Here is a 57,671-nt window from a genome sequence, read left to right as displayed (position 1 = left end):
AGCAACTGACTTGTAATCAGTAGGTCGCCAGTTCGATTCCGGCAGTCGGCACCATAACGGAGTGGTAGTTCAGTTGGTTAGAATACCTGCCTGTCACGCAGGGGGTCGCGGGTTCGAGTCCCGTCCATTCCGCCATATTCTCATTAAGGTCTAGTTCTTAAAACTCAGTTTTCCCCTTTTTACTTCTGATATATTGATCTAGACCTTAATTTTTTAATTTTTCTTTTAAAATAAATGAATAGATAAGACAGTTTATATAATCAGTATGTACCATAAAAGAAAGTAGCCATCCTTCTGCTTGATATAGGGATCTCTTAAATATTGTAGAGATTCATATCTTCGTGAGAATGACTTGATATTAAATCAGTTGTTTTTAAATCTATGTGTCTAAAAGTTATTTAGATATACTCAACGATTTTTAGTATTTGATGTTTTTATGTATAGAAGAAGATAAGTTGTTATATTTTATGTAATGATGCACCATTACATAAATACATTAAATATTATTTGTGATTTTTTGTTAACTAAAGAAGAAAAAGAACAATTAATAAAAGGATATTATTAACCAAAGAGCTGATAAAAAACTAAATCACAAAGAGAAATATCTAAAGAAATAGGTATAAGTATTTGTACAGTTACAAGGTGTTCTAATGCTCTAAAAGAGTAAAAGAAATATTCTCTGATAATAAAAAAGGTGATTAAATTTCAGTAAAAGAGCCAGAAAAATTTTTAGCTTCGCATATCTATAATTTAGATTATCAAGAAGATTTAAATAGATGTTTTGCTAATTTATGTACTAACAAAAAATACTATATTGTTAGAATCAGCAGAAATAGATACAAAAGATAAACTCAAAAGTATTTTGGTACTAAATAGTGCTTTGCGTATAGCTTGTATTGGAAACAAAGTTTTTATGAAACCATTATCTAAAAATGGTGAATATGCCCTAAAAGAGATACAAAAAAATATCAAAGATGATATTGAGTATATATATGATAATAAACAATTAATATTAACATTTAAATCAATAAAAGATTATCAACTCAATGAACATCAAAAATTAAAAAACAGTCAGTTTTTGATGCTTTAATAATTATAAAAGATAGTTTTGAAATATATAATGAATTCTGTATTTTTTTGGCTGGTTTATTTGCTTATGATGTAGTTGGTAGTTTTGAAGAAATAGGTCAAGTAAAGAGTAAGAATAAATGTCCATATTATGTATTTTATCTAGCTGATACAATACTTGTAAGTGACCATCAAGAAAAAAAATACGTTTATACAAGTTAATAGCTTTGGACATCAAACAATATAAGATCTAGAGGATAGTGTTGCTGTAATTGAGCAAAATATAAATAATGATATAGAGTTAAAAGTTGAAAAATTTAGAAATTTAGAACCTAAAGAATCAATAAGTGATAGAGATTTTTTTTGTGTAGTAGGTAAACTAAAATCACATATTATAGATGGTGATATATTACAAGTTGTACCTTCAAGAAGTTTCTTTTTGCCATGTCAAAATTCTTTGGAAGTTTATAAAGAGCTTAAGCGTACAAATCCTAGTCCATATATGTTTTATATGCAATATGAAGATTTTATTATTTTTGGAGCATCGCCAGAAAGTGCCTTAAAATATCAAAAATCTACGAATTAAGTAGAGATATATCCTATAGCAGGCACACGTAGAAGAGCAAAAAATCCAGATGGTAGTATTAATGCATATTTAGATAGTAGGATTGAGCTAGAGCTTAGATTAGATGCTAAAGAAAATGCCGAACACATAATGTTAGTAGATTTAGCACGTAATGATATTGCAAGTATATCAAAAACTGGTACTCGCTATGTTGCTCATCTTTTAAAGGTTGATAGATATAGTCATGTTATGCATTTTGTCTCTAGAGTAGTAGGTCAACTTGCTAATGATTTGGATGCTTTGTATGCCTATCAAGCTTCTATGAATATGGGTACATTAACAGGTGCACCAAAGATAAAAGCAATGCAGTTAATATCAGCAGTTGAAAAATAGACTAGAGGCAGATATGGCGGAGCTATTGGTTACTTTAATGAGTATGGTGATTTAGATAGTTGTATAGTTATATGTTCTGCTTATGTTGAAGATGAAGTAGCAGAGGTTCAAGCAGGTGAAGGTGTAGTACAGGATTCTATATCTATAGCAGAAGCTGATGAAACTAGAACAAAAGCACAAGCTGTAATATCAGCTATCAAAAATGTACATGGAGTGTAGTAAATGGCTAATATTATATTTATAGATAATTTTGATTCATTTTCTTATAACTTAGTAGATGAATTTAGAGTTCTAGGAAATAATGTCGAAGTATTCAGGAATAATTTATATCTAGAAGTTCTTTTGGATAAAATTAATTCAACTGATAATCCTATAGTTGTGATATCTCCAGGTCCTGGTAATCCTGCAAGTGCAGGATGCATAGTTGATCTTATATCAGTTATTAAAGGTAAGGTACTAATTATAGGGATATGTTTAGGTCATCAAGCTATAGTTGAAGCTTATGGAGGTATAATATCTCATGCTAATGAAATTGTTCATGGTAAAACTGCTAAAGTTAAATTTATAAAGCATTATATTTTTGAGGGTTTGGAATCGCCATTGAGTGTGGCTAGGTATCATTCTTTAGTAGCTATAAAAGTACCAACTGGCCTCGAAACTGTAGCGGAAGTTAATGACTTGGTAGTGGCTGTAGTAGATGATAAAAATAAGGTCTGTGGTTTACAATTTCATCCCGAGTCAATAATGACTATATATGGTTCTAAACTCTTAGATAATATAGTTAGATAGGTACAGCAACAATTAGTTTAAGAGATATTGCAGAAAAATTATTTAATTTAGAGGATCTTAATTATAAAGAAAGTTATCAGCTTTTTGATTACTTTATAAAAGGTCAAATAGAGTTACCTTTATAAACTAGTATCTTAATAGTTCTTAAACTAAAACAAGAAACTTCGACAGAAATAGCAGCTGCCGTAGAAGCTCTACTTAATAATACAAAAGAGTTCCCAAAAATAAATGGAGATTTAGCTGGAATAGTTGGTACTGGAGGAGATGGGTTTAATACTATTAATATTTCTACAACAGCTGCTATTATTGTAGCGGCAGCCGGTTATAAAGTTGCTAAACATGGTGGTCGCAGCGTATTAAGTAAATCAAGTTCTTTTGATCTTTTAGAATCTTTTGGTGTAAATATAGAGTTATCACCAGAGCAAACAAAAGAATGTTTAGAATTGTATAATCTTGGGTTTTTATTTGCGCCATTTTATAGTGAAGATTTTAGGTATATAAAAGAGGCTAGAACTATCTTAAAAACTAGAACTATTTTTAATATTTTAGGACTTTTGATAAACCCAGCTAGACCGAATAAGGTTATGATAGGAGTTTATTCAAAAGATTTAATTTTGCCAATGGCAAAACTATAATTAATCTTGGGATAGACAGAGCCGTAGTGGTATACGGCAGTGGCTTAGATGAAGTAGCAATACATGATAATACTTATGTTGCTGAAATACAAAATAGTCAGATAATCGAATACAAAGTTTCTCTTGTAGACTTTGGTATAGATATCTTATGTAATCAAAGATATTGAAGGTGGTTTACCAGAACAAAATAGAGAAATTATAAAACAAATACTTCAAGGTAAAGGCAAAGAAGCTCATAATGCTGCTGTAGCTGTAAATGTCGATATGCTTATGAAGCTTTATGGTAAAGATAATCTAAAACAAAATACTCAAGAAATACTAGAACTTATAAAATCAGGTAAGTGTTATTAAACTCTTCAAAATGTAATATCTTTTGGTTAAAAAATTGTCTTATTTTTCAATGTATGATAATTTAAAACTTATAAGCATTTAGGTAGTCATACAAATGAAAAAAAGAAAAATCATAATTTTAAGTAGTTTATTATTTGCAAGTAGCTTTGTATTTGCAGCTAATGATTCAGAAAGTAAATATCAAAAAGCTGTATTTGCAGGTGGTTGCTTTTGGTGTTTAGAGTCAGATTTTGAATATATGCAAAAATATCAAGATTTAAGTCATGATGGTATTATAAAGGTTATTTCTGGTTATGATGGTGGTTTGCAAAAAGATCCTACCTACAAAACAGTATCTGCAGGTATTACAAACTATAAAGAATCAGTTGAAGTGATATATGATCCTACTAAAACTAGCTATCAAGAGCTTGTAGAGTATTTTTATCGCCGTATAGATCCTACAGATTCTAAAGGACAGTTTTGTGATAAAGGCGAACAATATCAATCAGCTATATATTATAGTGATGATAAACAAAAACAGGTTGCTGAAGATGTTACTAAAAAATTAAAAGCAGAATTTAAAAAACATAACCAACCTGTATATACTCAAATTTTACCATCTACACATTTTTATAAAGCAGAAAGTTATCATCAAGATTATCATCATAAAAACCCTAAAAGATATTGCTATTATCGTACAAGATGTGGTCGTGATGTAACAGTGAATAAAGTTTGGCAAAATATAGATTGGAAATATAGTAATGTAGCACCTTTTGATATACCATCTAGCTATGCAGAATGTTTAACAAGATAGTAAAATGAAAGTAGTAGGTGTAGCATCTAAAGTTTCTAATGATAGAGTAGATTTGCTTGAAGAAGCTTGGGAGTTTTTCTTTAATAGTGAAGTATTAGAATATCTTAATGGTCAAAATATATCTCAAGATATAATATCTGTTTATTATGACTATGAATGCGATCATACCGCTCCATACACTCTTTTGATAGGTTATGAGGTGGCAGAGTCTTTTGAGGTACCAGCAGGGTTAAATTCTGTGCAAATTGAGCTTAACCATCGAACATATCGTGTTGAAGGGGAGCTACCTGATGCTATCATTGATAAATGGCAACAAATTTGGGCAGATAACTCTAAAAAGAGAGTTTATAAAGCAGATTTTGATAGATATAATCCTATTGAAGATTATGCTGAAGTTAATGTCGAATATCTAAAATAAATAATATTCAAATCAACAAAGTACAGAAAAATTCAACTTTTATTCTTTTTTCGTTTAGAATACTTCATAAAATCATATAAATAATAAGTATTATGGAAACTATATTAGCTAATATAGTTGAAGCAAAAAGAAATTGGCTTTTTGCAAAAAAAGTTATCTCCACTAGATGTATTCAAAAAAGAAGTTATCAAAACAGATAGAGATTTTTATCAGGCTTTGGAGTCAGACAAAGCAGTATTTATTCTAGAGTGCAAAAAAGGATCTCATTCTAAAGGAGTTATCCGTAAAAAGTTTGATCTAAATGAAATAGCAGTAGTGTATAAAAATTACGCAAATATGATATCTGTACTTACAGATGAAGAGTTTTTTATGGGTAGTTTTGCAAATCTAGAGATTGTTAGAAAGCAAGTGACTCAACCTATGCTTTGTAAAGATTTTATTATAGATGAATATCAAATATATTTAGCTAGACATTATCAAGCAGATGCGGTGTTACTGATGCTTTCGGTATTAGATGATAATGAGTATAAGAAACTAGCAAAAGTAGCTAATTGTCTAGGTATGGGTATCTTAACTGAAGTTAGTAATGAAGAAGAACTTTAAAGAGCTATCAAACTCAAGGCAAAAGTTATAGGTATTAATAATCGTAATCTAAGAGATCTTTCTATAGATCTAAATACTTAAAGAATTATAAACCAAGTAATTATCTTATAAATAAAGCACATCTAAAATTTGAACTTGATGAGTCAAAAACTAGAGTGACAGCTAATTTATATATAGTAGCTAATCCAGCGAATCGAGAAAATAACACACTGGTTTTAGATGGCGGTAATCTAAAACTATTATCTATGAAAATAGATAATAAAAAGCTATCAAATACTGATTTTATAATTAATGAAAACCAATTAATTATAGATGATGCCCCAGAAAAATTTGTATTAGAAACAGTGGTAGAAATTAATCCTGAGGCTAATACTTCTTTGGAAGGTTTATACAAATCTGGAGAGGTGTTTTGCACCCAATGTGAGACAACTGGATTTAGAAAAATTACTTATTATCTAGATAGACCAGATGTGATGTCTTCTTTTACAGTTAAAATAATAGCAGACAAACAAAAATATCCAGTAATATTATTAAATGGAGATAAGATTGAGTCTGGGGATATTTCAGATACTCAGAACTTTGCAGTATGGAAAGATCCATTTAAGAAGCCTTGCTATTTATTTGCTCTGGTAGCTGGAGATTTAGCAAGTATTAAAAATACATATATCACAAAATCACAACGTAAAGTTAGTTTAGAAATATATGCTTTTAAGCAAGATATAGATAAATGTCACTATGCAATGTAAGCTGTCAAAGACCCAATGAAATGGGATGAAGATAGATTTGGCTTAGAATATGACTTAGATACTTTTATGATTGTGGCGGTGCCTGATATGATTCATACCTTACTAGGCGAGGAAGGCTTCCAAAAAGGTATGAGGCTATATTTTGAAAGATATGATGGTCAAGCTGTTACTTGTGATGATTTTGTAAATGCTATGGCAGACGCAAATAATCGTGATTTTAGCTTATTTATAAGATGGTATGCTCAATCAGGTACACCAAGCATTAAAGTTACAGAAAACTACGATGCAGAAAATCAAATTTATAGTCTAATACTAGAGCAAACTACTCTGCCAACAGCAGATCAAAAAGAAAAGCAAACTCTTCATATACCAGTTAGTATGGGGCTTATCACCCCAGAGGGTAAAAATATTACTGAACAAGTTATTGAGCTAACAGAGCAAAAACAGACTTATACTTTTAAAAATATCACTGCAAAACCAGTAGCTTCTTTATTTAGAGATTTTTCGGCACCTGTGAAGGTTGAGCATGAACGTGTTGAAACAGAGTTATTACATATCGTTAAGTATGATAATAATGCTTTTAATCGTTGGGACTCTTTACAGCAATTAGCTACTAAAATGATCTTGAATAATGCAGATGTAGATATAAATATAGAGTTTTTAAATGCTTCTAAATCAATCTTACATGATAAAAATTTAGATAAAGCCTTAATTAGTGATGCTCTAATGATACCAACTGAGTCTACAATTGCTGAGGCAATGCCGACAATTATGGTTGATGATATTGTCAACTCTCGCAAAAAAGTGAAGAATCAGCTAGCAGATAAGCTAAAAGATGATTGGCTGGCAGCATATTAAGAGTGTAATGATAATAAGCCATATAGCCTATCAGCTGAGCAAATTGCTAAAAGAAAACTAAAAGCTGTGTGTTTGAGCTATCTAATGAATGCTAGTGATCAAAGCCAAGGTATAGAGTTAGCACAACAGTTATTTGATAGTGCTGATAATATGACAGATCAGCAAACTGCATTTTCAGCGTTGCTAAAATCTAATGATAAACAAATTCGTGATAATGTTATTAATGAGTTTTATAATCGTTGGAAACATGAAGATTTAGTTGTAAATAAATGGCTACTATCTCAATCTCAAATCTCTCATAAGTCAACTTTAGATATAGTTAAAGGCTTAGTTAATCATCCTGCATATAACCCTAAAAACCCTAACAAAGTTTATTCGTTAATTAGCAGTTTTGGTGATAATTTATCACAATATCATTGCAAAGATGATTTAGGATATGCATTTATGTCTGATACAGTGTTAGAACTTGATAAGACTAACCATCAAGTTACAGGTTATGATAGTGCTAGACAAGCTTTGATGAAACAAGAACTTGAAAAAATCAAAGCTTCAAACCCTAGTAAAAATGTTTTTGAGATTGTTAGTAAGAGTTTGGGAGTATAGAATTTATTATTACTTTCCATTTTCAGATCCAGCAACTTGATTTGAATCTATAATCTCAGATATTTTTTCAAAAATATGTCTAAAGTTTTCCCAACTAGCATCAGATATTTGAATTTGTCCATTATAAATAGCTTGAGCAAAACATTCTTTAGAAATACAAGCAATATTATTTCCTTTATAAATATCCTTATCAATAATAATTCTATTACTTGCCTTTGTATGAGCTTTACCACCAATATGAAAATTTTCGATAAGGTGATACTTTGAAGTACTATCAAACTCACTTCCAATAAATAGTCTTTTACCATCAAGAACTGTTTTAATTTCATCATCACTAAACAATAGTTCAGTAGAGATGTTTGCAGGATCTATTTTAAATGAATAAACATTATAATTCTCTTTACTTACTAGCTTAATATTTTCGTTATCAGAGTCGAAAATACCAATCATAATTTGGCTTCTTTTTAGAGGATTGGCTATTCGATACGTTATTTCATTTGATAGACACTGATTTAATCGGGTATCACCCATATCAGCACAAACATTTGTATCACAGATTTGATTATTAACATCTTCTTGAGAACCATATTTATAGAAAAATCCCTCTTCTATCTGTTTAAATATTTCTTTATTATGGAAGTATCTTAATGCTATTTTTAAAACTTCTATATTCTATTTCATCACTTTTAATTGTATGTGTATCAATAGTGATTTCTCGAGATATATCGTGAGATTCGTTATTAATAATACGCCTACCATTAATGATATTCATTAATTGTGATTTTCCAGAACCATTAACCCCAGATATCACAACAATTCCATTATTGTCTATGTTTGTAACAAATCCGATAGGAAAAGATTTATATTTTTGATTTAGTTTTATGGTTAGTGTTTTCATTATTTTTTAATTTGATTTGTTTTTATAGTGCTATACCTTACAAATACTTATAATAGACTTATTAATATTCAAAATAAAGAATAAATATGTCAGTAGTTGTTGTAGGAAGTGCTAATAGAGATTTAGTTGTAAAAGTTGATCACCTTGCGCAAAAAGGTCAAACGATAATAAGCCAGAATTATAAAGAGTTTTGTGGTGGTAAAGGAGCTAATCAAGCTGTAGCTGCAAGAAGACTTGGCGAAAATGTAACTTTTATTACAAATCTTGGTAAAGATAGTTTTGGGGATAGACTTTTAGAGTTTTATAAAAAAAGAAGGTCTAGATAGCTCAACTATCAATCAAGATGAAGCTAGTAATACAGGCTTGGCTTTTATTTGTGTTGATAGTCAGGGTCAAAATATTATTAATGTAGTAATGGGTGTTAATGCCAAGTTAGATCAGCAAATTTTGGACAAACATAATCAAAAAATCCAACAAGCTAATATCATACTAACTCAACTAGAAACTCCTTTGGAAACTATTGAGTATTTAGTAGACAAAATCACTGATAAACAAACTTTTATACTAAACCCTGCCCCAGCTAGAGAGCTACCTCAAGAATTACTCAAAAAGGTAGATATTTTAACACCAAATGAGACTGAGGTATCTATTTTGTCAGGTATAGAGGTTAAAGATGTAAATACAGCTAAGCAGGCAGCAAAAGAGCTACATAATAAGGGTGTAGCTATTGTTATAATAACTTTGGGTGAGCAAGGCGCTCTATTATCAAAAAATCATGGCCAAGAACAAGAATTATTTGCTACTAAAAAAGTAGATGTGGTAGACACTACTGCTGCAGGAGATACTTTTAATGGTGTTTTGGTATTTTGTCTAGACAAAGGACTATCTATAGAGCAATCAATCAAGATAGCAAATACAGCAGCAGCTCTAGCAGTAACTGTAGAGGGAGCTGAAGATTCTGCACCTACTTTAGAGAAATTAAATACTTATTTAGAACAAAAAATATAATATATGGAGATTTAAAATAGTTGTATTACACTCGTACGGGGTTGCAGTATTTTTTTGCATAATTACGATGCTATGTTGGGGTTCTTGGGCAAATACACAAAAGCTCTCGACAAAAGAATGGCCTTTTCAACAGTATTATTGGGATTATGCTTTAGGGATTTTGATAGTATCTTTTGTCTTAGCTATAACAATGGGAAGTTTTGGTACAGAAGGTAGATCATTCTTTAGTGATATTTCTCAAGCTTCATCCGAGAGTTTTATTTATGCTTTTATGGGTGGTGTGGTTTTTAACTTAGCTAATATACTACTTGTAGCTGCTATTGATATTGCAGGAATGTCTGTAGCTTTTCCTTTAGCTATTGGTTTGGCTCTTGTCATAGGTGTGATTACAAACTATATAGCAACACCTTTAGGTCAGCCTGTAGTCTTGTTTTTAGGAGTTTTGAGCGTACTTGCAGCAATTATTATTGATGCTGTCATATATAAGCGTATTTCTGATAATAAAAACAAAAATATGCTTAAAGGATTTATAGTTTCGATTATTTCAGGTATCTTAATGGGCTTTTTCTACCCTTTAGTTATTAAATCGATCACAAATGATTTTGTAACACCTCAAGCTGACTTAATGACACCATATACAGCAAGTTTTATATTTACTGTAGGGATTTTTGTATCTAACTTTGTAATCAATGGTTGGATGATTAAATTTCCTATTTCTGGTAAAAAACTTAAGTTTAAAGACTATTTCTCTCAAGGTACGCCATGGTTGCATACTATTGGGATATTAGGAGGAGTCATTTGGGGGATTGGATCTTGTCTTAACTTTATAGCTTCTGGTATTGCTGGACCTTCTATCTCGTATGGTTTGGGTCAAGGTGCAACAATGATAGCGGCATTCTGGGGTGTATTTATTTGGAAAGAATTTGCCAAAGCACCAAAAGGCACAAATAAGCTAATAGTATTGATGTTTATAACGTATATTTTAGGATTAACTCTTATTGTTTTTGCGAGAAATATCTAAAAATAAAACTATATCTTTATAGTCTCACCAATTTTTAAAATCAAAGCATTATCATCGCCATATTTTTGATCTATAGCTGCCTGTTTGAATCTTTTAGGCGGCTCAAAAAAAGGCTCTGGTGTAAGTCTGATAGTTCCCCAGTGCATGCCTATAGTTTTGGTCGCTTTTATATCTTTTGCTATTTGAATCGCCTCTTCCGGAGTAGCATGTACAGAACACATAAAATCACGAGGCTCGTATGCTCCTATGCCTATCAAAGCGATATCAAAAAAATCTTCTTTTTTACCAATTTCTTTAAATATTTCGCCATAAGCAGTATCGCCTGAGAACCATACTTTCTTGTTTTTATTTTTGATTGAGAAGCTAGCCCATAGAGTTTTGTTTCTGTCAAATAATCCTCGACCAGAAAAATGAACACATGGTAAACAGCCTATAGTAATCTCATCTACATTAATCTCTTGCCACCAGCCCATTTCGGTTATATTTTTAAAACCTCTTTTAATAAAGAAATTACTAAGCCCAAGAGGCACTACTACTTTGACATTTTCTTTATTTGGAAAGTTCTTTATAACTTTTGAGTCTAAATGATCATAACGATTATGACTAATAATAATCATATCAATCCTTGGAAGATCTGTTAAATCTAGTGGAGAATATATTTCCCTTTTGGGTCCTAAAAATCCAGGTCTAGCAGTTTTGCTCAAAAAAGGATCTGTAACAATAGAATAGCCATTAAGCTTAATCAAAAAAGCAGCATGCCCCAACCAAGTAATACTATAGTTATTAGCTTTATTTAATTGCTCTAAAGCCTGTTGCTTTTCTAGGACATGATCTTTAGGAAAACTTTCTTTATGCTTCTTAAACATAGAAGAAAAAATAAATTTTAGAAGATCCTTATCCTTACCTCTTCCTTTACGTATAGAGCTACCTAGAGGATTAGAAAACTTATTGTTAGGATATTTCATCATCTTTTACTTTTGATATCCCTAGCATACGAATCATTATTTTTTCAAAAAATGGTTCACTAACACCATGCTTAACTTTATATTATAGTATTTCTCAAAAGCTACTTTAGCATAGTGAACTAGTTTACCTTCATAATACCAGTCATGTTCACGAGGTTTAAATTGAGGGATTGCAGCAAAAGCAACTCCACCATCACCAAAATCGGCAAAACATAAAGCATTTAGAGTAGCCTGAGTATGTTGCTCTTCTCCATTTAAAACAGCTTTTAGATTACTAGCTATTGCTGTAACCATTGATTCTATCATATAACCTGTAGGTATTATAGTCTTCTCAACAGGAGGGATAGCAACACAAACACCTAATGAATAAATATTTGGATATTTAGGATTAGCTTGATGTTTATCAACGATAATAAAGCCTCTAGGATTAACTAGTCCTTCGATATTAGCAAAAGCATCAAATCCTTTAAATGAGGGAAGAATCATATTAAAAATACTTCTGATAATATGTTGCTGTTTTATGCTTCCATTATTGTCATATTCATCAACATAGATATTCTCAGCATCTATTTTTGTGATTTTAGCATTACAAACCCAATTAATATTTTGTTTTTTGAATTCTTCTTCGAGAAGCTTTGGTGAATCTCCAACTCCTGCTAATCCAAGATGTCCGAGGTATGGTTCAGAAGTAATAAAAGTAATAGGGGTTTGTTCACGAATATTATGCTTTCTTAGATCAGTATCCATTATTAGAGCTGTTTCATAAGCAGGCCCAAAGCAAGATGCTCCTTGTGCTGCACCTACAACTACAGGACCGAGGTTTTTGAGTACTTTATCCCTGTCAGATGCTGCTTTGGTTGCATGATCAACAGTACATACAGAATGACTATATAAATCTGGTCCCATACCTTCAATCTCATCAAAGGCTAATTTTGGACCTGTTGCTATTATCAGGTAATCATAAGTTATTTCTTTGTCGTTAAAAAGTACTAATTTATTTTCATCAGGATAGAGTTTTTTTACTCCATCAGATACAAAATTTATGCCTGCTTTTTTTATATAATTGCTAATAGTAAATTCAACGTCTTCTCTAGAACGCCAATTTACCATTACCCAAGGGTTTGAAGGAACAAAATTAAATTTATCTCCTTTAGATATTAATATGATCTCATGATCATTATCAATCGCTTCTTTTAGTTCATATGCCATTGGTATTCGACCAATACCAGCACCAATTATTACTATACGAGCTATAATATCCTCTCCCAATATTACACAGTAACTATATGATTAATATTACCATACATAAGTTTGACAAATTAACTTTGAGGATTTTTATAGAGATAGTATTCTTCATAATGTATATTTAAAATTATACAAATATTACCAAGTTAAGTAGCTATGAAAACTGTAAACTTTGAAAAATTATATACTGATTTTACAAGTATCTTTGATTTATGTAGATATACAAATGAATCTCTAGAAGAAGAGATTATTAGAAGAGTAAAAGAAGATAATATCACAGAGGGTATGTTTCTTTTTAGATTAGTAGTATTTAAGTTTGAAGTCGCTAATAATTCTATTGAATATATTGGTTATGAAAAATAAAGAAGAATATAAAAATTTAGCTATTTTTATTTATAATAAGAGAACCTACTAAAGATAATACTGCTGTAATAATAGCAATAAAAGCGGGTACATAAAGTGAGTGGTACTCTATAATAAGAGTCTGTGTTATAAGAGGCATAAATCCAACGAAAACAGCAGAACCTAAGCCATAACCAATTCCCATACCAACTAGTCTTACTTTGACAGGTAGAGCATTAATACATCTATATTGGGAAATCATAATATAAGCACTAAAAAAAAAATACTATAGACAAAATACGCAACTAGATAGTGTGAACCATGAATAAAGGCATAGCATAACCAGATAGATAATATTGATGAGAAAAGTAGGAACCAATTATCCAATTTTGGAATGCTATCTTTCTTTATTAGTAATGCTGATAGTAAGCCAAATATACACATCATAAGTAAACCTATAATACTAATCTTGAGCATACTTTTAGAGCTATAACTAGATAGATTTGTTAAATAGCTTAGTAAAGCATAGTAGAACAGTGTAATACAAGACATAACAATTAGCAGTCATCAAAAAACAGCCTAATAACGGCATTTTGTAATGTTTAAATAAATCAATAATTGGGTTTTTTGTCAGTTGATTAGTTTGTGATAATTGGGTAAAAAGAGGACTCTCAAGCAGCTCTTTTCTTATATAAAAAGTAACAATTCCTAGCGTAGAACCAAGTATAAAAGCAATTCTCCAAGCATAGTTTTCAGGGAAAATAAAATTAAGTATTATTGTTAGTAGCTTAGCAAGCATTACACCTATAGCTGCCGAGATCATTATCGCTGCAATAGGATATATTTTGTTAGTAATGATAGTTTCGTTTAGATATGTAAATGCACTATTGACCTCTCCACCAGCAGAAAGCCCTTGCATAATACGAAAAGTAAGTAATAGTAAACCAGCATATATTCCTATGACTGAAGCATCAGGTATAAGACCAATACCTAATGTGCCAATTGTCATCAAAAGTACAGCAGCTACCAATACTTTTTTGCGTCCAACTCTATCACCAATTTGTCCAAAGATAATACCACCAATAGGTCTTGTAACAAAACCTAAAGCAAATATTAAAAGTATGATAATTTGGGAGTTAAAACTATGAAGTAAATGAGCTCCAGTCACTTCAGAAAAGCTTAGATAGATTATAAAATCAAAATATTCTAGAACCATGCCTAAAGAACAAAGAAAAATAGTTTTTAGCTATAAGTCTTTCATTTTGTTATCTCTAATTTCAAAGTTTAAAAAAAGGAACCTAATATGCAATAATTAGGTCGAATTGTTCGTAAGATAATATCATGAAAATAACTAAATTATAGTGAATATGGTTTTGTAAAAAACAAAAAAATAAGACATTTTTGCTTTATAAAAGAAACTATTTTAATCATCTGCTATAATCTGTTTATCTGAAATTTTCAAAAATAATTTGCATGGCTGAAAAATATATATACTCAATGCATAGGGTCGGCAAAGTTGTGCCACCTAACAAATATATCCTTAAAGATATTTCACTATCATTCTTTGATGGCGCAAAGATTGGTGTATTAGGTCTTAATGGTTCTGGTAAATCAACACTACTTAGAATTATGGCTGGTCTTGATACTGAGATTATTGGTGAAGCAGCTCCACGTAAAGGTGTCAAAATTGGTTATCTACCACAAGAACCAAAGTTAGATGAAACAAAAGATGTAAGAGGTAATGTTGAAGAGGCATTATCACACTTACAAGAGATGCTTACTAGATTTGATGAAATTAGTATGAAGTTTTGTGAGCCAATGTCAGATGATGAAATGGCTAAACTTCTAGAAGAGCAGGGTAACTTGCAAAATGCTATCGATGCTGCTGGAGCTTGGGAAATTGATCGTAAGCTAGAAGTTGCCGCAGAAGCGCTACGTTTGCCACCGTGGGATGCTGATGTTACTAAGTTATCAGGTGGCGAAGCTCGTCGTGTTGCTTTATGTAAACTTCTATTATCTGCTCCTGATATCCTACTTCTAGATGAGCCTACTAACCATTTAGATGCCGAGTCTGTAGCATGGTTAGAGAAGTTCTTGGCAGAGTACAAAGGTACAGTTGTAGCTATTACGCATGATAGATATTTCTTGGATAATGTTGCTGAGTGGATTCTTGAGCTTGATAGAGGTGAAGGTATACCATTTAAAGGTAACTATTCTCAATGGCTTGAGCAAAAACAAAAGCGTCTAGAGATGGAAGAAAGACGAGAGTCTTCACATCAAAAAGCTCTTAAAGAAGAGCTTGAGTGGGTGCGTCAAAATGCTAAAGGTCGTCAAGCTAAATCAAAAGCAAGATTAGCTAAATTTGACGAGTTAAGCTCTCAAGAGTTCCAAAAGCGTAATGAAACACAAGAGCTATATATCCCACCTGGAGAAAGACTAGGTAACAATGTAATTAATGTCAAAGATCTTGTTAAATCATTTGATGACAAGCTTCTTGTAGAGGGTCTTGAGATGAATGTATATCCAGGTTCGATTGTTGGTATCATCGGTGCTAACGGAGCAGGTAAATCGACATTCTTTAAGATGCTAACAGGTAAAGAAACGCCAGACTTTGGTGAAATCAAGATTGGTGAAACTGTAAATCTAGCTTATGTAGATCAATCACGTGATGCTCTAGATGATAACAAAACTGTTTGGGAAGAAATTGCAGAGGGTTTAGATGTAATTACAGTTGGTAAATTTACTATTCCATCTCGCCAATATGTAGGTAGGTTTAACTTCAAAGGTGCAGATCAGCAGAAGTATATTTCTCAGCTATCAGGTGGTGAGAGAAATCGTGTCCATCTTGCTAAGCTACTTAGAAGTGGTGGGAATGTTATCCTACTTGATGAACCTACAAACGATCTTGATGTCGAGACGTTAATAGCGCTTGAGGAAGCTATATTAGCATTCCCTGGTTGTATTATGGTTATCTCGCATGATAGATGGTTCCTAAACCGTATTGCTACACACATGCTTGCTTTTGAAGGTAACAGCGAAGTAGTTTGGTTTGAAGGTAACTACGATGCTTATATTGAAGACAAAAAACGTCGACTTGGTGATAAGTATGATGCTATTACTAAGATCAAATATAAGCGAATTTCTGTTGATTAATTTTTTCTATTTCACTATTTATCTAAATAATATTAAAGTAAAATTTTGATTGTTAATCTTTAATAAATAGCTTCGCTGGAGAGGTTTATGATAAAAAAAATAGTATTTTGTATATGCTTTTTTATCTTTCTACTAAACTATAGTTTTGCTGATACGGATAGTAGTAATGATCCGATAAATGCTCCTTCTAATACTCCAAAAGTTGAAAGTAAAGGTTTTTTAAATGACTATATAGTGACTCCAATTACTGATGTGGCTTTATTGGCAACAGCTCCAATAGGTTCTTTTGTTGGTTTGTTTGAAGGAGCTTCAAAGTCTCAAGCTATCTTATATAATGGTGAGCATCATTCTGGAGATAGTGATATAGTTAATATCTTTGTAGCTCCATTTGCAGCAATAGGCTTTGCATTAGGTGGAGCGATTTATATGACTGTCAAATTACCTGCAGATCTGATAGATGGTAACTCACATAAATAGAAATAAAATCTATAGATTTAGATTATTTATAATTTTTTTAGACATTGATTCTATAGCATCATTTACAATATCAGAAAGTATTACATCTTTTTCAAAGATTCTTTGACCCTCTACTCCATAGAACTCGACATTACTAATATCCATTCCTATAGCATCAGCTAATGCTAAAGATGGCGCAACACCAACACTATGAGATGATAAAAAAATCCTCCAAAACTAAGAATGTCTTTTGCTTTGAAATAAAACTCTGTGCCTGGTGTAACTTTTGCATATACAGCATCTATAAGGATAATTTTGTCATATCCACTATCTAGAAATGTTAGTAAATTTAAACCAGGTCTATCAGCACTTTCTATAGTGATATTTTGGATATTTTTTTCTTTTACAATCCCAGCTAGTTTATCGGCTACAAACCAACCAAACTGATCATCGGCAAAAGGAGAACCTATACCAAGAATTAGAGTTTTTTGTTTCATTTTTACCTTTACTATTATTTTGCCTTTTTGGCTAATTCCTTTCCGTATTTATAGTTTAAGTATATCATTACCTAAATGTTGTAGTTTAACACCACGCACAACCTCTTTAGGATAATCTTTTACCATCTCGATAGCTGATCTATAACCTAAAAAGTCAGGTGCCGCTAATAAATGTACATGTAGATAATGTGACTCAATCCATTCACCCAAAAACATCAATAGACGCATATCATATATTCACTGAGTTCTTGTGATACCAAATGTAGTCTCATAAGCTCTTGAGAAGTCTGCTTGATATGCAAGAGGGCAGATACCACAGATACGCGCTACTGCATCGATAATTGCATTTGGTTCCCTACCTTCGAGGAATTTTTCAAAATAACGTGGAGGCTCATAGATTCTTAGCTCACACTTATCTATTTTGCTATCTTTAATTCTTAAATCTAAAGCACCTTCGTCTTCAACACGAGCTAAAATAGGCACTTCAATAACTGTTTCTCTACTCATAACTATACTCCAGCCTTTTTAAATACTTCATCTTGGCTACTGATAAATCTATATTTATCTTGGATTTGTTTGTCTGATAAACCAAGTTCTTTTAATCTAGTTGTCATTGCACCTAGATTGACATATTTTGATGCACCAAAACAACCATAACAACCACGTCCAAGTTTTGGACAGATTGCACCGCAACCATCTGCTGTTACAGGACCCAAGCATGGCTCATCTTTTACCACCATTACACAAGTAACACCAGCATGTTTACAGCTTGTACAAACTGGATCAACAACTTTCTCAGGCTCTACACCAAATAGTAACTGGCGGATAGCTTTGAGTATTTGCTCCGTAGTTATAGGACAACCAGAGATTTCAAAATCAACATTTACATACTCTTTGATAGCTTTTGCTGTAGATAAATCTTCTTTGATAATTACATCTGTATCTTGCGGATATACAGCTTTTTGCCACTCTAGGAGCTCGGCAGCATTTGTATAGTTTCTTAGAGCTTGAATACCACTAGCCACGGCACAAGCACCGATAGCCACTACATACTTTGCTTTTTCTCTAATTTTCTTCAAACGAGGAATATCATGATGAGTGTTTACACTACCTTCGATAAATGCAATATCAACCTCAGCAAACCCATCTAGATGACCAGCTTCTGCAAAGTGAACAATATCAACCATTTCAGCTAATGTAAGTAATGATACAGCATCATTGATTAGAGTTGGTTGGCAACCATCACATGAGCTGAACTTATGCATGGCAATTTTTGGTCTAGGAGCTAAATTTTTTAATTTATCTTGAGCTGACATAACTATACTCCTTTTATTTCTAATAGTTTTTTAACAGCTGGATAAGCATTTTCAACAAATACTCTATCTTGAATTTCAATGGCTCTTAGATCACAAGGTCTAACACCTCGTACAGTATATTTTTTATTATTTAAGCTTTGATTGAATGTTAGTTTGCCACTCTCATCACGAGAGACTTTCCAGAGTGTTTTTTTCTCTTCAAAAAGCATCGGCTTAACAGACTGAACTGGTACACTCCAGCCAAAAGCTTTTTTTACATCTGTTTTGAGGACTTCATGTTTTGCAGGCTCTTGTATATCTACATAACCCCATGGAAGCTCACTTGCATTGTTTATATTGTCATAAACAATAGTTTTATCTCTAACTGCTGGCGCCATAACTTCATAGCCTTGCCCTGAGAAGTAAGAAAACATTCTATCTAGATCATCATGTTTTAAGAAATAAAACTGACTCATATTACTCTCCTTAACATATTCTTGGTAATTACTCACCACTTAACCAATCTACACGTCTTTTGCCACCAAATGTGGTTTTCATAAAGACTTGAGATTGCTCACTTTTTATTACGGTTGCTATCACTTGGGCATTTTCTCCTAATGGATGATCCCTTAAGCAGTCTAAAACCTTTTGAGTCTGACTAGGCTTACAAGCGATTAAAAATTTGCCTTCATTGGCGATATATAATGGATCTAAAACTAAAAGCTCACATGCTGATTGAACTTCAGTCGATACCGGAAGATTTGCTTCATCTATCTCAATAGCAACATTGTATTGATTAGCCCATTTATTTAGGGTTGCACCAGCTCCTCCACGAGTAGGATCACGCATAGTTTTTATTTGACATTTATTGTCATAAATTGACTGTATCAAACCATCTAGAGATGTTGTATCACTCACTATTTGACATTCAAAATCTAGACCAGCTCGTTGTGACATTACAGCTACACCATGATCTCCAAGAGTGCCATTGATGATAATCTCATCACCATCTTCAAGATCATCTCTAGTTACAAAATCATCACGGATAACTCCAACACCAGTTGTATTGATAAAAATGCCATCTCCTTTACCTTTCTCGACAACCTTAGCATCTCCATTTACGATTTGGAACTACAGCCCTTGTATATTGATTTTCTACGCCTATTTTGTCAGCGTTAATCATCTTGATAAGCATAAGTATAGATTGTAGTACATCCAAAGGCTCAAAACCTGCTACAACCATTGGTTTTTTTATATTCTTTGGTTACTTTATCATAAGCATTACTACCGATAATTACACTGACATGAGATGGACCTAAAAAGCCATCAATCTTAACATCCTCAGATAAGATTGCTTACATAGCTACTGGTGTAAGTACATGGTTACAAAGTATTAGAAAATTATTTAATTTATTAGCAATAGCTAGTTGTATAGCCACAGCAGTTGGGGGAGTAGTTGTCTCAAACCCGATAGCGAAGAATATAATCTTTTTATTAGGATTTTCTTCAGCAAGTTTTAGAGCATCTTCTGCTGAGTAGATCATCCGTACATCAGCACCGAGTGCTTTAGCTTTGATTAGACTGTCTTGATGTGATCCTGGTACACGAAGCATATCTACGTAACTACAAAAGATTACATCTTTTTGTGATGCTAAAAATATTGCTTGATCGACTCTTTTGATCGGTAGTACACATACAGGACAACCTGGTCCGTGTATCATTTTGACATTGTTAAGCAAAAGACTAGGAATGCCATAACGGTGTAAAGCATGTGTATGCCCACCACAAAATTCCATCAAATTGTATTGTCTATTAGGGTCAACTTTTTTAGCGATTTGTTGTAAAAGAGATTTTGCAATTTTCGGGGCCCTAAACTCTTGTATGTAATTCATAACATTACCCCTTTTATATTATACTTTTTAGATCCTCTAAAGTCTGATGAGCCATTTCTTTGTCTAGTTTGCTAAGAGCAAAACCTACATGGATTATGACAAAATCACCGATAAGAACTTCATCTCTTAATAGAGCTATAGAGATATTTTTTTTACACCGCCAACATTAACAATTGCTTGATTATCTTCTTTGATTTCTACAATTTCTGCGGGTATTGCTAAGCACATTTTACTCACCTTTTTTATATTTTTTGGCACCGAGCCAAGCTTGTCCAAGGCTTACACCACCATCATTTAGAGGAACTTTCTCTGATATATAAATACTGAAATCCATTTCTTTAAGTTGACGGTAAGTCTCTGTTAGTAGTAGCTTATTTTGGAAACAACCTCTACTTAGTATTATATTCTTAATATTTCGAGGTTGGGCTGACTTACTAATCCACTGAGCTAGGGCATAAGCCAAAGTGTCGTGCCATAAGTTACTAGCAACACTTATATTATCGCATTTTATTATACTTTTAGTAGTTTTTTTAAATTTAAATTAGTTTTAAATGATACCGATTTGGTGTCATATTGAATGCTTGGAGTATCAGCTAAAGACTCTAATTCTATAGCTGCTTGAGCCTCCTAAGTGTTGATATGACAAATATTTAATAAGCTAGAAACAGCATCAAATAGTCTGCCCATACTTGTAGTTTTACCTTTTGGTAAAGAGTCATTTTGTAAAAGTTTGATTAGATTTTCAGCTTGTGGAAATTCTTTGAGATAATTAGGTATTTCAAGGCTGTATTTATGACATACTGCCAAAGCCATATGCCAAGGCTCTTTGGCAACTTTGTCACCACCTATATATTCGATAGGATCTAACTCACCAATTCTATTAAATTCTAAACCATCAATATCACAATGATAAAGTTCACCGTCTCTAGCTAAACCATCTTCACATAAACTAAAACCATCTAGTACTACGCCTATAGCTTGACCTTGCAAATTATGCTCAGCAATTACAGCTGCTAGGTGGGCTTGATGATGCTGAATCTGATAAATTGGGAGATTAAATTTTTGTGCAAAATGAGTAGTATAAATATCAGGATGTAAATCACAAGCAATACCATTAAACTTAAGTCCAAACATCTTTTGGAAATGCTCTAAAGACTGCTCAAAAAGCTCTATATTAGCTTGGCTATCCATATCACCAATATGTTGTGATACAAAGGCTTGACTGTCTTTGATAAAATGAAAAGTATTCTTTAAAAATGATCCTGTTGCTAATATATTTGGTAAGCTTTCAGATAACTGTATTGATTGTGGTACAAGGCCTCGAGATCTTCTAATAGGTAGATTTTTATCTATCACAGTAAGAAAGACACTATCATCACTTTTTATAGCAATATCACGATTATCTGTAACTATAAGATCAGCAATATCTTTGAGCTTTTCGTGAGCTTCATCATTATTAGCAATGATGCTTTCACCAGAGATATTTGCACTAGTAACTATCAATGCTAAATCATAAGCCTCATTTAGCCAACTAGAGCCAGTAGGTTGGTCTAGTCGATGATGAAATAGTATATAATCAGTCCCTGTTGTTGGTAGCATAAAACCAAGCTGATTTATATTAGGTGCAATAGATGAGCTAATATTACTACTAGAATGTCTTTTAAGTAAAACGATAAGTCTAATAGTAGTATTTAATAACTCATCTTGCTGTCTAGTAACTTCTGCGAAATGTTCTTGTATACTTTGAGTATTTAGAGCCATTAGCGCAAATGGTTTATTAGGGCGAAGCTTTCTTCTACGCAGTTCTTCGACTGCTTGAGTATTTGTAGCATCAACAACTAGCTTGAAGCCATTTTGACTTTTAATTGCGATAATTTTACCAGCCTTGATAGCTTGTGATATCTCTGCAAAAGAGTGTGATAGTTGAGGCCACATTTAGAACATGCAACGGTTTGAGCATGGTAATGTTTATCTAATGAGGTTGTATAGCTAGCAAGACAATCATCACATAATGGAAAATCTTTATAAGTAGTTTTATCTCTATCATAAGGTAGGTTTTGTATCGTACTAAAGCGAGGCCCTCAATGAGTACAGCTAGTATATGGATATAGATAGTAGCGATTTTGTGGGTTAAAAATACCATCTAAGCACAAATTACAAATAGCTGTATTGGCTGGAATTTTGGTAGCAGAGCTGCCTTGTAGAGTTTCTAGAATTTTAAAATCGGTAAATTTAGTTTCAGTTTGGTAAATAGTCTTTTGGATAGTTTCTATACTAGCTAGTGGCGGTAGTTTTGCCTGCATATTAGTTACAAAACTATCTGCAACAGATCTATCACATTGTAGTATTATTTCAACACCATTAGGAGTGTTTTGCACCGAGCCATACAAATCCATATCTTTGGCAAGGCAATAGATAAAAGGGCGGAATCCAACCCCTTGAACTATGCCATTGACGAGAATTTTTGTTATGACCTGTTGCATTTTTTCCTCTTGTAGTGACAGCACAGCGTGCTGTCTTATCACATTTATGGTAAATAACTGACAGATCATTGATCTGTCACTACATAAAAATTGTTAGTTATGCGTTTTAAAACTACCCCGTCAGTCTGCGACAGCCACCCTTTCGTACCAAAGGGGAAGTAAAATTATGAGTTTTTATAATTCTCAATATACTCTAAGACAATCTCATGATGATCTTTCGTTTTAAACTTATCGAAGACATGATTGATCTTGCCATCTTTGTCGATAAAGAAACTAATTCTATGAATACCATCATATACCTTATCCATAAACTTTTTCTCACCCCAGACACCAAATTGCTCAGCAACTTTGTGATCTTCATCACTTAGAAGTTGTACTGTTAGATTGTCTCTTTCTTCAAATTTTTTGAGGCGTTTTGGTGCATCTGGACTAATACCAAGAACCACAGTATCAAGCTTAGCTAATTTGTCACTAATGCTACTTAGACCTATAGATTGAGTAGTACAACCTGGAGTCATCGCTTTTGGGTAGAAGTAAATTAAGACATTCTTTTTACCTTTAAAATCACTTAATGACACTTCTTCATTATTTTGATTTTCTAATTTAAAGTTTGGAGCTAATTGTCCTTGTTCTAGTATTTTCATTGATTTTTCCTATTTCCTTTTTAAACTTAGGTATTCATATCTTATATTCTAAGTTATTTCTGAGTATTTATAATCTTATATATGGTTTCCTCTAATTTTTTATGTTCATTTATAAAATCTTTTTGTAATTTATATATTTCGTTATAAGATTTATTATTGTTTATGATATTTGGATTCCCATCAATAAAGTTTAATGCAATATATTTACTTATGGATTCTAAGATTGCTTTTTCTAGTTTTACAGCATCTCCTTCGTGACCATGATGATGGTGGTGATGATTACTATCCGTTCCACATCCGCAAGTTGTACACATAATTTACTCCTTAATTAAAAACTATAGATTCTACTAGCATATCTTTACCTTTGAGAATATCTTTCTCAAAATTGCCACAATGTGGGCATTGCTCATATAGTCTGGTTAATTCAAATTCATGCTCACAAGCTTTGCATTTTGCTATAGCTTATTCATGTATTATTTCTAGCTTTGCTTGTTCTAAGACACTATCTTTTGCGGCTACTGGGAACTAAAACTCAAAAGATTCAACATCCACACCAGCTAAATTACCGATTTTGACAACTACTTTAGATACTTTTTTTAGAGTTATTCTCAGCGGCTTTCTTAGCGATATTTATGACACTTTGACATAATGAAAACTCGTGTACTAGGACAAATCCAAAACTACATGACCATGGTTATATTATACCAAAATATAAGCTGTAAGTATCTGCTGACTTAAGGATGATTAATTTTTGTTGAATTATAAATTATACTATTTTGGTATAGTTTAGATGTCTTGAGTTAAGCTTTCGCAGTAGCTCTTCTCTCGATCAAAGAGTTTATAATCATCGCTATCAGGGTAATTATGGCACCAGCTGTTAGTATATATGCCGAAGCTAGATTATTATTTGAGAATTTGATAGTACTAATTACAATCATCGGTGTCAGACCACCAAAGACAGCAAATCCTAGATTATATGCAAAACCTATGCCTGTATAGCAAACATCTTGCTTAAACAAATCAATCAACATCGCAGGTATATTGCCCCAGCAAAGAGCTACCAAAATAGCACTAAGGATTATTGCGATAAAATAGAAATTTTGATGTGACGTATAAGTAGTATAAATTACAAAACTAAAAGCACAGGTAGCTAATATACTAACAAACAAAATCAAATTTCTACTAACTTTATCAGTAAATAGACTAACAGCGCCTCAAAGGATAGAAATAATAATCACACCAAGACTGTTAATCCATGTAAAGTTATCTAAGTGAAGATTTAGAATGGCACTAAAATATGCCGGTAGTAATAAAAATAATGTCACAAAACAAAGACCTCCAAATGACACAATGATTGTTGAATAGATCAAGTTCCAGCGATGAGTTAGAAGCATCTTTGTAATCGGTAGAGAAAACTCTTCATTCACAAAAGGGTCAAACTCTTTGATATCAATAAGCTGACGTCTAAGATAGTATGCAGCAAGCCCCAACAGACCACCTAATATAAAAGGTATACGCCAACCGTATGCTAGCATATCTTGACTTGCGAAGAGCTCTAATAGCAAACTTTCAACTATAAATCCTATAGCAACACCAAGTATCAAGAATCAAGAATCCAAAAATCACCGCAGTCATAAAGCCACGCTTCTCAGGAACAGCCTCACCAACATAAGTAATAGCACCAGGTATCTCACCACCAACAGATATTCCTTGAGCTATTCTGCAAAGTACTAACAATATAGGTGCCATAATCCCAATACTACTATAAGTAGGCAATATACCAATCAAAAATATTGATAAAGCCATAATCAAAATAGAGATTGTAAAAGTCTTTTTTCTGCCATATTTATCACCAAAATGACCAAAGATAATACCCCGAAAGGTCTAGCAAGATAGCCAACAGCATAAGCACTAAATGCGATTAATAAAAATGTAATTGCTGACTGAATAGGAAAGAAAAGCGTAGAAATATAGTTAGCAAGTAGAGCGTAGATAATAAAATCATAAAACTCAAGCATACCGCCTAAACTTGAGAGTAATAGTGCTTTACGTTTATTTTTTTGTAACTATATTGTTTTTCGGTATTAAGAAATAATTATTTAGTTGCTTAGTATATAACGTTTCTAATCTGATTTCATTTAGGTTGATAGTAACTTCTTTATAAAATATAGATCTTTCTAAAATGCTCTATGTAGCTAAATCAAAGACTTGAAGAAAAGTAGGTAGAAAAATAGTTAAGATATATTTCTGTTTAAGAGTTAACTTTTAAAATTTTAACTTGGAAAGAAAGTAGCTGATTTGGTCCAATAGCAGCATTACCACTAGTGCCATAAGCTGTGTCTGGAGCACAGTATACTATAGCTTTTTCGCCAACTTTCATTTGAGGAATAGCATCTTGCCAACACTTAACTACGCCTGATAGTGGGAAAGTAGCAGGTGTGCCTCTATCGTATGAGCTGTCGAACTGGTCACCAATTAGATTACCTTCTTGGATAGTTTTTATAGCAGCTTCTTTATCATCTGCATAAGCTTGAGTAGGAGTAGTTCCTCTGTAGTTAACAGTTACTGAATCACTTTTAGTAGGTTGAGCACCGTCTCCTTGTTTTAGAACTTGGATATATACACCCTTGCTACCACCGACCTCTTTGATACCGTCAACTTTAGCAATAGCTTGTTGGAAGTCATTAGCTAGTTTAAGATTGTTTTTAGCTGCCTCAATCTGAGCTTTTTGCATTTTTTCCATCATTTCCTTTTGGAATGCTTGCGTGATTTGCTGAGCCTTAGCTTCAGTTATTTCAGACTTTTGACCAGCAAGAGCACTTTGCAGACCTTTGTCGAAGTTTGCTTGGTCAATAGTTATTTTTCCTTTGCTTAGTTGCTCACCTACGCCTCTACCTATCAGGTAGCTGACTTTGCCCATATCTACGCCATTTGACTCAGCTTTTGCACTATTTGCCGTAGTAGTTGGTGCATCAGCAGCAAATACAGCTGTTGATAAAAGTATAGATGAGATAGCAATTGTTAGTTTTTTCACTTTTATTCCTTTGATTTGTATTATCAGTTGAGATTTTAAAGTATTGTTAAACAAATTTGAATATGATTGGTATTGTTAGTTACTATTTCATTCTAGCTAAGATATTATCTTTTACTATTAATTGATGGTGTAGAGCGGCAACTATATGTAGTACTACTAGCACTAATAAAACTGATGCAAAGATATAATGATAACTAAAAATTTTGCTACCTAACTCAAAGTTTGGAGTCACGATTTCTGGAAAAGGTATCACAAAGAATATCTTCCATGGATAACCCATTAGCATCGAGCCAACCACTCCCGAAAAAACCATGCCAAATGCTGAAATATATAAACCAAGATGTACAATTTTAGCTATGATTAACTGTAATAATGGTAGTAGTGGGTTATATGGCGGTTTGATACTAAAAAATTTAGCAACAACCAAAAGAGGTATCACAAAGAAAGTGACTAAACCAAAAGACTTATGCAAGGTCATAATCCATTTTGAATCAAATAAACCATAAGCATAACCGAAACCCAAAATAAGTTGAGCTATTATCAAAAAAGCTAATAAGCGATGTAGAACCCTAACAGGTAAACTGTATTTCATAATCATAGATAAGTTAATAGAGTATTTTTTGATTGTATAGTATTTACAAACTTTTGAGAAATATTTTAATCTGGAGTATGCCAAATTTTTCTAAATTCTTTGATAATTTGATCATGACGTAATAGAAAATCTGCAGTAGCGTATTTTTCATCGTATTTCTGGGTTTTAATAACTCTTTTATCTTCATTGAGAATGATATTTATTGGTGATACTAAATACTATATCTGCGATAGGTTTGATGATTTTACCAGTCAAAAACTTACGGTAGTTTACTAAATATAGCTTAATTTGATGCTCATTAATAGGTACAAAATAAACACAAATTTTAAGTTTATCAGCATTATTAAGTAACCAAAAGTTAGGAAAGATGTACTTTAGCATTAAGCGTTGATTTTTTAGTGCTTCTATATATTCATCACTTATATTTAGCTTTATATCTTGGGGGATTTTGTATCCTCTGCCGATAGATCTCTTATGCACAGTAGCTAAGTGAGTATAATCAAGTTGGTTCTCGATACAGTGGCGGATATTGTTGTTCCATGTGTCCGTCAAAAGAGAGTACTTACCAGCAAAATCATTATATAGGTTTTGTGCAAATTCAAAAGTGTAGCAATTATCTAGTTCTTCATCAAAAACATTTATCCAAATCATGTCAGCGACAATTTTTGTTGGATAGCTTTTTACTTGTAGTTTTGGGATAGAGTACCTTGAGTTTCTGGTGTGTATATACAGTTGCCTTGTGCGTCAAATCTAAAACCATGAAAAGGACAAGTTATAGTGCTATCACATACTTTGCCTAAACTTAATTCTGCACTACGATGAGAGCAGCGATTTTCCATAGCTATTATTTTCTCATCATCTTTCCATAAAACAAGATTTTTATCGAGTCATTCTAGTTTGATAGGTTTAGATTTGATTTCTTTGATATGAGCTATAGCGTACTAAGCTTTGGGAAGATTATTTATCATAGAGTACAAAAATTAGTTTTTGCATGAGTAGAATTATACCTCAAGCTATTAGATAATTAATACTATTGAAATCTTTTAGATACTATAACTATGAGTGCAAACCAAAATAATCAAGAGATAGTCGGAGGATTAACTCTCTTTGCTGCAGCTTTTGTTGCAATATTTATAAATAATTCACCATTATCTATCTACTATGGAATGCTCGAGACAATCAATGTCAAACTAGGAATTGAAAACCTTGTTATTGACAAAAATTTGATGCATTGGATTAATGATGGTTTGATGGCTATGTACTTTTTATATATCGGTTTAGAAATCAAAAGAGAGATAATTTCAGGAGCATTATCAAAGCCTTCTAATATTATAATACCGGCTATAGCAGCTCTTGCAGGATTAGCAGTTCCAAGTTTGATATATTTATCAATTAACTATGATGCTAATATCACAGGTTGGGCAATACCTTCTACAACAGATATAGCATTTACCTTAGGTATATTAGCTCTACTTAGTTCAAGAATCCCAGCAAAGCTAAAGCTACTGGTTGTTACAATCGCTATTTTTGATGATATAGCTGCAATAGTAATTATTGCGATATTTTATACCAAGTCGCTATCATTACTTTCTCTATCTTTAGGGACTCTTTTTATATTGGCAATGATTATTTGTAATAGGGTATTTAAAGTTAATAGAAGTTCTGTATATGTAGTTCTTGGTTTTTTTGCTTGGTTTTGTACGATTAAGTCTGGAGTTCATGCAACTTTGGCTGGTTTCACAACAGCTCTGTGTATTCCATTTAGAGAGAATGACAAAGATTCTCCAGCTAATTTTATGGAAGAGTCTCTTCATCCTTGGGTTATCTATTTTATATTACCTGTATTTGCATTTGCCAATGCTGGTATCAATTTTTCAGGGATGAGTATTTCTATAATATTTGAGCCAATTACATTAGGTATTATATTGGGACTATTTGTTGGTAAGCAGTTATGTATTTTTTCAATATTAGCGATTTCAAAGAAGCTAAAATTATTTAAGCTAGGAGAATCTTTTTCGAGTTCTCAGATATATGGTATAAGCCTTTTATGTGGTATAGGTTTTACCATGAGTTTATTTATTGGAACCCTTGCTTTTGATGATAACTATACCCTTAATGCAATCAAAGTAGGTGTGATAGTAGGTTCTTTACTCTCAGGAATTTGTGGTTATATAGTTCTAAGGTTTATAGCTAGAAACCCTCACTGATCTAACTGTATAAGTATTTTTAATATATAATGAAATTATGATGATTCAACTTCAACTCTAGTTGATTAAATGTTTGAAAGAGACTCACAACAAAATCAATCTACAGAATTCTGCTTAATGAGTTGGAACTCATACAAAATTGACTATAAAGATACAGAAACATTCAAAGCCTATATCAGGTATACATATTTTAATCACAATATTGATATCTTTTGTCTACAAGAAGCAGTACACCAGCATGATACTAAATTTCCTATAGACAAATTTGATATAAACTTTGCTTCTAACATTGTGTTGCGCTCACATAACTATGGGGTAGCTACAGTTAGTCATTTCCCAGTGATAAAAAATGTCAAAATACTTACAACTCATCGAGAGTCTGTAATAAACACCCACAAAGCTTCTTTGATTACACATTTAAATATAGAGGGCACAAAAGTTGTTGTCGTGAATATCCATGCAATCAATTTCAAAAGCAATAAAGTTTATGAATATGAATTTGAGAAAATAAAAGAATATATCTCTCCAGAGAAGTATAAACATCCTATTATAATTGCAGGTGATTTTAACACTTGGAATAGAAGACGAGTTAAATTAATCAAAGATTTCTGTAGAGAATTTAGTTTTAAAGTAGCTTTTATAGATGAGCCTCAATTAGTCAAATCCTTTCAGAGCAATCATTTAGATTTTGTATTATATAGAGGTCTAAATCTTGAAAAAGCATCTGCTTTAGATTGCAAAAAAATATCAGATCATAATCCGATTATTGCAGAATTTTGTATCAAATAGATATTTGATTAGCCACCATAAGACTTAGTTTTATCGTTGATGATGTCATAACAAAGATCAGTTAACTCAGCGACAGAGTAATCTTTTGGATCAATAGGTTTTCCAAAAGACATTCTAGCGATACCAGGCTTCACAAAGTCACCTTTTTTGCGACCAAAATATACTCCAAAGTTATGAGCAACAGGTATTATTGGAACATTTGATACTTTGGCTAATTTCATTGCAGAACGATGAAGCTTAGGATATTCACCGACAGGAACTCTTGTACCTTCTGGGAATATTATAATACTTAAGTTTTTGTTTTCTATTCTATCTTTGCCATCTTCTAAAACTTTTTTGATTGCAGAAAGACCTTTTGATCTATCTACACCAATAGCCTCAGCAAATATATTTGTTTTACCGAATATTGGCTTTTTTAGTAATTCTTGTTTCATTACAAAACAGCAATCATGCACAAGACCATAAAATACAAAAGTCTCCAACATTGATTGGTGCTTAGAAACATAAATGCAAGGATAGTCAGGGATATTTTCTTTACCCTCAACTTTTACATATATTTGCAATATAACCAAAGTTCCTAGACGATACAAACAAGACCATATCCAACAGACAAATAGCCTAACTTTTAATGATGCTCCTAATACTCCAACAGTATTCATCAGCAAACAAGAAAACAGTAGAACTATATATCCATAGACTTTGAAGACTTGCATTCTTGCTAGTAATAGTAGATGAAGAAATTTTTTCATCTGATTGACCTCTTATTTAACCTTTAAACTCTTTTGTTTTTTCCGTTATTACCTTATGACAGTAAGTAGTTAGAGTCTTCGAGTCAAAATCCCTAGGATCTATGCGTTTACCAAAATCCATTCTAGCAATACCAGGTTTAATAACTTGTCCCCACTTTTTAGGGAAAAATCTACCAAAGCTATGAGCAACAGGAATAATATAAGTATTCGCATCAGCTGCTAGTTTCATTGCAGAGCGTCGGAACTCTGGATATTCACCAATATTAACTCGCGTACCTTCTGGGAAAATTACAACATTGATTCCATCTACTAGACTTTGTTTACCATCTGTAACAACTTTTTTAAATGACTCTCTTGGCTTATCTCTATCTATAGCTATACTGCCTAAATTCTTCATTGCTGTACCGAAGATTGGAGCATCAAAAAGTTCTTTTTTCATAATAAAATGACATTTACCAATTAAACCATAAAACATAAAAGTCTCTAGCATTGATTGGTGTTTAGATACATATATACAAGGATAATCTTTGTCGATGTTAATACGACCACTTACACAAATATACACTTGTAAGAAAACAAGCATCCCTATCCAATAAAGATAAGTCCAAACTTTACAGACAGCCATTCTCCAAGCAATAGGAAGATTAAAAAAAGCGAATATATTTATAAGGATACTACAACCACCAATAACAGCAAATGAGTAGAGTTGGAAAGCAGTCATCCTAGCCCACATTAGAATATTCCAAATCTTTTTAAAAAAAGATTTCATTTAAAGACTCTCCATAAATTTTTAGTAGTTTTATTTAACTATCAGTTTGTACAAAAGCTTAAAATTATTAGCGTCATTATACACTTTTTACAAATAGCTGCCGACAAAAATAAGCTTATGAAGAAAATAAAATAAGATTCTTAGATAAATATAAAAGATTATTTTTCTAAATATTTTAACTTATCTGGAACAGATGCCCAGTTATCAGCATCTTCACAAGGATCGCATTTTTCGACGATATTTGGCCAAATACTAGCCAACTCTCTGTTAAGATCAAGCATTTGCTCTTGGCTCTCTGTAAGATCTTCGCTAGATTTGATAGCATCAACAGGACACTCGGGCTCACAAAGAGCGCAGTCGATACATTCATCTGGGTTTATTACTAACATGTTAGGACCTTCATAGAAACAGTCAACAGGACATACTTCTACACAGTCACCATATTTACATTTGATACAATTTTCAGTAACTACAAATGGCATTTTACTAAATCCTTTCGTTATTTTACTTTTTTAAAAGAAACCCACAAATTATAGCATAGATATGAAAAAGGTAAATATTAATCTATTTTGTCGATTATATGGCACAAAGCCTACATTTTTCATACATCTATTACAGAAAATAAAAGAGCTAAAATTAGAAATATCTATTAACAAGTGATACTATTAGCATAGTATTTATAATAATGTCTTGGTTAAAAATGAAAGCTGAACTTGACCCAAGAAAATTAATCGCTGCGACGACAATATCTGTAGCTGTTTTGTTTTTTGTAACATATCTGGTATCTATTACAGATGGAAACAATACCTTATGTAATCCATTTATTTCTGGTTGTTCTGATATTACGCATGCTGGATTTACATCGTATGAGAAGTATATGCTCAAAGCTATACTAATACCTGCTGCTACACTTATGGCAGTGATTTTCTTTTTTATCACGCAGTTGCTTGTTCAAATAAGTGATAATAAAAAATCAATAATTAAGCAAGGTAAAGTTATGCTTTTCTTAGCATCTGTTGGTTGTATTGGCTTAATAGTTGGGACTTCAGTAATTGATGGTCAGCAGACTCTTATGAAAGTTCACCTAAAGGGTGTTGCTGTGTTCTTTGTGCTAATGAGTATTTGTCAGGTTTGGTATACAATTATCGAATATAAGTATTCAGATCGACTTAACAAAGTACCACTTATTTTGCGTAGATTTGCCATTTTCATAACAGCAGCTTTTTCGATATGGTCAGTATTTATGGATCAGACAACAGTTAATCATAATATTGTCGAATGGTGGGGTGTTTATGCTCTTATTTTCTGGTTTTGGACATTTTCTATTACTAAAATTAAGTAGCCATTTTACTACACAATTTTTGTCTTTTTATTTGTGATTCTCTAAACTTATTACTATCGTATCGCTAAATTAGCTTATATCTTTTATGTCTATAGCATCGTTGTTTAGTAACTCTATCCTTAATCAATATATAAATGATAATTCAGTAAAACTAGATAAAACTGCACAGGAGCTCTTTGATAAAGCAGCAAATGATGAGTTAAGTCATATGCTTAGTTCACCTAATCAGTTATAGCTTATTAGTCTCTTTATCAAAATGATTAATGCAAAAAATGTCTTAGGAATCGGTGTTTTAGAGGTTTTTCAACATTGATTATGGTTCAAGTATTACCCGCTGAAGGTAAACTAGAGGCCTGTGATATTAGTTATGAATATATCAAGCCATACAAACACTTTTGGCAAGAAGCAAACGTTGAGCATAAAATTAATCTTAATATTGCTCCTGCTTTAAAAACTTTAGAAAGGTTTGAGAAGCAAGCTAAGAAGTTTGACTTTGTATATATAGATGCTGATAAACCAAGTTATATTAACTACTATGAAAAAGCTTTAAATCTGATAAATTCAGGTGGCGTTATCGCAATAGATAATGTGCTTTGGTCAGGTAGAGTTGCAGATGAGTATAACAATGAGCAAAACACCTTGGTTATAAGAGAGTTAAATAAATTAATTCATAATGATAATAGGGTGGAGAGTTGTATTATCCCTATAGGAGATGGTATCAATCTAGTTAGGAAGCTTTGATTTTTATGCTAGATAGATTTTGCTTAGGGCTTTTTTAGAAGCATCTAAAGCTTGTTGTGTTGATTGACCCTTAGTTAAAATTACTCCCATACGGCGTTTACCATGAATTTCTTTTTTACCAAAAATTCTAATATCTATACTTGAATCAGTTAGAGCTTCATCAATGCCTAATATGCTTGGATCTGTAGACTCTCCTTCAAGTAATATAGCGGCAGATGCTGATGGTTGAAGAGTTTGTATTTTCGGTATCGGTAACCCTAATATTGCACGCAGATGTAATTCAAACTCATTAATGTTTTGTGATATAAGTGTTACCATGCCTGTATCGTGAGGGCGAGGAGAGACTTCATTAAAAAATACTTCATCACCCTTTATAAATAATTCAACACCAAAAACACCATATCCTCCTAGAGCATCTGTGATCTCTTTAGCGATCTTTTGAGATTTCGCTAAAGCTATATCCGACATTGCATGAGGTTGCCAAGAGAACCTATAGTCACCATCTTTTTGTATATGTCCGACAGGATCACAAAATGAAGTACCATCTTTATGTCTAACAGTTAGAAGAGTAATTTCATAATCAAAATCTATAAATTGCTCTACAATTACACCTTTAGTATGACCTCTAGAGCCACTTTGAGCATAATCCCAAGCTTTTTGAATTACGCCATGTTCTTTGACTATAGATTGTCCTTTGCCTGATGAGCTCATTACTGGCTTAATTACAAATGGTAGTCCAATAATCTCAACAGCATCAAGATACTCTTTTTGACTATTAGCAAAAGCAAATTTAGATGTTGCTAGACTAAGTTCATTAGCTGCTAGAGATCTTATACCTTGGCGATCCATAGTGAGCTTTGTAGCTTTGGCACATGGGACAATATTGAAGTTATGAGCCTCTAACTTTACTAAGCTATCAGTATTTATAGCTTCAATTTCAGGAACTATATAAGTTGGTTTTTTTGCCAATATTAGTTCTTGAAGAGTATCAGCATTTAGCATATCTATAACATAGCTCTCATGAGCTACTTGCATTGCTGGAGCATTTTCATAACGATCTACAGCTATAGTGTGTATACCTAGTCTTTGAGCTGCCATGATAAATTCTTTGCCAAGCTCACCTGAGCCAAGTAGCATGATTTTGATGTTAGAAAGATCCATATTGATAAATATATTGTGAGAATTATTCTTAGAAGATATTTTATCAGAAAGAAGAAGGTTAAATTAAGGTTTTATGATAGTTTAGTGATTACTTTATATTGTAAACTTCTTTCATTGCATGAGCAAAACTGTAAGAATCTTTACCTGTATTCATATCACCTCTATTACTTGCGCCACCAAACTTATCTTGTTCTGCTTGCTATACAAAAGCACCAATGTTTTGATGTTCTTTAGCAAATTTTGTAGCAGATACTATCGGAGCATCTGAACCATTTGTTTCAGATCCCCATCCAATTACAGGATAGTTATTAGCCCATTCACCACTAGCAAGATCATAACTCATTACAAATTTTGTCTTAGGATTTTTGCCTGCAGTAAGCAATCTAGTTACTATATCATGAGCTGTATTTGGATTCATTTTTGCTGAGTTATAGTTTTGAACAAATATTGAATCAAAACACTCATGACCACCGCAGGCATCTGCCTTAAGCATACTATCAAACTTTTTATTACCACTTACATCCCAGTATAGATCATTACCATCTGTTTGAGGAGCAGCTGTTATAAAAAATCCTCTAGGGAACTTATCAGCTTGTTTATTTGTAGCTTCTCTAATTGCTGTAATTAATTTAGTTATTTTAGGATATGTTTGCACACCATCAACCAAAACAACATCTGCATCTGATATTCCTGTACTAGCACCTTCTAAATCAAAATCAACACCATTTATATGATTTTCAGCAGCAAAAGCTACCGTCTTTGCAGCTATTGTATTTATAGATTGATCTGATGAAAGATCTGGTGCCCATGTATTCTCATGAGTGATACCACCAAATGACATAATAACTAAAGGAGCATCTTTTTTGGTATAGTCATAATCCCAAGTATATCCACTTGCGCATATTGTAGCATCGTCGAACATACCAACACTTGTATTTATGACTTTACCAAAGGCTAATAGAGCAATGTTATAACCATTTTCTCCCATATTATCTATCGAAGTTATTTTATGATTCCAGTCTGCACCCCAAGAAGCTGTGTATCCGCCAATGACTTTTTCAGGCCAAGCACCAGCTATTTCATAGCTTTCAGGTTTTATAGTAAATTCACCTTTTGAAGGAATAGTTGTTGTATTTGAACCACTATCCAAATTTATAGAATCACCGTACTTGTCACCATTAGAAGATATTCTTTCTGCTGTTACAGTTTTGCTAGGAGAAGCATCTTCAGGGAATTTAACATTGAAACTAATATTAGCAGGTTTAACATCTTCTGCTTGGAAGCGTATATTTAGGTTTATCTCTGTAGTTTCTTCATTAACTACTACGGGGTTGGGTGTAATAGTTTTAGCAACATAGTTCTTTGAACCATCAGAGCTTAAAACACTACTAACTGAAACATCATAAGAACCTTTAGCCACTGTTATAGGTGTTGGGTTATTAGGGTTTATAGTGTATGTTTGAGAACCAATTTTAACATCAACTTTATCTACAATTTCAGGTAATCCTGTAGTTTTGATATTTACTTGAGCTTGTACTACAGCTTCACATAGTACTCAAGCTGAACTATCAGCAGGAGAAGCACTAGTCTAGTAATCATTTAGAAGTTGATATATAGAACCATCAAATTTAAAAAAGCACTTTTACTATAACCACCCCAGAAGCCACCTTGACCATTAGGGATAAAGTCTTTAACATCTGTAGGGATGTGTCACACTTGCCAGGTACTGGAGCTAGTTGCTTTGTATATGTTAAATTTATAGAGCTAGAATCTTTTGTCATAGCAAAAGAGTTTGGAGAAATAGAACCATTAGTTGTACTAATAGCGTAATGGATAGTTTGATTATCTGAGTACGGTAATGTTACCTGATTATTTGTGACAGTATAAGATTTACCATTCGCTGAGAATTCAATTTTTTCATCAGCAGGTAAACTATCTCCAGATAGTTTTACAGAGATTGTTTTTTCTGTTGTAGGTTCTGGAGATGGTCCTGGGTTTTCACATCCTTCTGTCCAAGCCTGTTGCCAAGCAGTATCTGTGCCTGGTGCATAAGCCCAAGCAGCTGAAGAAGAGCACCATCCCGGGATATCACATACATAGCAAGATTATAGTATATAAGCTATTAGGAAATAGTAAATTATCAGAAAATAACAAGTACTTGTTATTTTTTACCAACTAAGAAGAAAATTTAAAGAAATATACAAAAGAATTTATTTACTTAGAAAAAACTATATTGTGGTCACTATCTACATCAACAACTATCTTATCTTCTGCCTTAAATTCACCATCAAGCAGTTTAAGTGCTAGAGGATTTTCTAAGTTGCTTTGGATAGCTCTTTTAAGTGGTCTAGCACCAAATACAGGATCAAAACCAGCATCAGCTAATTTATCCATAGCTTTAGCTGTTACTTCTAAACCTATATTTAGATCTTTTAGACGTTTTTCTAAGCGTTTAATTTGTATCTTAGCTATTTCAGTTATCATCTCTTTGTTTAGAGGTTCAAATACAATAGCATCATCAACCCTATTTACAAACTCAGGTCTGAAGTGGCTAAGTACCATTTCCATTACAGCATCTTTGACTGTGTTATAGTCTTGACCTTGCATTTCTTGGATTCTATGCGAACCAAGGTTAGAAGTCATAACTATTACAGTATTTTTAAAGTCAACTGTTCTACCTTGACCATCAGTTAGTCGCCCATCATCTAATACTTGCAGCAAGATGTTAAATACATCTGCGTGAGCTTTTTCAACTTCATCAAGTAGGATTACAGAATAAGGTTTTCTTCTAACATGCTCAGTTAAATAACCACCTTGCTCATAACCAACATATCCTGGAGGAGCTCCGATTAGTTTAGCTACAGAATGTTTCTCCATAAACTCAGACATATCTACTCTAAGCATTGCATCTTCATCATCAAATAAGAATTCTGCTAATGCTTTTGTAAGCTCAGTTTTACCTACACCTGTTGGACCTAAGAACATAAATGAACCTATAGGTCTATTTGGATCTGATAATCCAGAGCGAGATCTTCTCACAGCATTAGATACAGCTTTTATTGCTTGATCTTGACCAATTACTCTTTTATGTAGGAAGCTTTCCATATTTAGAAGTTTATCTTTCTCTCCTTCCATCATCTTAGATACAGGTATTCCAGTAGCTTTAGAAACTACATCAGCAATTTCATTTTCTGTAACAGATGTTCTTACAAGTTTATTCTCAGAAGGTTCTGCCTCAGTATTTTCAATTTGTTTAATTTGAGCTTCAAGTTCTGGTATTTTACCGTATTGTAGCTCAGCCATTTTGCTCAAATCACCAGCTCTTTGGTATTTCTCCAGCTCAAACTTAGCTTTCTCAAGCTCTTCTTTTAGCTTGCTTGTACCTTGCATCTTAAGCTTCTCTGCTTTCCAAAGCTCCTCAAAACCTTGATATTCAGATTCTAAGCCTTTGATTTCAGTTTCTAATATCTCTAAACGCTTCTTAGTAGCCTCATCTTTTTCTTTTTTTAGCTGCTCACGTTGCATTTTTAGTTGGATAATTCTACGGTACAAGCTCTCCATTTTTTCAGGTTTAGAGTCTATTTCCATACGAATTTGACTAGCTGCTTCATCTACTAAATCAATAGCTTTGTCAGGTAGTTGTCTATCTGTAATATATCTATGTGATAAAGTAGCAGCGCTCACAATAGCAGAGTCTGTAATATTCACACCATGATGTAGTTCATATCTTTCTTTTAGACCTCTAAGGATAGCAATAGTATCTTCAACAGTTGGTTCATCAACTAGCACCTTTTGGAATCTTCTTTCAAGTGCAGGATCTTTTTCAACATACTCACGATATTCATCTAGAGTCGTTGCACCTACACATTTTAGTTCACCACGAGCCAAAGCTGGTTTAAGCATATTGCCAGCATCCATAGATCCTTCTGCTTTACCTGCTCCAACCATAGTATGTAACTCATCTATAAATAGAATTATATTTCCTTCCTGTTTTGAGAGTTCTTTTAAAACAGATTTTAGACGTTCTTCAAAATCTCCTCTAAATTTAGCACCAGCTAATAATGCACCCATATCTAAAGATAATACTTTTTTGCCTTTGACACCTTCTGGTACTTCATCATTAACTATTCGTTGAGCTAAGCCTTCTACAATAGCAGTTTTACCAACACCAGGCTCACCTATAAGCACAGGATTGTTCTTAGTTCTTCTTTGTAGTACTTGTATAGTTCTACGAATTTCACTATCTCTACCAATAATAGGATCAATCTTTCCTTTTCTTGCTAGATCTGTTAGATCTACTGTGTATTTGTCTAATGCACCTTTCATATTTTCTTGATTTTGACTACTCACTTTTTCCCCTCCACGATAATCATTGACTGCTTTTGTAAGTTTTTCTTTTGTTATACCAAACTTGTTATACAGTCCTATTAAACTTTTGTCTTCTAAAGTAGCTAATAAGAAAACTTCACTTGAAACAAACTCATCGCCATTTTTATTAGTAAGCTCTTGTATCTTATGCAATGTAGGTATCAAATCTCTAGATGGCGCTACTTGAGGATTACCTTCTCCAGATAGTACCGCAACACTATCAACCATATCATTTACAGCTTTTATAAAGTTTTGTGTATTGATGCCACAAACACTTAATATTGCTATTACAACACTATCATTTTGCTCCAAAAGAGCTTTTAGCGTGTGTGCGGATGTAAACTCAGTAGCTTTTTGCTGAAAAGCATAAGATTGAGCTTCTGCTAATGCTTCCTGTAGTTTTATTGTAAATTTATTTATATCCATTATTTCCCCCTAAGAAACAGCATCTGTTATATATTTAAGGATACTTTGCTATTTTTCAAGTAATAAATTAAGCTTATTGGAAAAAAAATATAGATAAGTTTTAATGTGTTTTATATGGTGTTTTTAGTTTTACATTCTTCACGAATACTAAATAGTACTTGTAGCTTGCTATCAAGAGTTCTAAAATACAATCCTAAATATTCTATTAACTTATAAAATGAATATATTACAAAATACTTTTACTGGTTGGAGCAAAAGAGAGGTTAGCTGGCTAGTTAGCTGTATAATATTAACTGTTGTTGCGGCATCTATCAGTGGGAGTAGCGCATTTATACTAATATTCTCTGTTATTAGTATTACAAATTTGATATTAGCAGCTAAAGGAAAAGTTTTTAACTATATTTTAGGGCTTATAGCAGCAGTTATGTATGCTGTAATCTCATATCAAAACCAAGTTTATGGCCAATTACTTCTTGCCGTACTTTTTTTGTGTCCAATACAGTTTTATGGTTGGTATAACTGGACTAGACCCAAAAACACAACTAAAGAAAAACAAATTAAAATCAAAAAATTAACAAGAGTACAGTTTATAAGTATTTTGGTTTTTATAGCTGTGGTATCGACTATATATGGGTATTTTGTTTTACATTTATACTTTGGTCAAAATGTGGGGTTGGTCGCAGATGCTATTGTTGAAGTTACTTCAATTATAGCTTTTATACTTACAGTATTGTTATTTAAAGAGTTTTGGATACTGTGGTTAGCTGTAGATGTTTTGACAATTTCAATTTGGGTTGATGGAATTTTGGACTCAGCAATTACCATTGCGATTATTCCTGTGATTATTACAAAAATTGTAGCATTAATAAATGCTATCTATGGTTATGTAATTTGGAGGAAGAATTATAATTTACAGAAGCAAGCTGATCTTTAATTATCTTTAGTTGCGGCTTTCATTTCTTTAACAAAACATCCAAGCTCGCTAAGCATTTTTACTTTATTTGAGAGATTGTTTTGAATTATTTTCACTGTTGCAGAACCTGAAATTGCACCAGCAGCACCCGTTTTGATTGCTTGTTGTACTTGCTCTGGTTTAGAGATACCAAAACCTAAGATTGGCTTAGGTGCATTATACTCTCTGATTTTAGCTAATACATCTTCTACGGGCATATTTGCTGCAGTTTCTGCACCTGTTACACCAACTCTCGATAGTAAATACGTATAACCACTTCCAAGTTCAGACATTTGTTTAAGAGTAGTCTCATTAGCATCAGGTGGAGCGATAAATATCTGAGATATACCTACTCTTTTAGCAATATCGCGAAACTCTTTAGATTCATGAGCTGGTACATCAGCTATAAGTATAGAATCAACACCTACAGCTAAACATTTTTGATAAAAATTCTCTATACCATTTGCATAAACTAAATTAGCATAAAGCAATAAGCCTATGGGAATATGCGGGTATTTTACTCTTATTTTTGTGAGGATATCAAAACAATCTTTAGGAGTTACGCCACTCTCTAGAGCACGAAGATTAGCTCCTTGAATTGTTGGGCCATCTGCCAATGGATCTGAAAATGGTGAGGTCCTGCCGCAGTGCCTAATAGATAGTGAGCTTTGTTATAGTTTGCAGACCAATCTCTTAGAGCTTCATTACAAGCATCTTTAAGTGTTGCTGAACCACTATGTACAGGTATGACTTTAGCACCCATTAATCTCATTCTAAAAACATTAGGACTTTGACGTTCAACATCTTTAGCACCCATGTATACTCTACACTTTAGATCAAGTAAAGCACACGCTAAAGCCGTTGCAACTCCATGTTGACCAGCTCCTGTTTCTGCAATTATCTCATTTTTACCCATTCTCTTGGCAAGTAGCGCTTGACCAAGTACTTGATTGGTTTTGTGAGCACCGCAGTGGAGCAGATCTTCGCGTTTTAGATATAATTTAGTTTTTGTGTTTTTGACTATATTTCTAGTTTTTGTCAAAGCAGTTGGGTGACCTGCATTACTCTTGTAAAAGTTCTTTAAACTCTTATTTAAAACCCTCATCAGACTGTGCTTTTATAAATTCTTGCTCTAGTTGATCGAGAGCTGGAACGAGTACTTTGTGGTACAAATTGACCTCCATACTCACCAAAATAAGCATTTGGTTTTGATATTTAAATACTAATAATTAGATTTTAATGCTTATATTATCGCTAATATTTGTTGCAAAGGCTAGAGTAGAAAGATACTGATATCAATATTATTTTAAATTGTAAATTTTAGAAAACTTATCATCCAAATAATCAATGTAGTATTTAGCGTTTAGATACTCCCCACACATATCATAGATAATTTCATCAGTAGGTTTTAGACTACCAAACTGATGTATATGCTTAGTTAAGAGGCTAAGTATTAGTTCTAGTTTATTTTCTCTAATAGTATTATTTACATCAAAATCTTTATTCATATAATAAAAAATCTGTGAAGCATATACACTGCCAAGAGCATAAGTTGGGAAATAGCCAAACAATCCAGCAGGTCAGTGAACATCTTGTAATATTCCATCAGAGAAATTATTCGGACTAATGCCCAAGTATTTTTGATATTTATCATTCCATAGCTTTGGTAACTCTCTAACATCGATATCTTTCTCAAAAATTTCTTTTTCTATCTCAAATCGTACTAATATATGTAGAGAATATGTTAATTCATCTGCTTCTACACGGATTAGGCTAGGGCTAACTTTGTTAATAGCTTTATAGAATACTTCTTCATTAGCGCTAGCCAAGTTTTCAGCAAATAAGCTTTGTAATTCACTAAAGTTACTATCCCAAAATGCTTTATTTTTACCGACTAAGTTTTCATAAAATCGTGATTGTGATTCGTGTACTCCTAAGTTAACACCAGTGCCTAGTATAGTATCATAGATATTATCACCAATATTTTGCTCATACATGGCATGGCCAGTTTCATGAATAGTACCAAATAATGAAGATGTAAAAAGATCTTTAATATAACGTGTTGTCATTCTGACATCATATTTATTGAAATTTAGAGTAAATGGGCGAGCACTTTCTTTTAGAATACCACTATCAAAGTTAAATCCTAATTGCTTAGCTATTTTCTGAGAATACTCTTTTTGCTTATCGATATTATATGCTTTATTAATACAGCTAGTATCAACTTGATCAGCATCTTTTATTTTTTATAGAAGAGGTACTATTCTTTCTTTTAGACTGTCAAAGAAAGGTTCTAATTTTGCAACAGTCATACCTTCTTCATAATCATCAAGAAGCACATCATAGGGATGCTCATTATAACCAAATCTTTTTATATATTTTTTTGATACTTTATAATCTCTTCTAGATATGGAGCAAATACTTCAAAGTCATTATCTTTACGAGCTTTTGTCCAAATATTTTGAGCTTGTGATAGTAGTTTGTTGTATGCAACATATTCGTTTTTTGGTATTTTGCTTAGTTTATCTTTTTGCTTTGTTGTTAGATATACAATTCTTTTATCAGTTGTATCAAGTTTGGATAAATTATTATTTAAATATTTTAAACTGCTAGTTATTTCTTCACTATTAGTTATTTCATAGATTTTTTCACTGAAAAAACCAATAACTTCAGATGTGGTATTGATTGAATTTTTAGGAGCTTGTGTTTCTAAGTCCTAGTGCATTAGAGAAATGGCATGATTATATTTCTTCTTTTGGGATAGTTTGTCCTTGAGTATTTGGAGCTGGTTTTTGGTTTCGCTCATTTTTTTCCTTTGCCTGCTGCTTTCTTTCATTAGAAATAGTACGTCTTAATAGAGTATCATATATTGGTTTTTGATGATGAATATATGTCAGCATCGACGCACTAAAGCAGGTTATCATCAAAGGAAGTAAAAGGTGGAAGTTCCAAGTCATTTCCATTACAAGTACAATACCAGTCAGTGGCGCACCTACTGTTGCAGTAAATAAAGCGCTCATTCCAGCTACAGCAAAGACACCAGCATCAATATTATACTTAGGAAAAAGCTGAGCTATAGACAGACCATAAGCTAGTCCAAAAACAGTTCCAAGAGCAATCATCGGAGCAAATATACCACCTGTAACACCTGTTCCATATGAGAAAATTACACTGGCAAAACGAAGCGCAAATAAAACTAAAAGCATTTTGATAGATAAGTTGTAGTCTAGGGCGTTCGCTATTACGATATAACCACCGCCTACAGCATTTGGAGAAAGCACCACACCGACACCAAATACGATACAAACAGTTATAACTAGAGTCCAGTATCTTCTTTTAGAGCCTTCTGAGAAGAAGTTTGCAACTTTAATTATTGATTTGTTAAATAGCAGTCCAAAGTAACCAAATATAATACCCAATACCATAAATAACCAAAGAGTATTTTGTGGAACTGCACTAAATGTCTCGACACGTATTGCAGGCGGATTGCCCATAATAGCTCTAGAAATAATCGTACTCATAATACAAGCTACAAGCACACATTTTATTGCTGAAACACTAAACCTAAACTTTCTATTCATTTCTTCGATTACAAAGACAATTCCCGAAAGAGGAGTATTAAATGCAGCAGCTAAACCAGCACCAGCACCAGCAGATATCACAGCGTTTGCATATTTTTTGGTGAGCTTAAATCTATCCACAAAGAACTGAGCTAATGCAGCAGCCATATGTATTGAAGGACCTTCTTTACCTAAGCTTAAACCAGAACCTAAAGAGAAAAGGCCACTCACAAATTTGACAGGGACTACTCTTTTACGTAGTTTTCGACATCCTTTTAGCGCACCTTCTACTTCTTGGATACCACTACCACCAGCTTCTTTGGCAAACTTTCTAACTATAAGGACTGATATCACTACCATAGTTATAGTTAGAGAAACAGACATTATAATTTCAACAAATAGATTACCACCACTTAAAGAAAACAACATTTTTTTAAGCTCAGTAATTGAGTCTAGGATTAATTGGAAAAATGTTGCAAATAGGCCGACTAATGTTCCTATAACAGCACCAGATAATACTAACACCCATATATGCCTATTGTTTTTGTAGTATGTGTCTAGTACTTTATTACTCATGATAATATAGTAATACTGGGTCAGTTCAGAATTAACACAAATTATACATATTTGAAAGTTTTTAAAAAGAAAAAGTTGACCAAAATTGGATAAATACTTATCTAGGGTATATTTTTGGTTATGGCATTTGCTATATTTATTGAATCTTTCTCGTCGCCGAGAGTTCCGACTCGAATTTTTATCTCAGTAGAGCGGGTACTTAGACTAGTTAGGCTAATAGTTACATTATTACCATTCTGAGATGCTTTGACTTCAGCTGTTTTGTCTTTATATGATTGGCTAAGTAGAGAAAACTGTTTATCCATCTGCATAGTTTTGATAGTTGCATTGTATACGGAGCGGATATCTTTGGGCACCTCAATTATATAATCACCATTTACATAATATACAGCACCACCAGCAACGACTGCTGCTCCTATTAAAATTGCAGTAGCAACACAACTATTCAGAGATAGCAGCATGATAACTGATAAAATTATAAAGTGAGCTTTTTTGAACATTACTAAGAAGCTTTGTATACGTTAGCCTGAATTTGATCCATAAGTTTTGATGACATTGCTTGATCACCAAAAGTACCAAATTTGATAGTTATTTTAGATATTTTATCAGTAAGACTATCTATCTTAATACTAAAGCTTGTGCTATCTATCTTAGTAGCACCCTCGATATCGGCAGATTTATTAGCTTTATCAATTTCTTTTGATACTAGAACAAAGTCGTTATTATCATTAACTGCTTTAAGAGCTGCCTTATATACAGCAATGTAGTTACCTTCTATATTCATAGAATAGTTACCTTCTACATAAGCAACTGTACCACCACCAACAGCAACAGCAGCCACAATACAGCTGTTTAATGTTAGTGCAGAGGCAGATACTATTGTTGCAATAAGAAGTTTTCTAAAGATAGTCATTTTAGTTAACCTTTAAATTATAGATTTTTTTGGATTTGTCCCATTAATGTTGCTGACATTGCTTGATCACCAAATGTACCAAATTTGATAGTTACTTTTGATGCATTCTTAGTAATTTCACGTATTTCAATATAGAAATCAGTAGAACCTACTTTAGTTTTACCTTTGATATCAGTTTTAGTTGGAGCTACATTTTTCTTAGTAATTACTAAGTTGACATTTTCACTAATAGCTTTAAGAGTTGCGCTAGTAACATCTTTTAGGCGATCGTCTAAGTTCATTAAGTATTTACCATCAACATAAGCAACAGTACCAGCACCTACTGCACCGGCTACAACTAACCAGCAACTACTTAGTGATAAAGCTGATGTTGCAAGTAAGGTAGCTGTTAATATTTTTTTAGTTTCATAGTCTTATCCTTATATATCAATATGTTATAACAAGCATTAGTGATAATATATCTGCTTTTAAACATAGTCAATTATTTCTTTATCTTACTAATAGCTTAACACTAGTTATGTGTATTATTTAGATCACCAGTTTTTTTATTCAAAAGTACAAGTTATTATAATGTTTAAAAATTTATCTTTAATAGAGTCATGATTCATCTTCTTGATTTTTGTACTATGGTTATTAATCTTTTATGTACTTTTTTATTAGCAGGGCTATATATTATTGGTTGGCCTGTTGGTATAGTTGGCTTGATTATGAGTGCAGGATTGTTTTCTATAAGCGGCTTATATGCTGACGCCATATTGCAGATAATTCTTTTATTTAGTTTTGGGTATGGCTGGTATAGTTGGCAACCTAACTTTAGTCATAAAAAGATAGTTGTTCATAGACTTAAAATTATTGGCTGGTTAAAGGTTTTAGTAAGTATTGGGGTGTTTGGTTTGGTGGTTTCTCATCTACTTATATATTATACGGACTCAACAACGCCATATATGGATGGTTTTACAAGTGTGGCATCACTTGTTTGCGTTTTTTTAGCAAGCAGAAAAGTAATAGATAACTGGATGATATGGATGGTTGTTGATTCCACTTATGTACTGTTATATATGTATAAAGATTTACCATTTGCAGCTATCACTACATTTATATATCTAATTGTGGCAATATACGGCCATATTCATTGGAAAAAATTAATGTATATATAAATGATATTAGATGCACATGTCCATACAGATAAATATTCATCAGAGGATTTAAACAAGGTAGCTAAAGAGTGTCGAACCTATGATATAAAGCTCTTATCTGTTGCAATGTGTGTTCCATCATATATTTCGATAAAAGCCCTAAGCGATAAATATGATTTTATTATTCCATCATTTGGCATTCATCCATGGAAGGCAGATATATATGCACAAGATTTAATATCTTTAGATAAATACTTGTTTGAGAGTAAATATATAGGAGAGATTGGTTTAGATAAGAAATTTTTGGATTATGCTGCCTCATTTAGAGATCAGCAGCAAGTATTTGAATATATAGTCTCACACAGAGCTGTAGATAATAAATTACTAAATTTACATACAAGTGATGCAGAGCTAGAGGTTTTGCAAATTTTAGAAAGATATAAGCGCCATAGTATTGTCCACTGGTATGCAGGAGATCTTGAAGTATTGGACAAATATTTAGCGCTAGGTAGCCATTTCTCAATTGGTGTTGAGATTCTATTTAGCAAACATATTAGAGAGATAACTAGACGTATACCTTTGGAGAGGATTTTGACTGAGACAGATAATCCTTCATCATATTCATGGCTTTTGGGTAAAGAGCAAAATGATGGTATGCCAGCTTTATTATTTAAGGTGATTGATAAAATATGTGAAGTTAAGCAAATTCCTAAAGATATTTTTTTAAAAATCTTAGAGGAGAATCAAAAAAATATTTTACTTTAGCTAAATCTTGATTTGCTTAGTTATTTTTTTTGATAGATACTTTAGCCAATAAGGTTTAAGATTTATAGGCGTATCATGCCATTGTATCCAGAAATAGAACCATTTAATCAAGAGTTTTTAAAAGTTTCAGATATTCATACAATATATTTTGAAGAGTGCGGAAACCCTAATGGAAAGCCTGCTGTATTTATTCACGGTGGTCCAGGAGGCGGTATTCAACCAAGTTATAGGCAGTACTTCAACCCAGATAAATATCGTTTAATATTAGTAGATCAGCGAGGCTGTGGTAAAAGTACGCCTTTTGCAGAGCTTAAAGAAAATACAACTCAAGATTTAATTAGGGATTTTGAAAAAATTCGTAAAAAATTGAATATTGATAAGTGGATGCTTTTTGGAGGATCTTGGGGTAGTACTCTAGGGTTAGCATATGCTCAGGCTTATCCAGAGGTTGTAACAGAGCTTGTTCTAAGAGGCATATTTCTTGGGCGAGAAAAGGAGTTGTCTTGGTTGTACCAGCATGGTGCTAGTATGGTATTTCCTGATATGTGGGAGAAATATATAGAACCTATTCCAGTAGAGCAGAGAAAAGATTTTATATCAGCATATCATTCAATACTTACAGGTGATGATGAAAAGCTTAAACAACAAGCTGCTATAGCTTGGAGTGTTTGGGAGGCATCAACAAGTAAATTATTCATAGATAAGAAATCTATGGATAGGTATGCAGAGGATAAGTTTAGTTTAGCCTTTGCAAGGATCGAATGTCATTATTTTAAAAACAAATTATTTATACAAGAAGCCCAATTATTGGAAGAAGCTTATAAAATTAAAGATATTCCAGGTGTGATAGTGCAGGGTCGTTATGATATGGTTTGCCCAGCAGTAAGTGCTTGGGATTTGCATAAAGTTTGGCCAAAGGCAGAGCTAGATATTATCGCAGATGCTGGCCACTCTATCAGAGAACCGGGAATTCTAGAGGCTTTAGTCAGAGCAACAGATAAATTTACAGATTAAATTATTAAAATAATAGCATCTCTTTGTTTCTAACTTACCTGTAAGTTAGAACTTCATAAAAAAACATCGACTCTGCGTTGCAGCATTAAGTACAAATTAGTAGTTATAAAATCAGCTTTTTTGCTATAAAAAACTTTTATCTAAGATCAGTGCGATGTTAGACTCGATTCTAACACTTAATCAAAAGTGTAATTAAAGAGGTGCATTTGTCATAGCTCTGGTGTTAGGCGCATAAACCCCTATGATCACTAGAAAGGATAGAACTAACGCCGAAAGATTATCCAAGTTTATGATTGGTAGTCTTGGTTTTGATATTGAAAGGTAGTAGAACTGTCATGTCGTTTAAAAAAATGTATCGACGTGAGGTGCTTTAGTTTGTGTATTTATTTCTCAAATTTTATGTTCTCTCGTCTGATATATAGCTGTTAGATGAGAGAGCTAATATGTCAGAAACAATCGTTGCCAAATTTGGTGGCACAAGTGTAGTAAATTAAGAAACTATTAAGACAATGCGCTAATATAGTTAATTCAGATAATAGAATAAAACTGGTCGTTGTAAGTGCTCAGTCAGGTATCACAAATCTATTAATTGAATTAGCAAATAATAAAGATAATTCAAAAATAGAAGAAATTATAGAACAGGTAAAATCTATAGTTAATCCAATATTGGAGTCTATTGATTCAGAAGATGTAACTACTACTGTAAGTAATATGATTGCTGAGCTTAAAATGTTTGCAAATATGGCCACTTATTTTTAGTGGTAAGCAACTATCAGATTCTATCTTAGCTTTTGGAGAGATTATTTCTTCTGTTCTGGTTGCTAATATTTTTAATCAAAACGGTATAAATACTTATCATTTAGATTCAAGAAAAACCCTTAAAACGAGTAGTAATTTTGGTTGTGCTAGCCCAGATTTATCGGCTTTAGAAACTAATACTATGGAGCATGTTATACCTAAAATAAGGGAGGGTTATGTTTGTGTTCTGGGAGGGTTTATTGGTTCAGATGCTCATGAGAACACTACAACTTTAGGTAGAGGGTGTAGTGATTATTCTGCAGCTTTATACACACAAGCTATAAAAGCGGCTCAACTAAAAATTTATACGGATGTAACAGGTATTTATCAGGCTGATCCAAGAGTTGTTCCTAGTGCTAGCTCTTTAGGTACTTTAGGATTTATCGAGGCGGCAGAATTAGCTACTTTTGGAGCTAAGGTTGTTCATCCTAAAACATTTTGGCCAGCAATGACTAGTAATTTTGATGTTTACATTGGTTCAACTTTTCAACCAAAACTTGGTGGTACTTTAATCACACAAAAAGCGGATTCTAATAGAAACATCATAGCTGTAGCTGAAAGAAAAGATCAAACTTTGCTAACTATAAAAAGCTTTAATATGTTTGGTTCCCAAGGTTTTTTAGTAAAGGTTTTCAGTATTTTGGCTAACCATAATATCGCGGTTGATTTGGTTTCCACTAGTGAGGTAAGTGTTGCAATCACTTTAGATAAACTTGGAAGTCACTCGATGGGTGATGATTTAGTAACACCAGAGCTTTTAAAAGATTTAGAGTCTATAGATAATGTGAGTATTAAAGTTGAAAATGATTTATCTTTAGTTAGTGTTGTCGGTAGTAATTTATACCAAATAAATGGTGTTAGTGGAGAGCTTTTTAGTAGCCTTAAAGACTACAATATTAGGCTTTTTACTCATGGAGCTAGTGAAGATAGTATATGTATGCTTGTAGCTAGTAAAGATGCGCAAAAGTTATTAATAATGTTTACAGTAGTTTTTTCAGCTAGAGGAGAGAGATGAGATTAGCTATAGTTGGTAATGGTAAAACAGGGTCCGCAGTAGCAGGTCTTTTACCACAAGATAAAATATCAGGAATATATGACTCAAAAAATATATTAACAGTACAGGCACTACAAAATGCGGATGTAGCAATAGTTTTTGTTAATGCAAAAATATTACAAGAGCTTTTGCCTATATTATTAGAGGCAAATACTCTAGTGATTTGTGGTATAACAGGTTATAACTGGGATCAGGATTTTATTAATTTATATAAATCAAAATCAGAAAACTTGGGTTGTTGCTAATAATTTTAGTTTGTCTATGGGGTGGTGAGAAATATTTTGGCGCCATTAGGTCAGTTAAATCAATTACATGAAAATACTGATTATTCAATTACAGAAAAGCATCATGTACAAAAAGTTGATACTCCTAGTGGTACGGCGGTATCTTGGAGAAATTGGTTAAATATAGGAGATGTATCTATAGAGTCTATTAGAGAGGGAGATATAGAAGGACAGCATCAAGTTAAGGTAAATACACAGCATGAAACAATGGAGTTTAAACATACAGCCCACGACAGAAGTTTGTTTGCTGAAGGAGCTATATGGACAGCAAGAGAAGTATTTCAAAGAGGTATTACCGGATTTGTTTATTTTGATGAGTTGGTAGGAGAGAGATTATGTCTATAGATATTAATAATAGATTATATACTGCATTAGTTACCCCAATGTTTGAAGACGGCTCTATTGACCGGGTTAGTTTTGAGAGTTTATTAAGAATTCAAGAACATCAAGGGTGTGGTATTTTAATACTTGGTAGCACAGGTGAAGCTTTAGATTTAGATTTTGATGAGCAGTGTGAAGTTGTAAGATTTGTAACTAATTTAAATCTTAATGTTCCAATAATGGTCGGAGTCGGTGGTTTTCAGTTAGCTAAACAACTTCAATGGATAGAGTTTTGTCAGACACAAAGAGTTGATTGCTTCTTGGTTGTTACTCTACTTTATACAAAGCCTGGATCGGCTAGTCAAACTAGTTGGTTTAAGGCAGTTCTAGATAAAGCAGAAAGACCTTGTATGCTTTACAATGTTCCTTCAAGAACTGGGGTCAATCTAGCAGAAGAAGTTTTAATAAATTTACGAAATCATCCAAATCTTTGTGCATTAAAAGAGGCTTCAGGAGATATACAGAGATGTGCTCGTTATCATGAATTAGCACCAAATTTAGTAATATATAGCGGAGAAGAAGGTCTATTGCCAGAGCTAGCGGATGTTGGTGTTAAAGGGCTTGTTTCGGTTATATCTAATGTTTGGTCAGAATAAACAAAAGAGCGTGTTAGACAGCCTCTAGCTTATGAAATAACACTTGAAGATAAAGCTGTATGGCAAGCAGCAACTAGATCATGCTTTAGTGTTGCAAACCCAATACCTGTTAAAGTGTGGCTAGCACATAATAGTGTAATAACGACAAATACTTTAAGAGCACCTCTATTAGCAGATGAACTTCAGGATTTAAGTTTATTGATAGGAGCTGATAGTTTGGTTAAAGATTGGTTCAGCCATATATAAATAAAAAGCGGAGAGAAATTTATAATGAATTGGAAAAATGTTATCGAAGAGTTAGAAGCAGGAAGATTAAGAGCAGCAATTCAATTAGAAAACGGTGAGTGGATTGCAAATCAAGATGTTAAAAAGGAGATATTAGCTGCTTTTAAGGCTGGCCATAATATTGAACTTTCTGGATCCTATTCTGGATTTGTTGATAAAGATAATTTACCAGTTAGAAATTTTAGTGTAGATGATGGTGTTAGATTAGTGCCAGGTGGTTCATCTGTTAGAGCAGGGGCTTATGTAGCGCCATCTTATATTAATATAGGAGCATATGTTGACTCTGGAACTATGGTTGATAGTCATGCTTTAGTTGGATCATGTGCCCGATTGGTAAGAATGTACACTTATCAGCAGCAGTTCAGATTGGTGGTGTTTTAGAACCAATGGGTATGAATCCAGTAGTCATTGAGGATGATGTGTTCGTTGGGGCAGGCGCTGTTATAGCGCCATCTGTTGTTTTATCAAAAGGCGTAGCTGTCTATTATGCTGTGAATGATAAGGTTTTACCTAAAGGCTCAAAAATTCCTGAAAATGCAGTGATCGTTCCAGGTAGTAGACCAATTAATACTAGTTGGGCTCAAGAAAATGGTCTTCAATCTTATTGTCCAATTATTATTAAATATAGGGATGAGAAGAGTGATGCGTCATTAACAACTAGAAGAGATATTGAGGTAGTTTAATGAATATAGAGACTCATAGAAATAATTTGGAGATTATCTTTAAAGAATGTGATGCTTCTTTTTTATTATGATCTGGATATGTTGGAAACACATGTTAAAGAACTGAAAAAACTACCAGTAAAATTATGGTATGCACTAAAAGCAAATCCATTATCTAGAATTAAGATTTTCGATGAGCAAAAAATAAGTTTTGATGTTGCTAGTATTAGAGAATTGGATCAGGTTTTAGCTCAAGGAGTGAATCCTGAAAATATTTTACATACTGGGCCAGCTAAGTCATACTCTCAACTAGAGTATTTTCTAGCTCAAGGCGTTAGAATTTTAGTAATCGAGAGCACAAATCAATTTAAAGATTTATTAGACCTTGTAGAAAAAATAATATAAATGTTACCGTTCTTTTAAGAGTACAACTTGTGTGGGATGATCAAGAAAGTAATGTACTTGGAGGGGGTAGGTGTGTAACTCCTTTTGGATTATCTATAAATGATTGGAAAGACTTTTTTGATAGTGCCCCGGATATTTCTAATAATATGTCAATAATTGGAATGCATTGTTTTCAGTGGGAAAATATTCTTTGCTTAGATAAGCTATCTCAGATATGGAATACAATAACTAAAGCTTTGCTAGATTTAAGTGAGGCTATTGGTATTTCTTTAAAGGTTATAGATTTGGGCGGTGGAATAGGTGTTCCTTACAATACCAGTCAAAAAACAGTATCAATAAATGATTTAATATCTTGCTTTAAAGATCTTAAAGAAAAATTTCCAGAAATAGAATATTGGCTAGAACTAGGTAGATATGCTGTTGCAGAAAGTGGCGTTTATTTAACTAAAATTGTAGATAGGAAATCAGTAAATGGTGTTGATTTGCTTGTGGCTGATGGAGGTGCTCAACACTTAGTTAGGCCTGCATTAACTGGAGAAAGTTTCCCAATAGAATTGCTTAGAGAAAAATCTTGCAGTGAGAGAAATGACTTCCAGGTTCATGGGCCTCTATGTACAAGCTTAGATAAGGCGGACACTGTAAATTTACCAAAAGATATAGAGTTAAAGGACTATTTAATATTTAAACAAACCAGAGCATATGGTTTCACTGAGAGTATGCCATTCTTCTTATGCCATAATTTACCAGTGGAGATAATTTTTTATAAAGGACATCTCCAAACTATTAGGCAGAGTAAAAAGGCATCTAGCTGGTTAGTATAAAAAAAATATAAGGTCAAATAATGCTAAAAATTAGTAAAAAAGTAAACAGTATTGAGGTATCAGCTACAGTTGTAATGTCTCAATTAGCAGAGGAGTTAAAGCAGCAGGGAAGAGATGTGATATCTCTTTCTACAGGAGAGCCAGGGTTTTTCTCATCGGATTGTGTCAAAGAGGCTGCTAAAAGAGCTATAGATAATAATATTACTAAGTATCCTCCAATAGATGGAATTTCTGAATTAAAAGAAGCCATAGTTAAAAGATATAAAAGAGATTATGGTTTAAGTTTTAATAAAAATCAGATTTGTGTAACAAGTAGCACTAAGCAAAGTATACATAATATTTTTACATGTATTTTTGATGATGGAGATGAAGCTATATATTTCGCACCGTATTGGGTGTGCTATCCAGAACAATTAAAATTAGCTGGAGCAAAATCAGTTATAGTTAAAAACTCATGCTGAAAATAATTTCCAATTAGATATTAAAGAAATTGAAAAATCTGTAACATCTAAAACAAAAGCTATTATTCTAAACTCCCCTAACAACCCTACAGGTGCTTTATATACAAAGCAAACATTAGCTTCTTTTGCAGGGTTGATTAGAAAGTATCCAGATATATGGATTATTTCAGATGAAATATATGATCAAACTTTATTTGATGATGTAGCTATTTCTTTATTACAGATTGCTCCCTATTTATCTAGTAGATTTATCATAGCAAGTGGAATGTCCAAGGGTTATGCTATGGCTGGTTGGAGAGTTGGTTATGTTATAGCTCCAGAAATCTTAAAAAATGCTATAGCAAAACTACAATCTCAGACTACTGGTGTAGCTTGTTCAATATCTCAGATGGCATCTATAGAAGCTTTAGCTTTAGATGATAAGTATTTAGAGAGATATACATCTGTTTATAAAGAAAGAGTAATGTATGTTTATGAGTATTTAGATAATATGGAAGGAGTTGAGGTGGTAAGACCATCGGGGACTTTCTATTTTTTTCCAAAACTAGAGAAGTTGTTACAAAAAACTAAATTCAAAAACGATATAGAATTTTGCTTAGCTTTATTAAAAGAACAAGCTTTAGCTAAAACACCTGGAAGTTACTTTGGCTTGGAAAGCTATATAAGAATCAGCTGTGCTGATGATTTAAATATTTTGGCAGAAGCTATGACCAGATTCAGCACATTTATTGAAAGTGCAATAAATAGATAAAAAGTATTATTTTTTTTAGAAAAGTTAGATATTTGTATATTTGTCCCAAAAGCGTTAAAACGTGATATAGAGTGTATAAAAATGGTATATAGGCGTTGGTTTTTATAGATGATTTTATATTTAGATAAAAAAAGTTGTAAAAAGTTTAATTTTTTTGAAAAAAGTAGTTGCATTTTGGATGAGTGATGCGTATTATATGTCTTCACCGGCTGACGGGTGATGTCAACGGTAGGAAGCTAAGGCTTCTAAGATATTTAAGAGATATATTATATACAAACACTTTGTTAAAGAATTTGAGTATCAGTAGTTAGAGTCAGAATTTGAGAATTAAACTGAAGAGTTTGATCCTGGCTCAGATTGAACGCTGGTGGCATGCTTAACACATGCAAGTCGAACGGTAACAGGTCTTCGGATGCTGACGAGTGGCGGACGGGTGAGTAACGCGTAGGAATCTGCCCATCTGTGGGGGATACCAGTTGGAAACGACTGTTAATACCGCATAATATCTGCGGATTAAAGGTGGCCTTTGCGCTGCCGCAGATGGATGAGCCTGCGTTGGATTAGCTAGTTGGTGGGGTAAGGGCCTACCAAGGCTACGATCCATAGCTGATTTGAGAGGATGATCAGCCACATTGGGACTGAGACACGGCCCAAACTCCTACGGGAGGCAGCAGTGGGGAATATTGGACAATGGGGGAAACCCTGATCCAGCAATGCCATGTGTGTGAAGAAGGCTCTAGGGTTGTAAAGCACTTTAGTTGGGGAGGAAAGCCTGTGAGTTAATAGCTTGCAGGAAGGACGTTGCCCAAAGAATAAGGACCGGCTAACTCCGTGCCAGCAGCCGCGGTAATACGGGGGGTCCGAGCGTTAATCGGAATTACTGGGCGTAAAGGGTCTGTAGGTGGTTTGTTAAGTCAGATGTGAAAGCCCAGGGCTCAACCTTGGAACTGCATTTGATACTGACAAACTAGAGTATGGTAGAGGAATAGGGAACTTCTGGTGTAGCGGTGAAATGCGTAGAGATCAGAAGGAACACCAATGGCGAAGGCAACATTCTGGACCAATACTGACACTGAGGGACGAAAGCGTGGGGATCAAACAGGATTAGATACCCTGGTAGTCCACGCTGTAAACGATGAGTACTAGCTGTTGGATTCGGTGTAAAGGATCTAGTGGCGCAGCTAACGCGTTAAGTACTCCGCCTGGGGACTACGGCCGCAAGGCTAAAACTCAAAGGAATTGACGGGGACCCGCACAAGCGGTGGAGCATGTGGTTTAATTCGATGCAACGCGAAGAACCTTACCTGGTCTTGACATCCTGCGAACTTTCTAGAGATAGATTGGTGCCTTCGGGAACGCAGTGACAGGTGCTGCACGGCTGTCGTCAGCTCGTGTTGTGAAATGTTGGGTTAAGTCCCGCAACGAGCGCAACCCCTATTGATAGTTACCATCATTAAGTTGGGTACTCTATTGAGACTGCCGCTGACAAGGCGGAGGAAGGTGGGGACGACGTCAAGTCATCATGGCCCTTACGACCAGGGCTACACACGTGCTACAATGGGTATTACAGAGGGCTGCGAAGGTGCGAGCTGGAGCGAAACTCAGAAAGGTACTCTTAGTCCGGATTGCAGTCTGCAACTCGACTGCATGAAGTCGGAATCGCTAGTAATCGCAGGTCAGAATACTGCGGTGAATACGTTCCCGGGTCTTGTACACACCGCCCGTCACACCATGGGAGTGGGTTGCTCCAGAAGTAGATAGCTTAACGAATGGGCGTTTACCACGGAGTGATTCATAACTGGGGTGAAGTCGTAACAAGGTAGCCGTAGGGGAACCTGCGGCTGGATCACCTCCTTAACGAAAATACGAAAAAATAGAAATAAGCTCTAATTACATATTCAAGTGATTTAGCATAGTGTTTGTAGGTAATATATTTTAGTGTAAATAGAATATGGGTCTGTAGCTCAGTTGGTTAGAGCGCACCCCTGATAAGGGTGAGGTCGGTAGTTCGAGTCTACTCAGACCCACCAGTAATTTTGGGGCCATAGCTCAGCTGGGAGAGCACCTGCTTTGCACGCAGGGGGTCAGCGGTTCGATCCCGCTTGGCTCCACCATACTTATTTACGCGAAGATAGAGATATTTAACAATTTAGTATAGAAATAGACTTAAGAAAATAAGTGCAAGCGGTGGATGCCTTGGCATTCAGAGGCGATGAAGGACGTGTTAATCTGCGATAAGCTTCGGGGAGCTGGTAAATAAGCTTTGATCCGGAGATTTCCGAATGGGGGAACCCACCTGGCATAAGCTGGGTACTCACTCGATATGGAGTGTAGAGCGAACGAGGGGAACTGAAACAT

50 protein-coding genes, 4 tRNA genes, 2 rRNA genes, 19 pseudogenes and 1 riboswitch (2 of these 76 running past the window's edge) are annotated in these 57,671 nt (G+C 33.4%); of the genes and pseudogenes, 36 read left to right on the top strand and 39 right to left on the bottom strand.

What is annotated here, in order from left to right:
- From FNO12_RS09490 to FNO12_RS09445, 10 genes and pseudogenes are all read left to right on the top strand, one after another.
- Positions 1-54, top strand: a tRNA-Thr gene (locus tag FNO12_RS09490) (it extends 22 nt beyond the left edge of the window).
- Between the two features lie 4 nt (positions 55-58).
- A tRNA-Asp gene (locus FNO12_RS09485) sits at positions 59-135 on the top strand.
- Between the two features lie 361 nt (positions 136-496).
- Positions 497-702, top strand: a pseudogene (locus tag FNO12_RS09480) (Trp family transcriptional regulator); the annotation flags it as partial.
- Positions 703-2,245: pseudogene (locus FNO12_RS09475) on the top strand (anthranilate synthase component 1).
- Between the two features lie 3 nt (positions 2,246-2,248).
- A complete protein-coding gene (locus tag FNO12_RS09470; RefSeq protein WP_014715696.1) occupies positions 2,249-2,815 on the top strand; it encodes an aminodeoxychorismate/anthranilate synthase component II in 567 nt (188 codons plus the stop codon).
- Positions 2,812-3,801, top strand: a pseudogene (gene trpD, locus FNO12_RS09465) (anthranilate phosphoribosyltransferase). The gene FNO12_RS09470 and the pseudogene trpD overlap by 4 nt, the downstream one beginning before the upstream one ends.
- Positions 3,802-3,895: 94 nt before the next feature.
- Positions 3,896-4,594, top strand: coding sequence for a peptide-methionine (S)-S-oxide reductase MsrA (gene msrA / locus FNO12_RS09460; protein ID WP_014715695.1), 699 nt, complete (start codon positions 3,896-3,898; stop codon positions 4,592-4,594).
- Positions 4,595-4,598: 4 nt separating this feature from the next.
- Positions 4,599-5,012 (top strand): GyrI-like domain-containing protein, encoded by a 414-nt coding sequence (locus tag FNO12_RS09455; RefSeq protein ID WP_014715694.1) that lies wholly within the window; start codon positions 4,599-4,601, stop codon positions 5,010-5,012.
- 92 nt (positions 5,013-5,104) lie between these two features.
- Positions 5,105-5,693, top strand: a pseudogene (locus tag FNO12_RS09450) (bifunctional indole-3-glycerol-phosphate synthase TrpC/phosphoribosylanthranilate isomerase TrpF); the annotation flags it as partial.
- A 29-nt stretch (positions 5,694-5,722) separates the two neighbouring features.
- Positions 5,723-7,822, top strand: a pseudogene (locus FNO12_RS09445) (DUF3458 domain-containing protein).
- Positions 7,823-7,831: 9 nt separating this feature from the next.
- On the opposite strand, the gene FNO12_RS09440 reads toward FNO12_RS09445, so the two are convergent.
- Both FNO12_RS09440 and FNO12_RS09435 read right to left on the bottom strand, forming a co-directional pair.
- Positions 7,832-8,272: a hypothetical protein gene (locus tag FNO12_RS09440; RefSeq protein ID WP_014715692.1), complete on the bottom strand. Its 441-nt coding sequence runs from the start codon at positions 8,270-8,272 to the stop codon at positions 7,832-7,834.
- A 181-nt stretch (positions 8,273-8,453) separates the two neighbouring features.
- Positions 8,454-8,720, bottom strand: a complete 267-nt coding sequence (locus FNO12_RS09435) for an ATP-binding cassette domain-containing protein (RefSeq protein ID WP_030003283.1) — start codon at positions 8,718-8,720, stop codon at positions 8,454-8,456.
- Positions 8,721-8,806: 86 nt separating this feature from the next.
- On the opposite strand from FNO12_RS09435, the gene FNO12_RS11425 reads away from it, so the two are divergent.
- Genes FNO12_RS11425 through FNO12_RS09425 form a run of 3 tightly spaced genes read left to right on the top strand, consistent with a single transcriptional unit; the run spans position 8,807 to position 10,749 of the window.
- On the top strand, positions 8,807-9,046 hold the full coding sequence (locus tag FNO12_RS11425; RefSeq protein ID WP_231138649.1) for a PfkB family carbohydrate kinase: 240 nt from the start codon (positions 8,807-8,809) through the stop codon (positions 9,044-9,046).
- A gap of 37 nt (positions 9,047-9,083) precedes the next feature.
- Entirely contained in the window at positions 9,084-9,728 is a 645-nt protein-coding gene (locus FNO12_RS09430; RefSeq protein ID WP_231138648.1) for a ribokinase, read from the top strand.
- Between the two features lie 16 nt (positions 9,729-9,744).
- Positions 9,745-10,749, top strand: coding sequence for a GRP family sugar transporter (locus FNO12_RS09425; RefSeq protein ID WP_041257416.1), 1,005 nt, complete (start codon positions 9,745-9,747; stop codon positions 10,747-10,749).
- Positions 10,750-10,757: 8 nt separating this feature from the next.
- Here FNO12_RS09425 and FNO12_RS09420 read toward each other — a convergent pair whose 3' ends face one another.
- A complete protein-coding gene (locus FNO12_RS09420) occupies positions 10,758-11,717 on the bottom strand; it encodes an MBL fold metallo-hydrolase (RefSeq protein WP_014715690.1) in 960 nt (319 codons plus the stop codon).
- Positions 11,701-12,968 (bottom strand): annotated as a pseudogene (locus tag FNO12_RS09415) (NAD(P)/FAD-dependent oxidoreductase). The gene FNO12_RS09420 and the pseudogene FNO12_RS09415 overlap by 17 nt, the downstream one beginning before the upstream one ends.
- Before the next feature lie 147 nt (positions 12,969-13,115).
- On the opposite strand from FNO12_RS09415, the gene FNO12_RS09410 reads away from it, so the two are divergent.
- On the top strand, positions 13,116-13,322 hold the full coding sequence (locus FNO12_RS09410; protein ID WP_014715688.1) for a hypothetical protein: 207 nt from the start codon (positions 13,116-13,118) through the stop codon (positions 13,320-13,322).
- Positions 13,323-13,338: 16 nt separating this feature from the next.
- Here the strand turns inward: FNO12_RS09410 and FNO12_RS09405 are convergent.
- Positions 13,339-14,517: pseudogene (locus FNO12_RS09405) on the bottom strand (MFS transporter).
- A 257-nt stretch (positions 14,518-14,774) separates the two neighbouring features.
- On the opposite strand from FNO12_RS09405, the gene ettA reads away from it, so the two are divergent.
- Both ettA and FNO12_RS09395 read left to right on the top strand, forming a co-directional pair.
- The gene (ettA, locus tag FNO12_RS09400; protein WP_014715684.1) at positions 14,775-16,454 is read left to right on the top strand and encodes an energy-dependent translational throttle protein EttA; all 1,680 of its coding nucleotides are present in this window, start codon (positions 14,775-14,777) and stop codon (positions 16,452-16,454) included.
- 87 nt (positions 16,455-16,541) lie between these two features.
- Positions 16,542-16,931, top strand: a complete 390-nt coding sequence (locus FNO12_RS09395; protein WP_014715683.1) for a hypothetical protein — start codon at positions 16,542-16,544, stop codon at positions 16,929-16,931.
- Positions 16,932-16,940: 9 nt separating this feature from the next.
- Here the strand turns inward: FNO12_RS09395 and FNO12_RS11420 are convergent, their stop codons facing one another.
- From FNO12_RS11420 to FNO12_RS09320, 21 genes and pseudogenes are all read right to left on the bottom strand, one after another.
- Positions 16,941-17,075 carry a hypothetical protein gene (locus FNO12_RS11420; protein ID WP_257280304.1) on the bottom strand — a complete coding sequence of 45 codons (135 nt, stop codon included), beginning with the start codon at positions 17,073-17,075 and terminating at the stop codon, positions 16,941-16,943.
- 20 nt (positions 17,076-17,095) lie between these two features.
- The gene (locus FNO12_RS09390; RefSeq protein ID WP_231138647.1) at positions 17,096-17,407 is read right to left on the bottom strand and encodes a hydrogenase maturation protease; all 312 of its coding nucleotides are present in this window, start codon (positions 17,405-17,407) and stop codon (positions 17,096-17,098) included.
- Between the two features lie 48 nt (positions 17,408-17,455).
- The gene (locus tag FNO12_RS11415; RefSeq protein WP_030003281.1) at positions 17,456-17,635 is read right to left on the bottom strand and encodes a hypothetical protein; all 180 of its coding nucleotides are present in this window, start codon (positions 17,633-17,635) and stop codon (positions 17,456-17,458) included.
- A 9-nt stretch (positions 17,636-17,644) separates the two neighbouring features.
- Positions 17,645-17,914, bottom strand: coding sequence for a hypothetical protein (locus tag FNO12_RS11410; protein ID WP_030003280.1), 270 nt, complete (start codon positions 17,912-17,914; stop codon positions 17,645-17,647).
- Between the two features lie 2 nt (positions 17,915-17,916).
- Positions 17,917-18,723, bottom strand: coding sequence for an NADH-quinone oxidoreductase subunit B family protein (locus FNO12_RS09380; RefSeq protein WP_014715682.1), 807 nt, complete (start codon positions 18,721-18,723; stop codon positions 17,917-17,919).
- A gap of 2 nt (positions 18,724-18,725) precedes the next feature.
- Positions 18,726-19,178: a hypothetical protein gene (locus tag FNO12_RS09375; RefSeq protein WP_014715681.1), complete on the bottom strand. Its 453-nt coding sequence runs from the start codon at positions 19,176-19,178 to the stop codon at positions 18,726-18,728.
- A gap of 28 nt (positions 19,179-19,206) precedes the next feature.
- Positions 19,207-19,659: an AIR synthase-related protein gene (locus FNO12_RS09370; protein ID WP_014715680.1), complete on the bottom strand. Its 453-nt coding sequence runs from the start codon at positions 19,657-19,659 to the stop codon at positions 19,207-19,209.
- Between the two features lie 148 nt (positions 19,660-19,807).
- Complete coding sequence (locus tag FNO12_RS11405; protein ID WP_250637395.1) at positions 19,808-19,945, bottom strand: hypothetical protein; 138 nt, start codon at positions 19,943-19,945, stop codon at positions 19,808-19,810.
- Positions 19,926-20,594: pseudogene (hypD, locus tag FNO12_RS09365) on the bottom strand (hydrogenase formation protein HypD). The gene FNO12_RS11405 and the pseudogene hypD overlap by 20 nt, the downstream one beginning before the upstream one ends.
- 13 nt (positions 20,595-20,607) lie before the next feature.
- A pseudogene (locus FNO12_RS09360) lies at positions 20,608-20,822 on the bottom strand (HypC/HybG/HupF family hydrogenase formation chaperone).
- A 1-nt stretch (position 20,823) separates the two neighbouring features.
- Complete coding sequence (locus tag FNO12_RS11400; RefSeq protein WP_371806950.1) at positions 20,824-21,090, bottom strand: Kae1-like domain-containing protein; 267 nt, start codon at positions 21,088-21,090, stop codon at positions 20,824-20,826.
- 131 nt (positions 21,091-21,221) lie between these two features.
- Positions 21,222-22,529, bottom strand: a complete 1,308-nt coding sequence (locus FNO12_RS11395) for a Sua5/YciO/YrdC/YwlC family protein (protein WP_233418145.1) — start codon at positions 22,527-22,529, stop codon at positions 21,222-21,224.
- The gene (locus FNO12_RS11390; protein ID WP_231138690.1) at positions 22,433-22,657 is read right to left on the bottom strand and encodes a hypothetical protein; all 225 of its coding nucleotides are present in this window, start codon (positions 22,655-22,657) and stop codon (positions 22,433-22,435) included. Before FNO12_RS11390 ends, FNO12_RS11395 begins: the two co-directional genes overlap by 97 nt.
- 18 nt (positions 22,658-22,675) lie before the next feature.
- Positions 22,676-23,077, bottom strand: a complete 402-nt coding sequence (locus tag FNO12_RS11385) for an acylphosphatase (RefSeq protein WP_231138644.1) — start codon at positions 23,075-23,077, stop codon at positions 22,676-22,678.
- Positions 23,078-23,241: 164 nt separating this feature from the next.
- Positions 23,242-23,721 (bottom strand): thioredoxin-dependent thiol peroxidase, encoded by a 480-nt coding sequence (bcp, locus tag FNO12_RS09350; RefSeq protein WP_014715678.1) that lies wholly within the window; start codon positions 23,719-23,721, stop codon positions 23,242-23,244.
- A gap of 53 nt (positions 23,722-23,774) precedes the next feature.
- Positions 23,775-24,035: a hypothetical protein gene (locus tag FNO12_RS11380; RefSeq protein ID WP_014715677.1), complete on the bottom strand. Its 261-nt coding sequence runs from the start codon at positions 24,033-24,035 to the stop codon at positions 23,775-23,777.
- A 10-nt stretch (positions 24,036-24,045) separates the two neighbouring features.
- Complete coding sequence (locus FNO12_RS11375) at positions 24,046-24,180, bottom strand: hydrogenase/urease maturation nickel metallochaperone HypA (RefSeq protein ID WP_231138689.1); 135 nt, start codon at positions 24,178-24,180, stop codon at positions 24,046-24,048.
- Between the two features lie 341 nt (positions 24,181-24,521).
- Positions 24,522-25,739 (bottom strand): annotated as a pseudogene (locus FNO12_RS11660) (MFS transporter).
- Between the two features lie 233 nt (positions 25,740-25,972).
- Positions 25,973-26,755, bottom strand: a complete 783-nt coding sequence (locus tag FNO12_RS09330; protein ID WP_014715675.1) for an FKBP-type peptidyl-prolyl cis-trans isomerase — start codon at positions 26,753-26,755, stop codon at positions 25,973-25,975.
- 82 nt (positions 26,756-26,837) lie between these two features.
- Positions 26,838-27,353 carry a cytochrome b gene (locus FNO12_RS09325; protein WP_014715674.1) on the bottom strand — a complete coding sequence of 172 codons (516 nt, stop codon included), beginning with the start codon at positions 27,351-27,353 and terminating at the stop codon, positions 26,838-26,840.
- A 59-nt stretch (positions 27,354-27,412) separates the two neighbouring features.
- Positions 27,413-28,282, bottom strand: a pseudogene (locus FNO12_RS09320) (Rieske 2Fe-2S domain-containing protein).
- A gap of 123 nt (positions 28,283-28,405) precedes the next feature.
- On the opposite strand from FNO12_RS09320, the gene nhaA reads away from it, so the two are divergent.
- Together nhaA and FNO12_RS09310 are read left to right on the top strand one after the other, a co-directional pair.
- Complete coding sequence (nhaA, locus tag FNO12_RS09315; RefSeq protein ID WP_014715671.1) at positions 28,406-29,554, top strand: Na+/H+ antiporter NhaA; 1,149 nt, start codon at positions 28,406-28,408, stop codon at positions 29,552-29,554.
- Between the two features lie 69 nt (positions 29,555-29,623).
- Positions 29,624-30,343: an endonuclease/exonuclease/phosphatase family protein gene (locus tag FNO12_RS09310; protein ID WP_014715670.1), complete on the top strand. Its 720-nt coding sequence runs from the start codon at positions 29,624-29,626 to the stop codon at positions 30,341-30,343.
- Positions 30,344-30,351: 8 nt separating this feature from the next.
- Here the strand turns inward: FNO12_RS09310 and FNO12_RS09305 are convergent, their stop codons facing one another.
- The 3 genes from FNO12_RS09305 to fdxA form a co-directional block, all read right to left on the bottom strand.
- Entirely contained in the window at positions 30,352-31,092 is a 741-nt protein-coding gene (locus FNO12_RS09305; RefSeq protein WP_014715669.1) for a lysophospholipid acyltransferase family protein, read from the bottom strand.
- A gap of 16 nt (positions 31,093-31,108) precedes the next feature.
- Positions 31,109-31,861 (bottom strand): lysophospholipid acyltransferase family protein, encoded by a 753-nt coding sequence (locus FNO12_RS09300; RefSeq protein ID WP_014715668.1) that lies wholly within the window; start codon positions 31,859-31,861, stop codon positions 31,109-31,111.
- Positions 31,862-32,019: 158 nt separating this feature from the next.
- Positions 32,020-32,343 (bottom strand): ferredoxin FdxA, encoded by a 324-nt coding sequence (gene fdxA, locus FNO12_RS09295; RefSeq protein ID WP_014715667.1) that lies wholly within the window; start codon positions 32,341-32,343, stop codon positions 32,020-32,022.
- A 218-nt stretch (positions 32,344-32,561) separates the two neighbouring features.
- Between fdxA and FNO12_RS09290 the strand changes: the two genes are divergently transcribed.
- The 3 genes from FNO12_RS09290 (at position 32,562) to FNO12_RS11345 (ending at position 33,944) form a co-directional block, all read left to right on the top strand.
- Positions 32,562-33,203, top strand: coding sequence for a Frag1/DRAM/Sfk1 family protein (locus FNO12_RS09290; RefSeq protein WP_014715666.1), 642 nt, complete (start codon positions 32,562-32,564; stop codon positions 33,201-33,203).
- Between the two features lie 85 nt (positions 33,204-33,288).
- Positions 33,289-33,438 (top strand): hypothetical protein, encoded by a 150-nt coding sequence (locus tag FNO12_RS11350; protein ID WP_014715665.1) that lies wholly within the window; start codon positions 33,289-33,291, stop codon positions 33,436-33,438.
- An 80-nt stretch (positions 33,439-33,518) separates the two neighbouring features.
- Positions 33,519-33,944 carry an O-methyltransferase gene (locus FNO12_RS11345; RefSeq protein ID WP_231138687.1) on the top strand — a complete coding sequence of 142 codons (426 nt, stop codon included), beginning with the start codon at positions 33,519-33,521 and terminating at the stop codon, positions 33,942-33,944.
- Positions 33,945-33,947: 3 nt separating this feature from the next.
- Here FNO12_RS11345 and purT read toward each other — a convergent pair whose 3' ends face one another.
- The 3 genes and pseudogenes from purT to clpB all read right to left on the bottom strand — a co-directional run bounded on the left by purT (position 33,948) and on the right by clpB (position 39,899).
- The gene (purT, locus tag FNO12_RS09280; protein ID WP_014715664.1) at positions 33,948-35,105 is read right to left on the bottom strand and encodes a formate-dependent phosphoribosylglycinamide formyltransferase; all 1,158 of its coding nucleotides are present in this window, start codon (positions 35,103-35,105) and stop codon (positions 33,948-33,950) included.
- Positions 35,106-35,193: 88 nt separating this feature from the next.
- Positions 35,194-37,210 (bottom strand): annotated as a pseudogene (locus tag FNO12_RS11855) (glycosyl hydrolase family 18 protein); the annotation flags it as partial.
- 109 nt (positions 37,211-37,319) lie between these two features.
- On the bottom strand, positions 37,320-39,899 hold the full coding sequence (clpB, locus tag FNO12_RS09270) for an ATP-dependent chaperone ClpB (RefSeq protein ID WP_014715663.1): 2,580 nt from the start codon (positions 39,897-39,899) through the stop codon (positions 37,320-37,322).
- Between the two features lie 217 nt (positions 39,900-40,116).
- Here clpB and pnuC (FNO12_RS09265) point away from each other — a divergent pair, with 217 nt between their 5' ends.
- Positions 40,117-40,833, top strand: coding sequence for a nicotinamide riboside transporter PnuC (gene pnuC / locus FNO12_RS09265; protein ID WP_014715662.1), 717 nt, complete (start codon positions 40,117-40,119; stop codon positions 40,831-40,833).
- Here pnuC (FNO12_RS09265) and trpA read toward each other — a convergent pair.
- The 7 genes and pseudogenes from trpA to FNO12_RS09230 all read right to left on the bottom strand — a co-directional run.
- Positions 40,830-41,483: pseudogene (gene trpA, locus FNO12_RS09260) on the bottom strand (tryptophan synthase subunit alpha); the annotation flags it as partial. The gene pnuC (FNO12_RS09265) and the pseudogene trpA overlap by 4 nt on opposite strands.
- Positions 41,435-42,066: pseudogene (locus FNO12_RS09255) on the bottom strand (pyridoxal-phosphate dependent enzyme); the annotation flags it as partial. The pseudogenes trpA and FNO12_RS09255, both read right to left, overlap by 49 nt.
- Positions 42,067-42,152: 86 nt before the next feature.
- Positions 42,153-43,537 (bottom strand): annotated as a pseudogene (locus FNO12_RS09250) (carboxypeptidase M32).
- Between the two features lie 55 nt (positions 43,538-43,592).
- Positions 43,593-44,987 (bottom strand): H(+)/Cl(-) exchange transporter ClcA, encoded by a 1,395-nt coding sequence (clcA, locus tag FNO12_RS09245; protein WP_048349223.1) that lies wholly within the window; start codon positions 44,985-44,987, stop codon positions 43,593-43,595.
- A gap of 101 nt (positions 44,988-45,088) precedes the next feature.
- Positions 45,089-45,487, bottom strand: coding sequence for a DUF3568 family protein (locus FNO12_RS09240; RefSeq protein ID WP_014715658.1), 399 nt, complete (start codon positions 45,485-45,487; stop codon positions 45,089-45,091).
- A 2-nt stretch (positions 45,488-45,489) separates the two neighbouring features.
- Positions 45,490-45,900, bottom strand: a complete 411-nt coding sequence (locus FNO12_RS09235; protein WP_014715657.1) for a DUF3568 domain-containing protein — start codon at positions 45,898-45,900, stop codon at positions 45,490-45,492.
- 17 nt (positions 45,901-45,917) lie between these two features.
- Entirely contained in the window at positions 45,918-46,295 is a 378-nt protein-coding gene (locus FNO12_RS09230; RefSeq protein WP_041257409.1) for a DUF3568 domain-containing protein, read from the bottom strand.
- A gap of 204 nt (positions 46,296-46,499) precedes the next feature.
- On the opposite strand from FNO12_RS09230, the gene pnuC (FNO12_RS09225) reads away from it, so the two are divergent.
- The 14 genes and pseudogenes from pnuC (FNO12_RS09225) to FNO12_RS09165 all read left to right on the top strand — a co-directional run.
- Complete coding sequence (gene pnuC, locus FNO12_RS09225) at positions 46,500-47,057, top strand: nicotinamide riboside transporter PnuC (RefSeq protein ID WP_014715655.1); 558 nt, start codon at positions 46,500-46,502, stop codon at positions 47,055-47,057.
- Positions 47,058-47,801 carry a TatD family hydrolase gene (locus FNO12_RS09220; RefSeq protein WP_014715654.1) on the top strand — a complete coding sequence of 248 codons (744 nt, stop codon included), beginning with the start codon at positions 47,058-47,060 and terminating at the stop codon, positions 47,799-47,801.
- A gap of 75 nt (positions 47,802-47,876) precedes the next feature.
- Positions 47,877-48,815, top strand: coding sequence for a prolyl aminopeptidase (gene pip, locus FNO12_RS09215; RefSeq protein WP_014715653.1), 939 nt, complete (start codon positions 47,877-47,879; stop codon positions 48,813-48,815).
- 187 nt (positions 48,816-49,002) lie between these two features.
- Positions 49,003-49,194: riboswitch (Lysine riboswitch) on the top strand.
- A 354-nt stretch (positions 49,195-49,548) separates the two neighbouring features.
- Positions 49,549-50,628 (top strand): aspartate kinase, encoded by a 1,080-nt coding sequence (locus FNO12_RS09210; protein WP_014715652.1) that lies wholly within the window; start codon positions 49,549-49,551, stop codon positions 50,626-50,628.
- Positions 50,625-50,912, top strand: a complete 288-nt coding sequence (locus FNO12_RS11330; protein WP_231138639.1) for a Rossmann-fold NAD(P)-binding domain-containing protein — start codon at positions 50,625-50,627, stop codon at positions 50,910-50,912. Before FNO12_RS09210 ends, FNO12_RS11330 begins: the two co-directional genes overlap by 4 nt.
- A gap of 24 nt (positions 50,913-50,936) precedes the next feature.
- Entirely contained in the window at positions 50,937-51,296 is a 360-nt protein-coding gene (locus FNO12_RS11325; RefSeq protein WP_231138638.1) for a dihydrodipicolinate reductase C-terminal domain-containing protein, read from the top strand.
- A pseudogene (gene dapA / locus FNO12_RS09200) lies at positions 51,287-52,174 on the top strand (4-hydroxy-tetrahydrodipicolinate synthase). The gene FNO12_RS11325 and the pseudogene dapA overlap by 10 nt, the downstream one beginning before the upstream one ends.
- A 24-nt stretch (positions 52,175-52,198) precedes the next feature.
- A pseudogene (locus FNO12_RS11655) lies at positions 52,199-52,891 on the top strand (2,3,4,5-tetrahydropyridine-2,6-dicarboxylate N-succinyltransferase).
- 4 nt (positions 52,892-52,895) lie between these two features.
- Positions 52,896-54,101 (top strand): annotated as a pseudogene (locus FNO12_RS09190) (PLP-dependent decarboxylase).
- Between the two features lie 20 nt (positions 54,102-54,121).
- A pseudogene (locus FNO12_RS09185) lies at positions 54,122-55,313 on the top strand (pyridoxal phosphate-dependent aminotransferase).
- 329 nt (positions 55,314-55,642) lie between these two features.
- Positions 55,643-57,170, top strand: a 16S ribosomal RNA gene (locus FNO12_RS09180).
- Between the two features lie 96 nt (positions 57,171-57,266).
- Positions 57,267-57,343 (top strand) — tRNA-Ile (locus FNO12_RS09175).
- A gap of 8 nt (positions 57,344-57,351) precedes the next feature.
- Positions 57,352-57,427 (top strand) — tRNA-Ala (locus FNO12_RS09170).
- Positions 57,428-57,477: 50 nt separating this feature from the next.
- Positions 57,478-57,671 (top strand): 23S ribosomal RNA (locus FNO12_RS09165); it runs 2,693 nt beyond the window's last position.
- The 16S and 23S rRNA genes sit together here with 2 tRNA genes alongside, the layout of an rRNA operon.

The organism is Francisella orientalis FNO12 (assembly GCF_001042525.2).
GTDB lineage: Bacteria > Pseudomonadota > Gammaproteobacteria > Francisellales > Francisellaceae > Francisella > Francisella orientalis.
This window is presented reverse-complemented; position numbering and strand designations above follow the sequence as displayed.

Coding starts and splice junctions, on each gene's coding strand:
- FNO12_RS09470 (WP_014715696.1), top strand. CDS start 2,249: ATGGCTAATATTATATTTATAGATAATTTTGATTCATTTTCTTATAAC.
- msrA (WP_014715695.1), top strand. CDS start 3,896: ATGAAAAAAAGAAAAATCATAATTTTAAGTAGTTTATTATTTGCAAGT.
- FNO12_RS09455 (WP_014715694.1), top strand. CDS start 4,599: ATGAAAGTAGTAGGTGTAGCATCTAAAGTTTCTAATGATAGAGTAGAT.
- FNO12_RS09440 (WP_014715692.1), bottom strand. CDS start 8,272: ATGATTGGTATTTTCGACTCTGATAACGAAAATATTAAGCTAGTAAGT.
- FNO12_RS09435 (WP_030003283.1), bottom strand. CDS start 8,720: ATGAAAACACTAACCATAAAACTAAATCAAAAATATAAATCTTTTCCT.
- FNO12_RS11425 (WP_231138649.1), top strand. CDS start 8,807: ATGTCAGTAGTTGTTGTAGGAAGTGCTAATAGAGATTTAGTTGTAAAA.
- FNO12_RS09420 (WP_014715690.1), bottom strand. CDS start 11,717: ATGATGAAATATCCTAACAATAAGTTTTCTAATCCTCTAGGTAGCTCT.
- FNO12_RS09410 (WP_014715688.1), top strand. CDS start 13,116: ATGAAAACTGTAAACTTTGAAAAATTATATACTGATTTTACAAGTATC.
- ettA (WP_014715684.1), top strand. CDS start 14,775: ATGGCTGAAAAATATATATACTCAATGCATAGGGTCGGCAAAGTTGTG.
- FNO12_RS09395 (WP_014715683.1), top strand. CDS start 16,542: ATGATAAAAAAAATAGTATTTTGTATATGCTTTTTTATCTTTCTACTA.
- FNO12_RS11420 (WP_257280304.1), bottom strand. CDS start 17,075: ATGGATATTAGTAATGTCGAGTTCTATGGAGTAGAGGGTCAAAGAATC.
- FNO12_RS09390 (WP_231138647.1), bottom strand. CDS start 17,407: ATGAAACAAAAAACTCTAATTCTTGGTATAGGTTCTCCTTTTGCCGAT.
- FNO12_RS11415 (WP_030003281.1), bottom strand. CDS start 17,635: ATGCGTCTATTGATGTTTTTGGGTGAATGGATTGAGTCACATTATCTA.
- FNO12_RS11410 (WP_030003280.1), bottom strand. CDS start 17,914: ATGAGTAGAGAAACAGTTATTGAAGTGCCTATTTTAGCTCGTGTTGAA.
- FNO12_RS09380 (WP_014715682.1), bottom strand. CDS start 18,723: ATGTCAGCTCAAGATAAATTAAAAAATTTAGCTCCTAGACCAAAAATT.
- FNO12_RS09375 (WP_014715681.1), bottom strand. CDS start 19,178: ATGAGTCAGTTTTATTTCTTAAAACATGATGATCTAGATAGAATGTTT.
- FNO12_RS09370 (WP_014715680.1), bottom strand. CDS start 19,659: ATGTCACAACGAGCTGGTCTAGATTTTGAATGTCAAATAGTGAGTGAT.
- FNO12_RS11405 (WP_250637395.1), bottom strand. CDS start 19,945: ATGGTTGTAGCAGGTTTTGAGCCTTTGGATGTACTACAATCTATACTT.
- FNO12_RS11395 (WP_233418145.1), bottom strand. CDS start 22,529: ATGTGGCCTCAACTATCACACTCTTTTGCAGAGATATCACAAGCTATC.
- FNO12_RS11385 (WP_231138644.1), bottom strand. CDS start 23,077: ATGCAACAGGTCATAACAAAAATTCTCGTCAATGGCATAGTTCAAGGG.
- bcp (WP_014715678.1), bottom strand. CDS start 23,721: ATGAAAATACTAGAACAAGGACAATTAGCTCCAAACTTTAAATTAGAA.
- FNO12_RS11380 (WP_014715677.1), bottom strand. CDS start 24,035: ATGTGTACAACTTGCGGATGTGGAACGGATAGTAATCATCACCACCAT.
- FNO12_RS09325 (WP_014715674.1), bottom strand. CDS start 27,353: ATGATTATGAAATACAGTTTACCTGTTAGGGTTCTACATCGCTTATTA.
- nhaA (WP_014715671.1), top strand. CDS start 28,406: ATGAGTGCAAACCAAAATAATCAAGAGATAGTCGGAGGATTAACTCTC.
- FNO12_RS09310 (WP_014715670.1), top strand. CDS start 29,624: ATGTTTGAAAGAGACTCACAACAAAATCAATCTACAGAATTCTGCTTA.
- FNO12_RS09305 (WP_014715669.1), bottom strand. CDS start 31,092: ATGAAAAAATTTCTTCATCTACTATTACTAGCAAGAATGCAAGTCTTC.
- FNO12_RS09300 (WP_014715668.1), bottom strand. CDS start 31,861: ATGAAATCTTTTTTTAAAAAGATTTGGAATATTCTAATGTGGGCTAGG.
- fdxA (WP_014715667.1), bottom strand. CDS start 32,343: ATGCCATTTGTAGTTACTGAAAATTGTATCAAATGTAAATATGGTGAC.
- FNO12_RS09290 (WP_014715666.1), top strand. CDS start 32,562: ATGAAAGCTGAACTTGACCCAAGAAAATTAATCGCTGCGACGACAATA.
- FNO12_RS11350 (WP_014715665.1), top strand. CDS start 33,289: ATGTCTATAGCATCGTTGTTTAGTAACTCTATCCTTAATCAATATATA.
- FNO12_RS11345 (WP_231138687.1), top strand. CDS start 33,519: ATGGTTCAAGTATTACCCGCTGAAGGTAAACTAGAGGCCTGTGATATT.
- purT (WP_014715664.1), bottom strand. CDS start 35,105: ATGGATCTTTCTAACATCAAAATCATGCTACTTGGCTCAGGTGAGCTT.
- clpB (WP_014715663.1), bottom strand. CDS start 39,899: ATGGATATAAATAAATTTACAATAAAACTACAGGAAGCATTAGCAGAA.
- pnuC (WP_014715662.1), top strand. CDS start 40,117: ATGAATATATTACAAAATACTTTTACTGGTTGGAGCAAAAGAGAGGTT.
- clcA (WP_048349223.1), bottom strand. CDS start 44,987: ATGAGTAATAAAGTACTAGACACATACTACAAAAACAATAGGCATATA.
- FNO12_RS09240 (WP_014715658.1), bottom strand. CDS start 45,487: ATGTTCAAAAAAGCTCACTTTATAATTTTATCAGTTATCATGCTGCTA.
- FNO12_RS09235 (WP_014715657.1), bottom strand. CDS start 45,900: ATGACTATCTTTAGAAAACTTCTTATTGCAACAATAGTATCTGCCTCT.
- pnuC (WP_014715655.1), top strand. CDS start 46,500: ATGATTCATCTTCTTGATTTTTGTACTATGGTTATTAATCTTTTATGT.
- FNO12_RS09220 (WP_014715654.1), top strand. CDS start 47,058: ATGATATTAGATGCACATGTCCATACAGATAAATATTCATCAGAGGAT.
- pip (WP_014715653.1), top strand. CDS start 47,877: ATGCCATTGTATCCAGAAATAGAACCATTTAATCAAGAGTTTTTAAAA.
- FNO12_RS11330 (WP_231138639.1), top strand. CDS start 50,625: ATGAGATTAGCTATAGTTGGTAATGGTAAAACAGGGTCCGCAGTAGCA.